This is a genomic window from Acidobacterium capsulatum ATCC 51196, assembly GCF_000022565.1.
In the GTDB taxonomy this organism is placed as follows: domain Bacteria; phylum Acidobacteriota; class Terriglobia; order Terriglobales; family Acidobacteriaceae; genus Acidobacterium; species Acidobacterium capsulatum.
On the sequence record NC_012483.1, the window covers coordinates 2,362,723 to 2,420,393 of the forward strand.

Sequence of the window (57,671 nt, forward strand, 5' to 3'; positions counted from 1 at the left end):
GAAGAGGGGTACAGGCAGCGCCTGTACCCCTCTTTCATGCTGCTATCGCTTCTTGCCCGGCTTCTTCCCCGCAAACTTCGCGGGACGCGCCGTAATCTGTTGCGCGCTCGCAGTCGGCTTTCGCTTCTTGCCCTTTTTATGCCCGCGCGGAGGCGGCTGCGCCACTCTCTTCGCAAAATCAGGCACGGCATCCGCGCTGAAGCGCTTCTTCTTGCGGCCAGACTTTTTCGGATTCGCCGTCCGCGCCGGCCGCTCCGCCTTTCGCTCTGAGGCTGCCGCCGCGTGCGTCTTTTTCGCGCCCGTCTTCGAGTGGCCGGCAGACTTTGACTTGCCAGCAGACTTGCCTCTCGGCTTCCGCGCCGCCGTCGCTTCCTCTTCGTCCAGCAAAATCGAGAACTGCAGCCGCTTCTCCATCGCGTCCACGCGGTCCAGCAGCACGCGCACACGCTGGCCTATGCGGAACGTCCGCCCGTGCCCATCGCCGATAATCTCGCGTGTGTTCTCGCGATAGCTGTAGCGGTCCCCGTCAAGCGCGCCCAGGCTCTGAATGGGCACCAGTCCCTCGATGAACAAATCCTCCAGCTCGACAAACAGTCCGTACTTCGTCGCGCTCAAAATCAGCCCGTCAAAGTCCTCGCCCACGCGGTCGCGCATGAACTTGATCTTCTTCCACTCCACCAGCTCGCGCTCGGCCTCGGCCGCTCGGCGCTCGGTGTCGCTGGTCTCCTGCGCAATCGCGGCCAGCTCCACTTCGTCAAAGGGTGCGGCCTCCTGTGCCTGCCCGGCATCTGAGGGTGCAACCTTATGCACGCGCGCATCACCCATCGCCACCACCCCATGCCCATCCACGCCGGCTTCCAGCAATGCCTTCGCGATGCGATGCACCATCAGGTCGGGATACCGCCGGATCGGCGAAGTAAAGTGCGTATACGCCGGAGCGGCCAGCGCAAAGTGGCCTTCGTTCTTCTCGCTGTAGCGCGCCTGCTTGAGTGAGCGCAGCATCAGGTACGCGACAATCCGCTCCTCCGGCTTGCCCGCCAGCTTCGCCGTCAGCTTCTGATACATCTGCGGAGTCACCGCAATGTCTTCCGCTACCTCATGCGCGCGCGTTTCGCGGCGTCCGCCCCGCCCGTCGCGCCGTTGGTCCCGCCGTTCGCCGCGCGTGTGAAAGCGCTTCACCGGCAGATTGCCGATGCCCAGCGAATAGCCAAACGACGCCGCAATCTCCTCAAACTCCACAACGCGGCGCGGCTCCGGCTTCTCGTGAATGCGATAAATCGCCGGCACGGCTAAATTCTCCAGCCATGAGGCCACGCACTCGTTGGCCGAGAGCATGAACTCCTCAATCAGCCGGTTCGCCCACAACCGTTCGGCGCGCGTCACCGCCTTCATTGCGCCAAACTCGTCAAACTCAATCACCGGCTCAGGCAAATCAAAGTCAATCGACCCGCGCCGTTCGCGCTTCGCATTCAATATCTGCGCCAGCCGGTACATCCGCTCAAACTCCGGCACCAGCGGCCGGAAGGCGTCTCGCGTCTCCGCATCGCCATCGAGAATCGCCTGCACCTGCGTATACGTCATCCGCTGCGCCGAGCGAATCACGCCCTCGGTCACCTCGTAGCCGGTCACCTGCCCATGGGCGTCCATCTGCATCAGGCAGCTCAGCACCAGCCGGTCTTCGCCAGGGCGCAGGCTGCAGATGTCCGTCGAAAGCTCCTGCGGCAGCATGGGAATGGCGCGATCCGGAAAATACACTGACGTGCCGCGCAGCCGCGCTTCCAGATCCAGCGCCGACTCCGGCGTCACATACTGCGCCACATCGGCAATGTGTACCTGCAGCTCCCAGGTGCCGTCGCCGTGCTCGCGCACCAGCACCGCATCGTCAAAGTCGCGCGCCGTCTCGCCGTCAATGGTCACAATCGGCAAATCACGAAAGTCGCGCCGCGCGGCCACCACTTCGCCGTCCAGATGCGCGACTTCGCGCGCCTCCGCCAGCACATTTTCAGGAAAGACATGCGGCAGATGATGCTTGCGAATCATCATCTCCACATCCACGCCAAAGGCGTCTTCCTCGCCCAGCACCTCAATCACGCGTCCGCGCGCGGGCCGCGTCGGCGTGGGCCATTCGGTGATCTCCACATCGACCACCAGACCCTCCAGATCGTCAAACTGCTGCCGTACTTCCTCGCCCAGCACGCGATGCGGCGACGCCACCACCGCCTCGGGCAACGGCTCGTCCAGGGGAATGATCACCGGCTGGGTCATCCGCTCATCGAACGGCACCACATAGTGCCCCGGATACTGGGGTCCGCGCTCACGGCCGCCACGCCGCCCGCCGCCCGCATTTCCCCCCACATTTCCGTAGTGAAACTTGCCCACCACGGTCGGATTCCGCCGCGTCAGCACACGCACAATCCGCCCCGCCATGCGGTCCTCGCCCGGCCGCTTCGGAAAGACCTCCACCAGCACCTGGTCGCCCTGCATGGCCGTGCCTATCTCATTGGGAGGAATAAAGATGTCCCCGGCCGCATCGCGCTGCGCGGGACGCACAAATCCGTATCCATCGCGGTGCAGGTCGAGCCGCCCGGCCACCAGGTTGTCGCGTGAATGCGCGGCCTGCGCCAGCGCCCAGTGCTCCTTGTCCACTTTCACCAGCCGCCCCGCGGCGGTCAGTCGGCTCAGGTGCTCCAGCAGCAGGCGCCGCTCACGGCCGCCGCCCAGGCCCAGAATACGCACCAGGTGCTTGTACCCGGCCCTCTGGCCGGGAGAACGTTCGATATGCCGCAGCAGTTCGCGATCTGTCATCTCTTCCTGATGGTAGCTCGGATGGTAGCTCAGATGATTCCGGCGCGAATTCCAGTCATCTTGCGCGCCCTTGCACCCCTCGGGTATGCATTAAGATGCAGACAATGACAGCACCCGATTTTGAGAGGCGCTGCATGCCTCCTTGGTTTCACGCTCCCGCAAGCATACATCGGTTATTGTTCCCGGCGTATGACACGAGCATTGCTTCATGAGGATAACGAAAGGATTATCGAAGATGTGGAAACCCAATCAACCCGGCAACTCCTCCCAGAACGCGGGCAATGAGCCGGTCCGCCCCTCGGCGCCGGCTACGCCCAGCTATGAGACCACGCGCGCCGTTCCCAGTGCGCCCCCGGCCCAGTCCGCCAGCAGCCCGGCCGATCAGGCCACGATCGGCAAGAGCCTGGTCATCAAGGGAGAAGTCACGGGTTCCGAATCCCTGTACATCGACGGCAAGGTGGAAGGCTCCATCAACCTGCCCGGCAACCGCGTCACCGTGGGCCGCAATGGCAACGTGGCCGCCAACATCGCCGCGCGCGAAATCGTCGTGCTCGGCAAGGTGCGCGGCAATATGACCGCCAGCGACCGTGTGGACATCCGCAGCGAAGGCTCCCTCACCGGCGACGTCTCCGCCCAGCGCATCTCCATTGAAGATGGCGCATTCTTCAAGGGCGGCATCGATATCCGCAAGCCCGGCAATGAGAAGGCCGAGGCCAAGCCGGCCGCGGCGCCTGCTCCGGCAGCCACCGCCAGCGTATAACCGCAGCATTCAGGAGCTTGCGAAAAAATCCGGACAACGGCCGGTACCTGAAGGGGACGGGCTTCAGCCCGTCCATCCGGCCGCTTTCCCCGCAAGGGCTTTAGCCCCTGAGGGAACGTCCCGCGGGAAACCTCTGATTTCCTGAACTTTTCCGAGCTTCCACTCTCCCACGAGAGGGCTTCGCGCCAGCGGAGCCCTCTCGCTTTGCAGCCATCCACATCACCTCTGCGACCTCTCGTTTCGATCCTCATCCAAATGAATATGACCGAACCCGCGCATCTTTTTTCGCCCTTGCCGCTCGCTGGCCTTACGCTGCCCAACCGCATCGCCGTTTCGCCCATGTGCGAGTATTCCAGCGAAGACGGATTCGCCAATGACTGGCACCTCGTCCACCTCGGCAGCCGTGCCGTGGGCGGTGCGGGACTCATCCTCACCGAGGCCACCGCCGTCACTCCCGAGGGCCGCATCTCGCCGGAAGATCTCGGCCTCTGGAAGGACGCGCATATCGCTCCGCTCGCCCGCATCGTGGACTTTCTGCATCAGCACGGCTCTTACGCGGGCATCCAGTTGGCGCACGCCGGGCGCAAAGCCAGCATGCGCGCCCCCGGCAAGCCCGACGGCATCGCCACGACAGAGGAAAACGGATGGCCCACAGAGGTCGTCGCCCCTTCAGCGCTCAAATTTGCTGACGATTATCCCCTGCCGCAGTCACTCGACAAGGCCGGAATCGTCCGCATCACCAACGCCTTTCGCGACGCCGCCCTGCGCGCGCTCAAGGCCGGCTTTGACATCGTGGAAATTCATGCCGCGCATGGTTACTTATTGCACGAGTTCCTTTCGCCACTCAGCAATCACCGCACCGACGAGTACGGCGGCAGCTTTGAAAATCGCGCGCGCCTGCTGCTTGAGATCACAGAAACCGTCCGCGCCGTCTGGCCCGCCCATCTGCCGCTCTTCGTGCGCATCTCCGCCACTGACTGGACGGAAGGCGGCTGGAACATCGACGAATCCGTGCAACTGGCGCGCCTGCTCAAAGAGCGCGGCGTCAACCTGCTCGATGTATCGAGCGGCGGCAACGTCGCCACAGCTAAAATTCCCGTCGGCCCCGGCTATCAGACCGCCTTTGCCGAGCGCATTCGCAAAGAGACCGGCCTCGCCACCGGAGCCGTCGGCATGATCACCGATCCCGCGCAGGCCGACCACATTCTGCGCACCGGACAGGCAGACATCGTGCTGCTGGCGCGCGAATTTCTCCGCGACCCTTACTGGCCGCTGCACGCCGCCGAGTCGCTGCACCAGACCGGCCACTGGCCGCCGCAGTACCTGCGCGCCGCCCCACGCGGATCGGTGGCACGCCAGCCCGTCGCAAAGAAAAAGTAACCGCGACAGGCACGCTGGCCTATACTGCGATTAAGCGCATCCGGGGTGCGAGCTGTGCTCAGTTCGCATCCCGCGCGATCATTCCATGGCAAAACAGGCGACCACGCGGACCATCTCCCCAGCCCCTCCGATTCCGGACAAGCTCTACTTCCGCATCGGCGAGGCCGCGCGGCTTTGCGGCGTGGAGGCCTACGTCCTCCGCTTCTGGGAGACTGAGTTCCCGCAGCTCAAGCCCAATAAAGGCGGCACCGGCCAGCGCCTCTACCGCCGCCGCGATGTCGAGCTCGCCTTGCGCATCAAGCAGTTGCTGCATCACGAGGGCTACACCATCGCCGGAGCGCGCCAGCACTTGGCGCAGGAAGCCAAAGAGGGTCGGCGAAAAACTCCGCAGCCCGTGCTCCCCATGGCCGCGCCCGCCGGCAAATCTGCCCCGCAGCAACCGGCCCAGATCAATCACAAGCTGCAGCAGTTGCGGCAGGAGCTCAAAGACCTGCTCGCCGTGCTGTCGGCCACGCCTCAGCCCGGCGCCGTCACGCCTGCCGTTGCCCCTCGCACGCCGTCGGGCTCACGTCGCGAGCGCAACGCGGGCCCCATGCTCTTTGAATAAATTCTGACTCGGCTTACAGCAGCGCGCCCGTGGAATGCGCGCGGGTTCCGGAGTTGTCCTTGGGATCGGCCTCAATCTTCCCGTAGGTCATGAAGCGCTCCAGCGCCTGCAGGGCGCAGCCTTGTCCGCAGAGGTGGTACATCTCAGGATTCTGGCTCTCGGCCGGATTCCACGGCATCAGTGTGAACCGCTGATTGGGCGCACCCTCTTCAAAACAGGGAACATCGCCCAGCAGCACCATCCACCACTGGTTGGAATCGCCTTTGCGATTGCCGCAGATATCGCAGGTAAACGAAACATCCCAGACCATGGGCTCTCCTCGGGTCTACCTTACCGCACTTGCCCGCACAACGCGGCAAATTGTTCGTTCAAATTCTGTCAGCACTGCTTGCGGTCGATTACTTTCAGGCTTCGCCCTCAATCAACACCTGCGGACCCATCCCGGTGTAACCCGGCATGATCTTGAGCCGCTTGAGCACCTTGCGCGCCAGCCCGGTGAGCGGAATGCTTCGCAGCTCGCGCGCGCTGATCCAGCGCGTGGAGCGGGCCGGCACTTGCAAGCGATCTCGCTGGTCGGGCAGCAGAGAGTAGATCGTGACGTAGTAGTTGGTGTTGGTGATCGAGTGCCGCACCGTCAGCAGAATTCCATCTTCGGCCAGCCCCGCCGGGTCCACCAGCGGCAGCTCCCACAGGCCTGGCATCTGCGACTCCTGCGCCCCGCGCTGCGCCAGCAGAATGGCCGTGCGCGGCCCCGGAGCCTGGCGAATCAGCGCATACGATACCTGCACGCTGCGCATCTTCTTCGCCGGACCCGTCTCATGCTCCCCCTGCGTGCGGCAATACGCGCGCACCGGGCACTCGGCGCACAACGGAGCACGCGGCAGGCACACCGTCGCCCCCAGCTCCATCATGGCCTGGTTGAAATCGCCGGGCTGCTCGGTATCCAGCAACTCCTGCGCGGCGGCCTTCAAATCGCTGAGCCCCGGCGCATCCGGATGCCCCTTCACCGCCGGCTCCCCGCGCAGCCGCAACAGCACGCGCTCCACGTTGCCATCGATCACCGGCACGGGCTCGTCAAAGCTGATGCTCGCCACTGCCGCCGAGGTGTAGTCACCTATGCCCGGCAATTTTCGCAACTGGGCCGCCGTCGCCGGCATCTTTCCACCATGCTCGGCCACCACAATATGGGCCGCGTGGTGCATCATGCGCGCGCGGCGGTAATAGCCCAGGCCGCTCCACAACGCCAGCACACTCTCTTCCGGCGCGCTGGCCAGCGCCTCAATTGTGGGAAACTGCCCCATGAAGCGCTGGTAGTACTCCATCACCGCGGCGACACGGGTCTGCTGCAGCATGATCTCCGAAACCCAGATAGCATAAGGGTCGCGGGTACGCCGCCAGGGCAGATCGCGAGCATTTTGCCGGTACCAGGCAGAGATATCTCTTTGAAAACTTGCAATTTCGCCAATCATCCGCGAGTAGGCTTACCCTGTAGAACAAAAATTTCTATGTAACTGTGAACTTATCGAATCATAACCTAACTTCTTTAAGACCGAGAGGCAGTTATCATTAAACCCCTATTATCTGCTCCTGAACTTATAACTTCCCTGCGAAAACTTCCCCGGGCCGAGCTGCACCTGCATCTGGAAGGTACCGTCACTCCCGAAACGCTCGTGGAGTTGAGCCGCCAGGCCGGCCGCCAGCCACTCACGTTAGACGCCGCGCGGGCGCTCTATCGCTACACCGACTTCACCGGCTTTTTGATGGCATTCAAAGCCATCTCCGAGCAGTTGCAGACCCCCGAGGACTATGAGCACATCACCTGGCGCATGCTTGAAGACCTCGCCCGTCAGGGCGTCGTGCATGCCGAGGTCTATGTCTCGGTCGGTGTCGTGTATTACTGGCGGCGCATCGAGTTTGAGCCTCTTTTCGAGGGTATGGAACGCGCCCGCATCCGTGCCGAACGCGAACTCGGCATCACGCTCTACTGGATCTTCGACGCCGTGCGCCACTTCGGCCCTGAAGAAGCTGCGCGCGTCTTTCGCAAGGCCGCCGAACTGCAGCCCGCGCATCCCTCCATCAGCGGCATCGGCATCGGCGGCGACGAACGCCGCACCGGCCCCGAGCCTTTTCGCGAGCTTTATGCCGAGGCCCGCGATGCAGGACTGCGCCTCACTGCGCACGCCGGCGAAACCACCGGCCCTGAAAGCATCTGGGGCGCGCTCAACATCGGCGCCGAACGCATCGGTCATGGCCTCTCGGCCATCGACGACCCGGAACTGATGGAAGTGCTCGCCACCCGCCAGGTTCCCGTCGAGATCTGCATCACCAGCAACGTGCGCACCGGCTGCTGCCCGCTGCTCCACGATCATCCCGTGCGCCGCTACTTTGACTCGGGCCTCATGATCACGCTCAACTCCGACGACCCCGCACTCTTCGGCAGCGATCTTGAAGGCGAATACCGCATCGCGCACGAGAACTTCGAGTTCACGCCCGAGCATCTGCGCGAGCTGGCATCGAACTCTATCGAAGCCAGCTTTCTGCCGCCCGAACGCAAACTCGAATGGCTCCAGCGCATCGAAGCATGGGAGCACATAACCAGTTAGAGTCTCGCTCCGCGCCGCCGATAGAGCACTGCAGACGGCGCAAACGCTGGGTTATCATGAAGGCAGATGGGGACCACCCCAGGGAAGCAGGTCACTGTGGCATTCACCGGGTCATCGAAGTCATGCTGTAACAAGGATTCCGCCCTCTTCCGCTACGTCGGCTGGACCTCGGTCGCCGTCGGCGTCGCCGCTCTGGGCGTCTACGTGGGCCGCGAGTTGCGTCTGCGCTATAAGTTCAACCGCCGCACGCCCTCTGACTTCTACGCCCACGCCGGCGATGAAATGCCCACCGAATACGGCATGGGCATTTAAGTCCGCCGCACGCAAACTTCTGCTGCAGGCAAAAAGGCTCCGGTCTCCCGGAGCCTTTTTCATTTTTGCGCCCACCAGGAATCGATGGGGTCCCTCCACGAAGGCGGCGTCATTCTGAAACCCGCCGTCGTTCCGGCTGAATGAGAGGGACCCGGCAGTACCTGACGACTCGGGACTGACAACTGAAAACTCCCGGGTCTGTCCGGACCCGGGAATCCCTGCTCTAATTCTCCGCCAGACCGCGCAGCACATACTGCAGAATGCCGCCGTGCTGGTAATACAAAATTTCCTGCGGAGTGTCGATGCGCACCTTGGCCTCAAACGTCTTCGTCTTGCCATCGGCGGCGGTGGCCTTCACAGTCACCGTGCGTCCGTTGGCAAACTTCGACTCCAGCCGGTCCACGAGACCCACAATGTCATAGGTCTCTTCGCCCGTCAGGCCAAGGCTTTCCACATTCTGGCCCGCTTCAAACTGCAGCGGCAAAATGCCCATGCCCACCAGGTTTGACCGGTGAATGCGCTCAAAGCTCTCCGCAATCACCACACGCACGCCCAGCAGGCGCGGTCCCTTCGCCGCCCAGTCGCGCGACGAGCCCGAGCCGTATTCCTTGCCAGCAAGAATCACCAGAGGCGTCTTGCGCTCGGCATACTTCACCGATGCGTCATAGATGCTCATCTGCTCGCCCTCGGGCAGCAGCCGCGTCACGCCGCCCTCGGTGCCCGGAGCCAGCTTGTTGCGCAGCCGCACATTCGCAAATGTGCCGCGCACCATCACCTCATGGTTGCCGCGCCGCGAGCCGTAGGAGTTGAAGTCCACCGGCTTCACGCCATGCTCCACCAGGTACTTGCCCGCGGGCGAATTGGCCTTGATGGAACCGGCTGGCGAAATATGATCCGTCGTCACGCTGTCGCCCAGCACCGCCAGCACACGCGCACCCGCAACGTCCTTCACGGCCTCCGGCGTGGCCTTCATGCCGTCAAAGTAAGGCGCCTTGCGAATGTAGGTCGAGTCCGGCTCCCACTGGTACACATCGCCGCCCGGGAAGTTGAGCTGCTGCCAGTTCTGGTCGCCATCGGCCACCGTCGCATACTCCTTGCGGAAGATGCCGGAGTCAATCGAGGCGGCAATGGCGTCGGCCACTTCCTTCTGCGTCGGCCAGATGTCCTTCAGATAGACCGGCTGGCCATCCTTGCCCTTGCCCACCGGCTCCGCGTCAAAGTTGTGATCAATACGGCCCGCCAGCGCATAGGCCACCACCAGCGGCGGCGACATCAGGTAGTTGGCGCGCACGTCAGAGTTGATGCGGCCCTCAAAGTTGCGATTGCCGCTCAGCACGGACACTGCAACCAGCCCATGATCCTCAATCGACTTCGAAACATCCGTCGGCAGGGGACCCGAGTTGCCGATGCACGTCGTGCAGCCGTAACCCACCACGTTGAAGCGCAGCTTGTTCAGATAAGGCAGCAGACCCGCCTTCTCGTAGTAGTCCGACACCACGCGCGAGCCCGGCGCCAGCGAAGTCTTCACCCACGGCGGCACGCTCAGTCCCTTTTCCACGGCCTTCTTCGCGAGCAGGCCGGCGGCCATCATCACTGAGGGGTTCGACGTGTTCGTGCAGCTCGTGATGGCTGCAATCACAATCGAGCCGTGGTCCAGATACTTCTCCACGTCCACGCCAAAGCGCTCCTTCACACTGGTGAAGGGCTTGTCGCTGTGCGCGGCCTCTGAGGCATCCTGATCGTGGCCGCCTTCGCCTTCCCAGCGCAGCACCTGGCGATTGCCGCTGCCATTCGCGGCCACCGGCCCGCGCAGCGCCGGCAGTTGCTCGGCAAAGCTCGGCCCCGCATTCTTCAGCAGCACGCGATCCTGCGGACGCTTCGGCCCCGCCACGCTCGGCTCCACCGTCGCCAGATCGAGCGAGATCGTCTGCGAATACTCCGCCTCCGGCGCATCGGCCGTGTGAAAGAGTCCCTGTTCCTTGTAGTACGCCTCCACCAGCGCAATCTGCTCATCGCTGCGGCCCGTCAGCCGCAGGTAGCGCAGCGTCTCCGCATCCACCGGGAAGATGCCGCACGTCGCGCCATACTCCGGAGCCATGTTGGCGATCGTCGCGCGATCGGCCAGCGCCAGCTCGCTCACGCCCGCGCCGTAGAACTCCACAAACTTGCCCACCACGCCGAGCTTGCGCAGCATCTCGGTCACCGTCAGCACCAGGTCGGTGGCCGTAGCGCCCTCGCGCAGCTTGCCCGTCAGCTTGAAGCCCACCACCTGCGGCACCAGCATCGAAACCGGCTGGCCCAGCATCGCTGCCTCGGCCTCAATGCCGCCCACGCCCCAGCCCAGCACGCCCAGGCCGTTAATCATCGTGGTGTGCGAGTCCGTGCCCACCAGCGTGTCAGGATACGCGCGCGCCGCCCCGCCATTCTCCGCCGTGAACACCACGCGGGCCAGATACTCCAGGTTCACCTGGTGGCAGATGCCCATGCCCGGAGGCACAGCCGAAAAATTATCGAACGCCGACTGCCCCCACTTCAAAAAGGCATAGCGCTCGCGGTTGCGCTGAAACTCCAGCAGCGAATTGATCGAGTACGAGTTGCTCGTGCCAAATTCATCCACCTGCACCGAGTGGTCAATCACCAGCTCGGCCGGCTGCAGCGGATTGATCTTGTGCGGATCGCCGCCCAGCACCTTCATCGCATCGCGCATCGCGGCCAGGTCCACAATCGCGGGCACGCCCGTGAAATCCTGCATCAGCACGCGGGCCGGCATGTAGGCAATCTCGCGCGAGGGCTCGGCCTTCGCGTCCCACTTGGCCAGAAACTCAATGTCCTCCGCCGTGACGCTCTTGCCGTCCTCATGGCGCAGCAGGTTCTCCAGCAGAATGCGCAGACTGAAGGGCAGCCGCGCCAGGTTGATCCCGCGCTGCTCCAGCGCCTTCAGGCGAAAGATTTCGTAAGACTTGTGAGCGGTTTTCAGCTCTGAGCGGCTGCCGAAGCTGTCCGCGTGATTCCCATTCTTGTTCCCAGGATTCGACATGGGGCATCCTTCCTTTTTTCGGTTGGGGGTACTGCGACTGTTCGAGTATCAAAAAATCCAGATCGGAAGAGAGCGAAAGCTACAGCTTCCGCCCACGGTCGTGACGGCCACGCCGGAAGCGCTTCAAACGGGGATGGGCGCAGAGGCTTTGCATCGATCTGCCAACATTCTAAAACGCCCGGCACATGCCTGCCATCACCGCCCGCGCCAACTTTCATTTCCATCTCTGGCACTTCGGCTCCTCCCACAGCGCCGCTCATAGTAAGCTGACCGCATTCATCCCCTGCGAGGACCCCTGCCATGTCGCCTTCCCAGACTGCTGTCGAGACTTCCACTTCCGCTTCTTTCATCGCTCAGGTCGATGCCCGCGTCGCCGCCCGGCACCTGCTTCAGCACCCCTTTTATCAGGCCTGGTCGCGTGGCGAACTCACCATGGACGCCCTCAAGGACTACGCCGCCCAGTACTACCAGCACGTCGCCGCCTTCCCCACTTATCTCTCGGCGGTGCATGCCCAGACCGAAGATCAGGCCGTCCGCCGTCACCTGCTCCTCAACCTGATGGATGAGGAAGCCGGCTCGCCCAACCATCCCGAGTTGTGGCTTGAGTTTGCCGAGAGCCTCGGCCTCGACGCCGCACAGGTGCGCCAGCAGCCCGCATGGCCCTCCACCCGCGCCCTCATCGACGGCTTCCGCAACTGCTGCTCCGCGCAGGGCACCGCCGCCGGAGTCGCCGCGCTCTACGCCTACGAGAGCCAGATTCCTGCCGTCTCTGAGAAGAAAATCGAAGGCCTGCGCGACTTCTACGGCTTTCACAACGAAGAAGGCTACCGCTACTTCACCGTGCACATCGAGGCCGACAAAGAGCACTCCGCCACCGAACGCGCGCTGCTCGCCGAGCTGGCTGAGCCTGCCAACGAGGCAGCCTGCCTGGGCGCGGTCGACACCGTGCTCGATGGACTCTACGGCCTGCTCACCGAGGTCTGCGACCGTCACGGCATCGCGCACGCCTGCTGACCCGGCCGCAACATCTTCCGCTTCCCCCAAAGGGACCGCCGCACGCGGTCCCTTTTCCGTGGATCACCAGCCACGCACCACTGAAAACTGAAGACTGACCACTGAGAACTGTGTTCCACAAAGTTGGCGTTCCCCGCCGGCTGCGATACGCTCACCAAAAGAACAGGCAAACGCCGAAGGAGTTCCAACCATGAAGGTTCTGGTCATTGGCGCGGGAGGCCGCGAGCACGCACTCTGCTGGGCACTGGCGCAGTCGCCGCGCGTCACCGAGGTGGTGTGCGCCCCCGGCAACGGAGGCATCGCGCAGGTGGCTCGCTGCGTTCCGGCCGATCAGCGTAATCTGGACGAGATGCTGCAGGTCGTCGCCACCGAAGGCCCCGGCCTGGTCGTCGTCGGCCCGGAGCTGCCGCTCTCGCTCGGCCTCGTCGATGAGCTGGAACGCCGCGGCATTCGCGCCTTTGGCCCCACCCAGGCCGCGGCCATGCTTGAGACCAGCAAGGGCTACGCCAAGCGCTTCATGCAGCGCCACCAGATTCCCACGGCGCATTTCGCCGTCTGCACCGCCGAGCAGCAGGCGCTCGACTCGCTCGACCTCTTTCACCTGCCCGTCGTCATCAAGGCCGATGGACTCGCCGCCGGCAAGGGCGTGCTCATCTGCGAATCCAAAGCCGAAGCCAAAGCCGCCATCACAGGACTCTTCAGCGGCAAGCTGCTCGGCACCGTCGAAACCAGCATCGTCGTCGAAGAATTTCTCACGGGCGAAGAAATCTCCTTCCTCGTGCTCTCTGACGGCAAGCACGCCAGCCCGCTCGTGCCCGCGCAGGACCACAAGCGCATCGGCGAGGGCGACACCGGCCTCAACACCGGCGGCATGGGCGTCTACTCCACTGACGAAATGATTGACGAGCAGATGCGCGAGTGGATCATGCACCGCATCGTGCAGCCAACGCTCGACGGCATGGCCGCCGAGGATGCGCCTTTCCGCGGCATGCTCTACTGCGGCCTCATGATGACCGCGCGCGGCCCCATGGTGCTCGAATACAACACCCGCTTCGGTGACCCCGAAACGCAGGCTATTCTGATGCGGCTCGACAGCGATCTGGCCGAAGCGCTCGAAGCCTGCGCCGAAGGCCGCCTCAGCGAAACCGAGCTGCGTTGGAAGCCCGGCGCATCCGCCTGCGTCGTCGCCTCCTCGGCCGGTTACCCGGGCAGCTACAAAACCGGCTTCCCCATCACCGGCCTCAAAGACGCTGCCGCCGTTCCGGGCGTTGAAATCTTCCACGCCGGCACTGCGCTCTCCAACGGCGAAATCGTCACCAGCGGCGGCCGTGTGCTCGGCGTCACCGCCATCGGCAGCGACCTCAGCGAAGCCCTGCGCCAGGCCTACGAGGCGCTCGACCGCATTCACTTCGAGGGCATGTACTTCCGCCGCGACATCGGCCACCGCGCCCTCAAGAAGAAGTCCTGACACACTCCCGCGAGGTCCCCATGCCCCACACTGCCGTTACGCTCGAAGATCTGCTCGCCGATTTTCACGAGACCGCCGCGCGCTGGAAAGCTTTCTTTGAGGCTCATCCGGCCGCGGCGAACGTGCCCACTGACATTGCCCGTTCCACCACGGTGGCCGAGCTGATCTGGCACATCTACGGCGTCGCTTACCGGCATAGCGAGCGGCTGCTCGGCCAGCCAGTCACCGATCTTGACGCCGCAAACCCCGCCAGGAATCTCGTCTCGGCATGGAAGCTCTACGAGGCCGCCTCTGAAAATCTCGCGCGCTTTCTCGCAGAAACCGATGATGCCGCACTGGATCGCGTCTTCAGCTTCTCTACCCGAACCGCGGGCGAGATCAGTGGCAGTTATCGCAAACTCTGCCTCCATGTCTTCGTGCACACCATCCGCCACTGGGCACAGATCGGACCGCTGGTGCGCCAGCATGGCTACCTGCCTGCATTCGGGCAGGACATCTTCTTCAGCCACTCCATTCGCTAGCCAATACTCTACCGGCGCGCTGTCGTATTCCGGGGCTCCATCGCCAGGTCTTCGTCGATGGGGTAGGTACGGACCGCCGCTCGGAACGGTACGGGCCGCAACTCTGAAGGGTACGGGCTTCAGCCCCTGAGGAAAATGCGCGCCAGCCTCTACGCCTTACCCGGCCGCTTCCCAGGCGCATCGCAACCCAGCGTCTTCCGCTCGGCGGCATCGGCCGCGCGGCTGGCCGTGGCATGCCCGGTTAGCCGCTTGCGCAGCGCATCCAGCGCCGCAAAATCATACCGGCGGCACTCCGTCATCTCCCACACGTTCCCACTGCTGCGATTCACCGCATAGCGGGCCAACGTCGTGTCCGGTCCTGGCGTGGTGCTCTCGCGCAGCACCAGAAAGCTCGCAAAGCCCTTCAGGTACGGCGCGCCCGCATCCATCGTGTCCACTTCGATGTGCTCATCGCTCACCGGAATCCCCTCATGCCACGCCACAGTCACCGCCAGTTCGCGCGCCTGAGCCTGCGTCAATGTGCGTGCATGCGCCACCGGAGTCAATCCCAGCCACGCCATGAGCGCAAACCACCCGAAGTACTGCTTCATCCCGTTTCACCCAATCGCGGCGCGGACAAAACCATCTCCTCTCCGCGCGCGGCAACTGTCATAATGATGCGGTGTCCGCTGTTCGCAAGCAAACCACGCCGCCCTCCACCGCGCTCCCTTACTTCCATGAGGAGGCGCTGCGTTTTCTGCGCGGCCTCAAGCGCAACAACCGCCGCGAGTGGTTTGAAGCGCGCCGCGCCATCTTTGAGCGCGAGCTCAAAGCCCCCATGCTCGCCCTCATCGAGTCTGTGACGCAGGGCATGATCGACTACGCGCCAGACCACATGCGCGAGGCCCGCCGCGTCATGCTGCGCTTCTATCGCGACACGCGCTTCTCTGCCGACAAATCGCCCTACAAGCAGCACATCGCCGCCTGGTGGGGCCGTGGCGGCATGCAGAAGACCTCAGGCGCCGGCTACTACCTGCACCTGAGCGGAACCGAACTCATCGTCGCCGCCGGAGTCTACATGCCGGGCAAGGATCAACTGCTCGCCATCCGCCGCTACCTGCTCGATCACTACGAAGAGTTCGGCACACTGCTCGAAGACCGTAAGATGCGCCGCAGCTTTGGCCTGCACGATCCCCTGGCGCTCACGCGCGCGCCCAAAGGCTTTCCCGTCGATCATCCCGCCGCCGAATGGATTCGCTGGCGGCAATGGGGTGTCACCACCGCGCTGCCCGCCGAGGCCGCGCTCACCAGCCAGTTGCCCCGCACTGTACAATCGCACTTCGCGCTGGCCGCGCCGCTGGTCGGCTTTCTCAACCGCGCCATTCTCTCCGCCGCGCCGCCCGGGGCGCGCGCGTCTTCCACAGCGCGGCCACCTCTGGCCCTTTACTGAGGCACTTTTCCCGGAATAGACTGGCCCTCATTCGCGCGAAAAGCGGGCAAAAATCCCGTTCCTCCACTGCCGCCGATGCTCGCAAAAAAGCCGAAAATCAGGCGTTTCATGGTGCAAAACCCCGAAAAACAGACAAAAACAGGAAAAAACCTGTGGAAACCGTGGTTTTGCCATTGACAACGCCTTCTGCAAGCCGCAAGGTAAACGGCGGAAGGTTCTTACAAGCCGCATAAACACTGGCTCTTGTGAGAACGGCACCAAAGGGGCGAGGCGCTCGAACGCACGCCGCCGAACAAGTCCAAAGGACGTCAGGAGGATTTTCCGTATGGCAACTACGATGACCAAGACCGCTCTGGTGCGGCACATGGCCGAGAAGCTCGAACTCACCAACAAGCAGGCTGCTGCCTTCCTGGATCTGCTCGCGGAAACCGCGATCAAGGAAACCAAGAAGAACGGCGTCTTCGTGATCCCCGGCCTCGGCCGTCTGGTCAAGGCGGAGCGCAAGGCCCGCATCGGCCGCAACCCGCAGACCGGCGAACAGATCAAGATCAAGGCCAAGACCGTCGTGAAGTTCCGCGTCGCCAAGTCCGCCAAGGACGTCATCGCGCCCACCAAGAAGTAACCTCTGCCTTCGGGCAAGCAAAAAGGGACCGGCACGCCGGTCCCTTTTGTCATTCCATCTGCCCGCGCTCTGCGCTACCGCTGGGGCTTCTGCATCTGCAGCATCTTTTCGCGTGCGGAAGCGGCTGATTGGCAAACCGAAACCTTCGGCTTCGCGTGCGCGCCTGTTTCCGGATAGCCCTGCGGATACTGGTACATCCTGAGCGTCAGGCAGGCATGCGATGACGCTTCCTGCTTCGCGAGCCCCTGCTCAATCTGCTGCTTCATCGACGGCAGCGCCCGAGTCAGCTCGGCCTTCTCCTTGGCGCTGAGCTGGCTCTGCGCGTCAATGCAGGCTTTCAGATGGCTTGGATCCTTGCATGTCACCGACGCGTGCTGCGCCGGTATTTGAAGAGTGAAAGAGTCTGCCGGCTCCGCCAGGCAGGGCAAAGCCATCAGGGTCAAAGCAACCGCGCTCGTGCATGCGGAGCGATACAGCGAAAAGCGCATACGCACCTCCATGTGTCTATCACGATGACTGCCCTCGCACCGCCTGTCAATCCACCCCGTCTCAGTACCAGAACCGCACCTTCGGCCAGATTTGCTGGAGTCCCCCGTGCAGCCCCTTGCAGATCAGCACGGGCCCGCGCTCATACGGCTCGACCCACGGGTTCTTATCCCGCGCATACACCCTGACCGAATCAAACTCCTTCGCATCCGTCGCATAGCTGTCGCCAAAAATAATCATCACCGCGCCCGTATGCCCGCGCGGCCCCCAGAAGAAATAGTTCTGGTGCCCGCTGATCGCCACCGGCACATCGGGCCGGTACACATTCACCGCGCTCGCATCGCCATAGTTCACCGTATAGATCGCAGCCTGCGCGCGCTCCTCCGGCGGCAGTGACCAGTAAGCATCGGCCAGCAGATTCGCCTTGTGCTTCCAATCCAGCATGTCGGCAAACATCTGCGGCAGCGCGGCTGTGGTTCCGTTCTCCATTTTGGGCGGCTTGATATGCAGCCGCGCCATGTAGGCCAGCTCCTGCGCCGGCGGCATCACCGGCCACATGACCGGCAGCACTACCGCCGTGCCCACCACATGCAGCGCCACATACGCCGGAACCGCTCCGCGCCGCAGCCACGCGCGATGCAGCCATCCATCCCACGCCGCCGCGCCCGCCGCAAAATAAAGCGGATAAATCGCCGCCAGATAATAATCCTTCGCGTGCAGCGCCATCATCAGCGGCAGGTACAGCACATACAGAATGCCCAGATACCGGTACGCCTTCGCCCTGCGGCCAAACAGCAGCCATCCGATGCCGGCCATCCATACCGGAGCCATCAGCACGCCCTGCACATAAATCTGCCTCCACACAAAATGTAACGGAGGCAGTTGCACATTCTTGCCATCTACCTGGTCGTTGTGCAGCAGGGTCAGCGTGGCCCAGTGATGATGCACCTCCCACAGCAGATTCGGCGCGGCAATCAGAACGATCAACGCAAATCCCACCGCAAACCACTTGCTCGCAAGCACCTTGCGCTGCGGACTCGCGATCAGCGCCAGCAGCAGGCACGCCAGAAAGAAAAACTCGTTCCACTTGTTCTCAAGCCCCAGCCCGGCCGTCACGCCCATCACGATCCACCAGCGCGCCACCAGCGGTCCGCTGCGAATGCCCTGCTCCGCCAGGCTCGTCAGCTCCACCATCGCGTAGACCACCAGCATCCAGCCAAAGGGCTCCAGCACGCTGGTTGAGATCGTGAAGTTGGCCAGCGACATCGGCGCAATAAAAATTCCGATCATCGCCAGCGCCTGCGCCCAGCGCGCGCCGCCCAGCCGCCACGCGAGCAGCCCGGTCATCATCACCTCAAGCCCGCCCGCGACTGACGTAAAAAGCCGCAGCAGCGCCAGCGAATGAACCCCAAACACCAGCTCCGTCATGCGCGTCAACAGCGGCACCATCGGTGGCTGATCCACATAGCCCCACGCCAGGTTGCGGCCGCACACAATGAAGTACAGCTCATCACGAAAAATGCCATACCCGGCATGCTGCATCAGCACATTGCCCAGCACCTGCACGGCAATCTTCAACAGGCCAAAGGCAAGCGCGAGATACAGCGCGGCGCGAAAGGAGTTCGACCCCGCTTGCGGGCGCTCCATCGTGAAAACATTCGTGGTTTCTGGCACGCGGCAGGCTCCTGCTTTCTGTCTCAGTGGTTCACTTCACCATACGCAGCGGCTTTCACGCCGGTTCCTCTCTTTGCACGCAGGCGAACAAACGACGAATTTCCGCGCTAGAATAACCCCATGCCTGCCCCGCCCATCGCCGCATCCCTCGCGTGGGCGCACCCCGTCGTCCAGGAGTGGTTCACCTCCCGCTTCGGCACGCCCACTGAGCCGCAGCAGCAGGGCTGGCCGCACATTCTCGCCGAAACGCCCACGCTCATCTCCGCGCCCACCGGCTCCGGCAAAACGCTCGCCGCATTCCTCATCTGCATCGACCGGCTGCTGCGCAAAGCCATCGAGGGCCGCCTCGGCTTCGGCACTGAAGTCGTCTATGTCTCGCCGCTCAAGGCGCTCTCCAACGACGTGCAGAAAAATCTCGAAGCCCCGCTGCACGAAATTCAGCAGCTCGCCCTGGCCCGCGGCTATCTCTGCCCGCCCATTCGCGCCGCCGTGCGCACCGGCGACACCTCTCCGGCCGAGCGCCGCGCCAGGCTCAAGCACCCGCCGCATATTCTCGTCACCACGCCCGAGTCGCTCTACATTCTGCTCACCTCTGAGAAGAGCCGCGAGCATCTGCGCCGCGTCCACACCGTCATCGTCGATGAAATCCACGCCATGGCCGACGACAAGCGCGGCGCACATCTCACGCTCACACTCGAACGCCTCGACGCGCTCGTCACGGCGGAGAACACGCTCACCCCTGCCGCCAGCCTGCTCACCCATCCCGCGCCTCTGCGCATCGGCCTCTCGGCCACGCAAAACCCCATTGAGCTGGTCGCCGAATTCCTCGGCGGCGCGCGTGGCAACGAGGTAAAAATCGTCCAGTGCGGCCAGCGCCGCGACCTTGACGTCGCCATCGAAGTGCCCACCGTCCCGCTCGGCGCCGTCGCCACCAACGCCCTCTGGGAGAGCGTCTACGACCGTATCGCCGAGCTGGTCCGCGAGCATCGCTCCACGCTGGTTTTTGTGAACACGCGCCGCATGGTCGAGCGCATCGCCTTTCAACTCGGTGAGCGTCTCGGCGCGGAAAACGTCGCCGCCCACCATGGCAGCCTCTCGCGCAAGCTGCGCCTCGAGGCGGAGCGCCGCCTCAAGGCCGGCGACATTCGCGTGCTCGTCGCCACGGCATCACTCGAGCTCGGCATCGACATCGGCGCGGTCGATCTCGTCTGTCAGATCAACTCCACGCGCGCCATCGCCGTCGCCATGCAGCGTGTCGGCCGCGCAGGTCACTGGCGCGGAGCCACCCCCAAAGGCCGCTTCTTCGTCACCACCCGCGACGATCTCGTCGAGTCCGCCGCGCTGCTGCGTGCCATGCGCTCCGGCGTGCTCGACCGTCTTGAAATTCCGCCGCGCCCCTTCGACGTGCTCATGCAGCAGATCGTCGCCGCCTGCGCCGCCGAGCCGTGGGACGAGCGCGCCCTCTACAACATCCTGCGCCGCGCCCATCCTTACCGCGATCTGCCCTGGCAGGAATTCGATCAGGCCCTCTGCCTGCTCACCGAGGGCATCGAGTCCAGCCGCGGCCGTTACGGAGCCTACCTGCTCCGCGACCGCATCCACAGCCGCGTGCAGGCCCGGCGCGGCGCGCGCATCACCGCCGTCACCAACGGCGGAACCATCCCCGACACCGCGCTCTTCCCCGTCATCGCGCAGCCTGAGGGCGTGCAGATCGCCACCCTCGACGAACACTTCGCCGTCGACTCATCGCCCGGCGATGTCATCCAGCTCGGCAACACCAGTTGGCGCATCCAGCGCGTCGAGTCCGCCGGCCGCGTGCTGGTCGAAGACGCCCAGGGCCAGCCGCCCACGCTGCCCTTCTGGACCGGCGAGGCCCCGCAGCGCACCGCCGAGCTGTCCGAATTCGTCTCCAGCCTGCGCACTGAAATCGACTGCCGCACGCGCGGCGCGCAGCCCGGCTATCTTTCGCTCGCCGTGCCCGAGATTGCCGAGGCCGCCGCATGGCTCCAGCAGGAGTGCTGCGTCTGCGAGAGCGGCGCAAAACAGTTACTGCAGTACATCATCGAGGGCCGCGCCGGTCTTGGCGCTGTGCCATCTGTAACCACCATTGTTGCAGAACGCTTTTTTGATGAGGGCGGCGGCATGCAGCTCATCCTGCATGCGCCCTTCGGTGGCCGCATCAACAAGGCGTGGGGCCTCGCACTGCGCAAGCGCTTCTGCCGCGGCTTCAACTTCGAGCTGCAGGCCGCCGCCACTGACAACGGCATCAACATCTCGCTCGCCGAGCAGCACAGCTTCCCCCTGAGCGACGTCTTCCAGTTCCTCACCACCCACACCGTGCGCGAACTGCTCGAACAGGCCTCGCTCGCTTCGCCCATCTTCAAAAACCGCTGGAAGTGGGCCGCCGGACGCAGTTTGCAACTGTTACGGTTTCAAAAAGGTAAAAAAGTCGCCCCTCAGGTGCAGCGCACGCGCGGCGAAGACCTCTTGGCCAGCGTCTTCCCTCAGGCCGCAGCCTGCTTTGAAAACATCGAGGGCGACATCCAGATTCCCGACCACCCTCTCGTCGCCGAGGTCATGAAAGACGTGCTGCGCGAGGCCATGGATCTCGAAGGGCTCACCGCCGTTCTCGAAGGCATTCACTCCGGACGCATCCAGTGCCTCGCCGTCGATACCACCACTCCCTCGGCCTTCGCACACGAGCTGCTCCACGCCAACCCCTACGCCTTTCTCGATGAAGCCGGCCTCGAAGAGCGCCGCGCTCGCGCCATCCAACTGCGCGGCGCGCCACCCGCCGGAGCAGGACGCATCTCGCCCGAGTCCATCGACGAAATTCGCGCCACACTCTGGCCCGACATTCGCGACGAGCATGAGCTGCATGACCTGCTCTGCTCTCTCGTCCTCGTTCCTGCCTCTCTGGCCCACGATGCCCGCACCGCGCACTGGGGCCTATGGTTCGCCCATCTCGAAAGCACGCACCGCGCTGTCATCGCAACTTGCAACTCACACAGTTACTTTTGCGCCGCCGAGCGCATCGCATGGCTCGAACGCCTCTGGCCGCAGGCCACCTTCACCCAATCGGTGCCCGCACTCCCTCACGCCGCGCCGCCTGAGCATCCCGAAGAAATCCTCCGCAAAGCCATCCAGGGCTGGATGCAGATTCTCGGCCCCGCCACCGCGCGCACCCTCGGCGAACGCCTCGGCATTGCCCCCCACGAAGTCTGGAAGCAGTTCCTCGTGCTCGAAACCACCGGCACCATGCTGCGCGGCGTCTTCGAGCAGCTAGCCCCTGAAGACGACCTCGACATCGAGTGGTGCGAGCGCCGCATCCTCCAGCGCATTCACAAGGCGACCATCGGCCGGCTGCGCAAGCAGGTTGAGCCCGTGCCCCCGGCGACGTATCTGCGCTTCCTGCTCGACTGGCAGCACATCGCGCCCCAGCGCCAGCTCACCGGCGAAGACGGCCTTCTCGAAGCCTTGCGCGGTCTGCAGGGCTACGAAGCGCCGGCCATCGAGTGGGAGCGCCACCTGCTGCCCCAGCGCGTCGCCAACTACGACCCGCGCTGGCTCGACGCCCTCTGCCTCACCGGCGTCGTCGGCTGGGGGCGCATCTCGCCGCACCCGGCCTTCCAATCCCCCGACAGTGGAGGCCCACGCCGCGTCGTCCCCACCAGCATGGCGCCCATCACCTTCTTCCTCCGCGAAGAGGCCCACTGGATGGACCGCTGCCTCGCCGCCCGTCAGATTCCCGAGGCGCACCTCGCCGCCTGTCTCAGCGAGCTCGCCAACCGTGTCCGCTCCTGCCTCGCCGAGCGCGGAGCCATGTTCTCCGCCGACCTCGCGCGCCTGCTCGCCGCGCCCCCCGGCGAAATCTCTCATGCCCTCTGGGAACTCGTCGCCGCGGGCCTCGTCACCGCCGATGGTTTCGACGCCCTCCGCCAGATCCTCCATCCCCATGCAAAGTCCAGCACCAAAGCCAGCCCCAGAACCGGCCTGCGTCGCAACGCCGCCGGTCGCTGGAGCCTCCTCGCCGGCGACTCCTCAGCCAGCGATGCCAGCTACCCCGCCCAGCGGCTCGATCAGCAGATCGAGTCCGCCTGCCTCATGCTCCTCGACCGCTACGGCATCGTCTTCCGCGACCTCGCCCTCGAGGAGACAACTCTGCCCCGCTGGCGCGATCTCCACGCCATGTTCCGCCGCCTTGAGGATCGCGGCCTCGTCCGCGGCGGACGCTTCGTCTCCGGCTTCACCGGCGAGCAGTTCGCCCTGCCGCAGGCCATGAAAGCCCTCCGCGCCTGCCGCCAGCGCCCGCTGGCCACGATGCCGCCGGTCACCGTCGCCGCCGCTGATCCTGTGAATCTCATCGGCACCGTCCTGCCCGGCGAGCGCACCGCCGCCATTCCCGGCCGTACCGTCACATTTCCGGCCGCCGCACTTTCACCAGACCCAACTCCGCCGGAATCCCCGCTTCCCGCATCCCTGCTGCCTCCTCCAGAATCGAAGCAGCAAGGAGGACTGCATGCCTGACCCGCCGGCCCAACCCGAGCCGCCCCCCGAGCGCCCCGTCGAGGGCCGCGATTACTACATGGATGGCCCCTGGCTGGTCTTCACCCGGGAGTATCACCTGCGCCGCGGCTACTGCTGCCAGTCCGGCTGCCGCCACTGTCCATGGGGATACCGCAAACCCTCGCCCGCCAGCGACATCCGGCACAATTCCGCTACCCCTCCCGTCCCGGATTCGTCCCGGTAGCCGCACCCTGGGTACCTCGCGGCATCCCCCGCTCTCACAAACCCGCCTGTTCGCCATGCATAAAAACCGCCTGGGAGTAAAATGAAAATGGCGCACCGTCGCTTCAAGAGGGGCCGGAGTTTTTCATTTTCACCACACGGCGCTGATGCATCTCCCCACTCTGTGACGTCTAATACGGTGAAGGCTAGGAATTCCCGAAGGTGGCTGATGGCCGCCCGAGGCGTCCCCATCCTTTTCCGGAGTGCGTAAGAAGAGAGGAACTACGTGAACTCAACCGTCAAAACCATTGTTTTCTGGGTCTTCATCCTGGCGTGCTGCATCCTGCTCTGGCAGGTCTTTCAACGCAGCAGCAACACAGGGAAAGAACAGGAGATCTCGTTCTCGCAGTTCCTGAACGATGCCCAGCAGGGGCAGATCCACGACGTCACCGTCGTGGGCGGCGAAGTCCACGGACATTTCCGCTCGGCAAACGCTGCCTTCCACGTCGAGGTGCCCACCAACTATCCGCAGCTTTACGACATCCTCAACAAGAACCACGTCGCCGTCACCGTCAAGGACAATTCCGGCAGCCCGTGGTGGTCGATTCTCATTCAGTTCTCACCCGTGCTGGTGCTCGTGGCGCTCTGGTTCTTCATGATCCGGCAGATGCAGAGCGGCGGCAACAAGGCGCTCTCCTTCGGCAAGAGCCGCGCGCGCCTGCTCTCCATGCAGCAGAAAAAAGTCACTTTCAAAGATGTGGCCGGCGTCGATGAGGCGAAGGAAGAGCTGAAGGAAATCATCGAATTCCTGCGCGAGGCGCAGAAGTTCCAGAAGCTCGGCGGTCGCATCCCCAAGGGTGTGCTGCTCGTCGGCCCTCCAGGCACCGGCAAGACGCTGCTCGCCCGCGCCGTGGCCGGCGAGGCCAACGTGCCTTTCTTCTCCATCTCCGGCTCTGATTTCGTCGAGATGTTTGTCGGTGTCGGCGCAAGCCGCGTCCGCGACCTCTTCGAGCAGGGCAAAAAGAACGCTCCCTGCATCATCTTCATTGATGAAATCGACGCTGTCGGCCGCCATCGCGGCGCCGGCCTCGGCGGCGGCCACGACGAGCGCGAGCAGACCCTCAACCAGTTGCTCGTCGAGATGGACGGCTTTGAGGCCAACGACGGAGTCATCCTCGTCGCCGCCACCAACCGCCCCGACGTGCTCGATCCGGCTCTGCTGCGCCCCGGCCGCTTTGACCGCCGCGTCGTCGTGGGCCGTCCTGATGTGCGCGGCCGCGAAGAAGTGCTTCGCGTGCACGCCAAGAAGGTGCCCCTTGCTGAGGATGTCGATCTCCGCGTTCTGGCTCGCGGCACACCGGGCTTCTCAGGCGCTGACCTCGCCAATATGGTGAACGAGGGCGCGCTCAGCGCCGCCCGCGCCAACCGCAAGGTTGTCACCATGCAGGACTTCGAATCCGCCAAGGACAAGGTCCTCATGGGTGCCGAGCGCAAGTCCATGCTGCTCACCGATGAAGAGAAGCGCGTCACGGCCTATCACGAGTCCGGGCACGCCATCGTCGCCGCCATGCGCAAGCATGCTGACCCGCTCCACAAGGTCACCATCATTCCGCGCGGCATGGCCCTCGGCGTCACCATGCAGTTGCCCGAGGAAGACAAGCACACCGTCACCAAGGACTATCTCGAAACGCAGCTCGCCATCCTCATGGGCGGCCGCATCGCCGAAGAGATCTTCCTGCACCAGATGACCACCGGCGCCGGCAACGACATCGAGCGCGCCACTGAAATGGCCCGCAAGATGGTCTGCGAATACGGCATGAGCCGCCTCGGCCCGCTCACCTACGGCAAAAAGGAAGAGCAGATCTTCCTCGGCCGTGAAATCGCACAGCACCGCGACTTCTCAGAGGAGACGGCCCGGCAGATCGACGCCGAAGTTCGCAGCCTGGTCGATGAGGCCTACCGCGCCTCCTACCAGTTGCTCAACGACAACCAGCCCATCATGCACAAAATGGCCGCCGCTCTGCTCGAGCGCGAAACCATCGATGCCAATGACATTCGCATGATCATCGAGGGCAAAGACCTGCCGCCGCTCAAGCCTTCCGGAGGCTCTGGCACCGCCACCACAGATGACGTGCAGCAGGTGCTCAAGCCCAGTTCAGACCGTGGCGCCGGCGGCCTGCCCGAGGGCAGCCCATCGCCCGCCTGATCTGGAAGCCAATCCGGCAATCAGTTCACCCTCAAGGGCAGCCTTCCGGCTGCCCTTTTTCTATTCAGAGAACCTTTCCGGTCGGAGGCCCGTATCAGGGCACGGCTTCAGCCGTGCCGCAAAGCAGCAGAGAAAATCCGGGCTTCAGCCCCTGCGCCCGTCCCCCCACGAACTCACCGCCTCCGGATGCGTCATTCTGAGCGAACCGGGGCCCCCGGCGGGCGCAGCACGCTGGGGTGGTGAAGCGAAGAATCCCGGCCATCTGTCGCACGCAGATGCCGCATCAGGTTTCTCCCACCATCCCCCCCTTACCAGAAGAGACGCAAACATCCTCCGCCCTGAAGGGTACGGGCTTCAGCCCGTACATCCCATACCCCCTCAGAAAGGGGCTTCAGCCCCCGAGGGAAAAGCAGCCTCCAAAGCCCCATTTCCCTTTCCGGCAACAATCCGGCCTTGGTGCTCCTCCCCCGATTGCACTAGATTGAAGGCAGAGCAGGGACGCGCCGCGTGAACAAATCCGAAGCCCAAAAAGAAGCACGCAAACAAGCCGCGCAGGATGCCGAACTCGAAGCCGCGCTCGGCTACACCTTTCAGGACAAAGGCCTGCTCGCGCGCGCCCTGACCCACAGCTCGCTCGCTTACGAGCAAACAGCCCAAACTGCAACGCCGGCTGCCGCCAGAGCCACCGGCAAATCCTCCGAGGCCCGCACCCGCCGCTCGCCCCTTGAAGACAACGAGCAGCTTGAATTCCTCGGCGACGCCGTACTGGGCCTCATCGTGGCCGAAGCCCTCTACCGCGCTCATCCCGAAATGTCCGAGGGCCAGCTCACCCGCCTGCGCTCGGCACTCGTCAGCCGCAAGCACATGGGCCAGGTCGCCCACCGCCTGCATCTGGGCACTTATCTGCGCATGGGCCGTGGCGAAGAGCGCAGCGGAGGCCGCAAAAAGCCCGCCCTGCTCGCCAACGCCGCCGAAGCGCTCATCGCCGCCGTCTATCTTGACGCCGCCGGCATCACTGGCCCCTGCGAAACCGCTCTGACCGCGGCCCGCGCCATCATCGAGCGCCACGTCATCGAGCCTTCGCTGCCCTCGCTGCTTCAGGAGGCCTCACGCGGCACCAGCATCGGCGACCACAAATCCGCGCTGCAGGAGTTTCTCCAGTCCGAGCACCGGGGCCAGCCCGAATACGTGGTCACCGGCCAGAGCGGCCCCGATCATCACAAGCGCTTCCTCGTCGAGGTTCGCCTGCCCGGCAAGGCCGGAGCCCCCGGCACAGCCCTCGCACGCGGCATCGGCGGCACCAAGAAGCACGCCGAGCAGGAAGCGGCACGCCGCGCGCTCCGCAAGCTCCAGGCCGCCCCGCGTCCCACACGTAAAGCAGAGAAAGCCCCCCGAGAGCCGCAGGAGCCTGCTTGACGCCTCCGCCTGCTGCTTCCCGGCCACAACCCGCCACGCCTCCCTTGCACTACGGGCCACTGCACGCCACCGCCTCCACGCTTCGCCTGCTGGTGGCCATTGTCTTCGTCTTTACCTTCCTCGTGCAGCCATTTCGCATCCCCTCCGCGTCCATGGAGCCAACGCTGCTCGTCGGCGACTTTCTCCTCGTCAACAAAGTGGTCTTTGCGCCGCCAACCCGCTGGGCCTCCGCGCTGCTGCCCTATCGCAATCCCCGCGACGGCGACATCATCGTCTTCCACTTTCCTGAGAATCCACCCGAGCACGTCATCAAGCGCATCCTCGGCCGCCCCGGCGACCGCATCCACCTGCGCAACGGCCGTGTCTACCGCAACGGCAAGCTCCTCGTGGAGCCTTACGCCCTCTACCTGCCCGCTTATCCCGACCGTTTCCGCGATGATTTCCCCGCCGTCGCCTACAACTATCCCGGCCCGGACTATCACGGCTGGCTCAGCATGCAGCAGGACGTCCGCCGCGGCAATCTCTACGTCCCGCCCGGCGACTACTTCGTCATGGGCGACGACCGCAATGACAGCCGCGACAGCCGCTACTGGGGCTTTGTTCCGCGCCGCAACATCGTCGGCCCGCCCGTCTTCATCTACTTCTCCCTGCGCGAGCCCTCCGGCGTCCCGGCTCCGGCGCTCCCCAGTGATAAACTCGGACAGAAAAGCGGTTTCTGGAGCCGTCTTTTCAATTTCGCACGCTGGGATCGCATCTTCCGCCCCGTCCACTGAAAGCCGTGCCGGCAAAAACGGAAGCTCTTCCGATCCTCCGCGACCTGAGGCTTATGGAACCGACTGTTGACCCGAAGGCGGCACAAAAGCCGCGCACCGAAGAGACGCCCCTCGAAGCCTTCTCCTCTATCTGCAGCGTGCTGGTCATCGGACTCTTTGTCCTCACCTTCATCTTCCAGAACTTCGTCATTCCCTCCGGCTCCATGGAGAAGACGCTGCTCATCGGCGACCACGTTCTCGTCGATCGCGTCACCCTCGCCCCGCCCACCCGCTGGGCCGAGTGGCTGCTGCCCTACGGCCATGTGAAGCACGGCGACATCATCGTCTTTTACAAGCCAGGCGAGCCAAATATGTTCCTCGTCAAGCGCGTCATCGGCATGCCCGGCGACCGCATCCACCTCGTCAACGGACAGGTCTATCGCAATGGCGTCGCGCTCCATGAGCCCTTCGCGCAAAAGCGCGCCCCGGGCGACTTCAACTCCTATCGCGATGATTTTCCCGCCGTCTCACCTCAGACAGACCCCGACGTCACCGCCGAGTGGGCCGTCTCGCTGCCCAACCATATTCAGAATGGCAATCTCGTCGTGCCCCCGGGCAAGTACTTTGCCATGGGCGACAATCGCCCCCTCAGCCTTGACAGCCGCTACTGGGGCTTTGTTCCGCGCCGCAACATCGTCGGCCGCCCGCTCTTCGTCTACTGGTCCTTCAAAATGCCTGCCGATCAGGAAGACAAGACCACCTTTGGCGACCACGTAGCCTACTTCTTCCACGAGACCCTGCACTTCTTCACGCAGACCCGCTGGAACCGCACCTTCCACATGGTGAACTAGCATGAACGGCACCACACCCCAGCGACAAAGCCCCGTCGCCGGGGACCCCGGCGCTCCGCAGCGCCCGCGCCGGCGCCGGCGCAAGCTGCGCATCGCGCTGGCCCTGCTGGTCCTCGTTCTGCTGGCCCTGCTCGTGCCGCCCTACATCGGCCTCAATCACTACCGGCGGCAGATGGTCGCCAGCGTCTCGGCCAGCCTGGGCCGCACCGTGCACATCCAGTCCATGCACCTGCGCCTGCTGCCCACGCCCGGCATCGTCATGGAAAACTTCGTCGTCGACGAAGATCCGGCCTTCGGCAACGAGCCCGCGCTCACCGCGCCCACCGTCGTTGCCACCCTGCGCGTCAGCTCCCTCTGGCGGCGGCACATTGAGGTCAGCAGCATCAGCATGGATACGCCCAGCGTCAACCTGGTGCGCAATCCCAATGGCAACTGGAGCTTCGGCTCCATCCTGCTCCAGGCCGCCCGCTCCACCAACGCGCCCACCACCCAACGCTACGCCGGCGGCGCGCCCCGCTTTCCTTACATTGAGATGAGCGGCGCGCGCATCAACTTCAAGCAGGGCCTCTACAAGCTGCCCTTTTCGCTCTTTGACGCTGACCTTGCCCTCTGGCAGCAGTCAGCCAACCGCTGGCGTCTGCGCATACACGCCCAGCCCGTACGCACCGATCTCGACCTAGATCTCGCCGACACCGGCACTCTGCGCATCGACGGCTGGCTCGGTCGCACCACCAATCTGCACTCCCTGCCCGTACACCTCGACGGCTCCTGGCAGGATGCCCAGCTCGGCCAGGCCACCCGCCTGCTCTTCGGTGCCGATGAAGGCTGGCGCGGCCAGCTTCACCTCAGCGGAAGCCTGCGCGGCACTCTGAGCGACTTGCAGGCCCGCTGGCAGATTCACCTCGACAACCCGCACCGCATCGAGTTCACGCCCGACTCCTCGCCCTCGCTCGACGCCAACTGCCAGGCCACCTATCACAGCCTGCGCCACTCCCTCGACGGCCTGCTCTGCCTGCTGCCCACCGCGCCCGGCCACCTGCTGCTCACCGGAGCCATTCCCGATCTGCTGCACCCCGGCCCGTCGCTGCAACTGGAGGTCAATCACCTGCCCGCCTCCTTCGTCGCGCAGCTCATCGGCATGGTCCGCCAGCGCGCCGGCTCCATCTCGGCCGGCGGTGTGCTCAACGGCGAATTCACCTACGGCCCGCAGCCCGCGAACTCTCTCACCGGCAACGGACAAGCCGGCACAGCCACGAAGCCGCATACCGCTCCCGCTCCCGCAGCCTCAACATCCAGTGCAGACAACCACTGGTCCGGCCAGGCCGAGGGCAGCAACCTCACCCTCCAGATCAACGGCATCGCGCAGCCCGTGGCCATCCCGCACCTGCTGCTCACGGCAGGCGACGCCTCCGCCGCGCCGCCCCAAAACCCGCACCGCCATCGCCGGAATCGCCGCCGCCGCGCCACCCATCCTGCCGCCCCCGGCTCTTCGGCCAATCTCTTTGCGCTGACGCTGGCGCCCGCGGCCATTCCCTTCGGCGGCGCAACCCCGCTCAACGTCTCCGGCCGCTTCGACGCCTCCGGCTTCCAGCTCAATGCCAATGGAGAAGCCAGCCTCTCAAATCTGGTCGCTCTGCATCGCCAGCTCGGCACTGTTCCTGACGCGCTCCACCGGATCGGCGTCACCGGCACCGCCGATCTCGATCTCGCCATCCAGGGCCCCTGGGTCGCGCCCATTCTCGACTCCGGCAATGGACAAGCCATCTCCACCACCGGCACGCTGTCCCTCTCCCATGCCGTCTTTCATCCCGGCTATCTCACCGAGGCCGCCAGCATCGCCAGCGCAGACGTCCACCTGAGTTCCGGCGAAATCACCTGGAGCAATGTCGCCTTCTCCCTCGGCGCGCTCACCGGCCATCTCTCCGCCGCCTATCCCGTTGAGTGTCCGGCGAGCACGCCCTGCCTCTCGCAGTTCACCCTCGAGCTGCCCAAAGCCGCCGTGCCCCAGTTGCTCGCCGCCTTCACTGGCGCGGACGCGCACGGCGTCCTCTGGGCTGACCTGCTCGCCCATCTCGATCAGGGCCATCGCAACTGGCCGCACGCCACCGGAGCCGTTCACATTGGCACCCTCACCGCCGGACCACTCACCCTGCACGACGCACTCGCAAATGTATCTGTAAAAGGTACAAATCTGCGCATCCTCTCCCTCGACGCCTCCGCGCTCGGCGGCGATCTGCACGCTCAGGGTTCCATTGACGCAAGCGGAGACGCCCCGGCATGGAAGCTCGCCCTCAACACCCGGAACATCTCCGTTCCACAGCTCGCCTCACTCTTCCATGAAAAGTGGGGCACCGGTCACGGCAACCTGCAGGCCAGCTTCACCGCCCAGGGATGGGACGCCTCCAGCCTCGCCAGCTCCGCCACCGGCCAGTTCGCCTGGACATGGAAGGATGGCGGCCTCAACACACCCGGCCCGCTCGGCAAATTCAGCCGCTGGAGCGTGCAAGGCACGCTCGCCAACAGCACGCTCACGCTCACCGCGGGCACGCTGCAAACCACCCCCGGCGCGACGCCGCTCCCCGTCACCGGCACCATCGACTTTGCGCGCAATCTTCACCTGACGCTCGGCAGCGCCACCACGCCGGCGTCGCAAACCGCCCCGGCAAAAATCGCTACAGAGCCATCCGCCTCGCCCGCCGCCGCGAAGACCGCCGGCCCCATCACCGTCACCGGAACTCTCGCCCACCCCAAAACGCCGCCAGTCTCGGCACCGGCAAAAAGCACAGCCGCTCACTGAAGCATTTTCACTGAAGGTGTATCGGAGAAAGACGGGCTCAACGTGGACGTTCGATCAAAGACCGGCCACTCCGGATCCATGCAAAACACTCCACAGTATCAGTGAAAATGCTTTAAAGCCCGCCCGCGCGTGTGCCCACCGCAGCAAGACTCTGAATGAAATCAATTGGTAATGAAATGAATTTGCTTGGAGCATCTTCGCGGTAGACTCACGCCTTTGTTACCCCAACCGAGCCTACTGACCGCCCTCACCTTTCTCATCCCGGCCAAACGAAGTGAGCGAAGGCACCTGCATTCCCTCGCCGCCAACAATCCGCCCCTACCCGCGATGCGTCATTCTGAGCGAACCGGGGTCCCCGGCGTGCGCAGCACGTTGGGGTGGTGAAGCGAAGAATCCCGGCGACGCCTGGGCCACCAAACGCCGCCCCAAGTTTCTCCCACCATGCCCACAAGCAACTTGTATCAGGGCACGGCTTTAGCCGTGCCGCTAACCCCCAATGAAACAAGGGCTTTAGCCCCTGCCATAGCCGGGTGCCCCAGCTCCGTCCTAACCTGGGACCCACAATCCCGCCTTTTGTCACCCCGGCCAAACGAAGTGAACCGGGTGAAAAGCCCAATCAATCGAACCCTCTGTATCAGGGCATGGCCTTAACCCCTGTTGAAGGGTACGGGCTTCAGCCCGTACATCCAACCCCCACTCAAGAGCTGGGCCTCAGCCCCCGAGCGAAACCGCCCCTACGGCTGCAGTGTCTTGATATGCAGACTCGCGCTCACCTCAGGCACGGTGCCGTCATTCACCTGCACAGACACAGGCTGCCCGGCAATCTCCACCCGCTCCGTCACCATCCCATGCGCGGGCACGCGCACCATCCGGGTCACCTTGGTCTTCGTCGAGATCAGCGTCATCGGAACCTCCACCGCCGCATACCCGTGGTTCGTCACATCAATGGCCACCAGCGTCAGCCCCAGATTCTCGGCGCTGGGATACACGTGCGTAATCTCCAGATCCGGCAATCCCGGATCCTCATATACCCAGTCCTTAAAGAACCAGCCCAGGTCCTTGCCGCTCGCCTGCTCCAGCAGCTTCTCAAAATAATCCGGCGTCGTATCCTTCGCCGCGTCATAGCTTGTGAGCGCCTTTGCGAGAGCCGCATCGCCCGCCAGAGACCGCAGCATCCAGAACACATACGCCGCCTTCGTGCGCACATGCACCGGATCAGAAGCCTCCATCAGCGGCTCACCCCCGCCTGCTCCCGGAGAAGCCGGCTCCGCGATCGCCAGCGCCCCGCGCGTGGCCTCCAGATGCTCCAGCGCCGCCTCGCGGCCCTTGGTCTGCTCAATCCACAGCGAAACCATGAAGCTGGCCACACCTTCCTCCAGCCATGGCCGCCGCGAGTGAAAATACGCGTGCGTCAGCGCATGCATCATCCCTAGGTCCAGCGCCTCCGGCTGCGCCGCCAGCAGCGGCGTCAGCAGCACGCCGCCCACCTCCGCCGGAGCATCATCCCCCTCCGGCAAATCCAGCACCGCCAGCGTCGTCCGCGCCTTCGGCCCCAGCCACTTCTCCAGCACCGGACTCACCTGCCCCGCCGCCGTCAAATACGCTTCGGCCTTCGCCGCATCCTCGGGACGCGCATACACCGCCACGGCACCCTTTTCGCTCACCGTGCGCTCTGCCACAAAGATCGACGGAGCCTCAAACCCCAGCCTCCTTGCCGGCACTGAAAACTCCAGCACACCCGGGAACGCCCCCTGTGGCGTCGAAACCGGCGGTCCCAGCTTCACCACCTGCCCGTCCACCATTGCCACATCCGGCGCATGGTTCGCATACTCCAGCGTCACCTGCATCGCCACCGTGGCGTCGCTCTCGCGCATCTTCTGCCGGCCGATCTCTTCAAAGAGCTGGTTGCCCTGCCCCAGCGGAGCGGGCACCGAGCTGACCGGATACCACACCACATTCCCGAAGCCGCGCAATCCCACAAAGCCTTCCGCAACTCGGTCCCAGTCGCTCGCCTCGGCAATCTGCTGCGGCGCGCCCAGTGCCTCCAGCCGCTTGCCCGTCTGCGTGATTTCCCCGCTATAGAGCACCGTCACCGGCATCGTCGCACCCGGAGCCAGCGGTTGCTTCAGCCGGATATCCGCCTCATTCAGCGCACCGGTATGATCGGCGCCACTCTGCACCGTGCGCACCTGATACGGCAGCGCCGCGCCCTCACTCTCAATACCTTCAAACTGCAGCGCAGACGAAATCTGCAACGCCATCTCATCGAGCGGCTGCGCCCCGGCATTCTTCACCGTCAGCCGCGCCTCCACGGCCAGCGAGTGCTCGCGAGGAACCAGATGCAGATTCAAGTCATAGGCAGTGATCGTCAGCGCCTGCCGTTCGGCATCGCTCGCCTCGGGCACCTGCGCGGTCCCGGCCTTCGCCACCGGCTGCCCCGCATTCTGCGCTGGCTTCTGCCCCTCACTCTGCGCCGAGCGCGAAAACAACACCTGCGACCCCGGCGCGGCCGGCAAGCTCTGCGCCCCGGCCGTAGCCGCGAGAAAAACTGCCAGCGCCGCCGTCACCATCGCTGGCCGGCCCGCGCAAAAAACGCACTTCATAAAGCTCCGAGACCCTTGACCTTCTTTTTCTTCACGCCGCCCGGCAACGGAGCCGTCTCCGGCTTGCCCACCCGCCGCTGCCGCGCCGCCTCATACAGCACCACCGCGCCCGCGGCCGAAACATTCAGCGAAGAAACACCGCCCGCCATCGGAATCCGCACCAGGTGATCGCACGTCTTCCGCACCAGGTCGTGCAGTCCCTCGCCTTCGCGGCCCAGCACCACCACGCTCGGCGTTGTCCAGTCATAGGCGTCATAGCTCATCGTGCCGCGCTCATCGAGCCCCACGCACCAGATGTTCTGTTCCTTGAGCTGCTCCAGCGCACGCACCAGGTTCACCACCCGCGCAATGCGAATATGCTCCGCCGCTCCCGCCGAGGTCTTCACCGCCACCGCGCTCAACGGAGCCGACCTTCGCTCCGGCAGCAGCACGCCATCCACGCCCGCTCCATCGGCCGAGCGCAGCAGCGCGCCCAGATTCTGCGGGTCCTCCACCCCATCCAACGCCAGCAGCAGGTGCGGATGCCCATCGGCAGGCGCGGCCATCAGGTCTTCAATGGTCAAAAAGCTGCGCTCGCGCACCACCGCCACCACGCCCTGGTGCGCGTGCGTCTTGGCCATGCGGGTCAGTTGTTCGCGATTCTCAAAGCGCAGCCGCACGCCTTCCGAGCGGCACAGGTCCACAATGCGCTGCAGCTTCTGCGCCGCGCCATGATCCTGCCGCTCGCGGCTCACGCACACATGATCAAACTTGCGGCTGCCGGCGCGCAGCGCTTCTTCCACGGGATGCAGCCCGTATAAAACGTCCACGCCTCCAGTCTACCTTTCCGCCCGCCCCAACGACCTCACACCTTGTCATCCGGCCGAACGAAGTGAACCGGATGCCCCACATCTCCGCCCCGAACCCCGCCTACACCCTCGACGCGTCATTCTGAGCGCAGCGAAGAATCCCGGCGATTTCTCGGATCCAAACACCGCCCGAAGTTTCTCCCACCATCCCACGCCGGGTGCCCCACATCTCAAAGAGATGTGGGTGAAAAGCTCAATCAATCGAAGCCCCCCGTATCAGGGCATGGCCGGGTGCACCCACATCTCAAAGAGATGTGGGTGAAAAGCTCAATCAATCGAAGCCCCCTGTATCAGGGCATGGCCAGGTGCCCCACATCTCAAAGAGATGTGGGTGAAAAGCCAATCAATCGAAGCCCCCCTGTATCAGGGCATGGCCGGGTGCCCCACATCTCAAAGAGATGTGGGTGAAAAGCCAATCAATCGAAGCCCCCCTGTATCAGGGCATGACTTCAGCCCCTGAGGCCCCCCAAAAAACGCTGGTGCCCCATTCCAGCCCGCCGTTGGCGGGAGTGGGTCTACCCCCTGCCGTCAGCCCTCAAGATTTCCCCACCCCCTAAAAAACAAAACGGGCAGGCGCACCGCGCGCCCACCCGCCCTATCGAGCCGCGTCCCTAAAACCGGAACGACATCTCGCCAATCGCCGTTGTCGGAGCGCCCACCTGCAGCGTGTTGTCATTCAACGAGAGCGGATCGCTGTAAATAAACCCGTTCGTCCCGATCGTCGAGTAGTACTGCGCATTCGTCAGGTTGTCCACGTTGAACTGAATCTTCAGCCCATCCACCTCGCCCAGCAGCGCGCGGTGATAGCCCAGGCCCGCGTTGGCCAAAAAGCGTCCCGCCACATGGCCGTCGTTGCTGTAGGTGAAGTAGCGCTCTGACATGTAGTCCGAGCTCAGATTCGCAAAGAAGTGCCGCTGCTTCCACGAGAGCTCTGACTTCCACAGCCCCTCCGGAGCATCCACCGCCACCTTGCCCTTCGTGTACATCTCCGCCTGCCCGGCCGGAAAGATGTTGTTGTCATACACTGACCGGCTCCACGTCGCACCGTTATACAGCGAGAAGCCGTGGCCCAGTTGCACCGTCGCCGCCGCGTCCACGCCGTTGGTCGTCACTCCGCCCACGTTCGACAGGATCGACGCAAAGCCCTGAATGCCCACACCCTGCGCAATCGCCAGCAGCCGGTCATTGAAGTTCACGTGGAAGTAGCTCACCTCGATCGACGTGCGCTTCGTGTTACGGCGGTAGCCCACCTCTTCGCTCCACGCCGTCTCCGGCTTCAGCGTCTTCTTCAACTGGTCAAAACCCGCCTGCGTGGTGCCCCACGGCGTGTTGCCATACCCGTAGCCGCCCGGCTGGTAGGCGCGCACGTTGTACGAGCCGTCTGCAAACAGCTCATCGTGCTTGTCCGCCTTCCAGTCCACGCCGACCTGCGGCAGAAACGGCTTGCCCGACTCCAGGCTGCCCTGCGCATACTGTCCCGGCTTGTACGAAGCATTCGACAGCACCTCGGGCGACAGCTTGCCATCCGTATTCGTCTCCTCCGTCTTGAAGCCAGCCGCCAGCGTCAGGGCCGGCGTCACGTGATACTCATCCTGCAGATAGAACTCGTACACCGTCGTCGGAAAGGAGTAAGCCCACTGCGTCGCAAAAGGATTCTTCGGGAAGTGATACAGCGAGTGCATCGGGCTGGCTACGGACGTCGCATAAAAGCGCCGCGCCAGGTCCCACGTCTCGCCCTCAAACCACACACCGCCCTTCACCCGGTTGCGCGTGCCGTCATATTCCAGCGACGTCAAAAAGCCGCCGCGGGTGATGCCATACTCTGAGGTGCGCAGCGAAATCGGCGACCCATCCGGCGAAGGCGTGTACGGCGTAAACCACAAGCCCCGCCCATCATCGCGATGCCCATAGCCCGTCACCCGCCACAGCAGCTTCGGCGTCACCGCCACCTTCAACGCGGAGTAGCCCAGAAAGTCCCGCCGCAATCCCGACCCCGCATAATAGGCCGCATCGCAGGGGTCCTGGTTCGCCGCCAGCGTATTCACCGGCGACGGATAGCTCCCCTGCCCATCGCACGCATACGCGGCCTGAATCGCCTCCTGCCAGTTCCCGTAGTTGTCCCAGTGGTAGCCGAGCTTCTGCTCCCAGATCTTGTTCAGATCCTGGTAGTCCACCTCGTGCCGGTTTGAGTAGTCCGCGTAGGTCGTCCACACGGCCTTTCCGCCGAAATACTTCACCACCTTCGCGTTGAACTGCGCATACCACTGCCCGATCTGCCCATGGCCCTTCCACTTGTTCGAGCCCTGGTAAACGCCCGCAAGATAAAACTTCACGTCGTGCGGCAGCAGTCCGCTCTCAAATCGTCCATACGTGCGCACTGCATCAAAGCTGCCAAACGACTGGTCCAGCGTGAACGAGCGCTTGTCCGCCGGGTCCAGCGAATAAAACTCCAGCCCGCCGCCCAGGTTGCTCGTCGAGGCCATCGCCACGCTGCCCGTTCCCTGCGAAAGCTCAATCCGCCCCACGTCTTCATCAATCACCGCGCGGCTGATGTGCAACCCATTCCAGTTGCCGTAGGACATATCTCCCAGCGGCACCCCGTCCAGCGTGAACCCGAGCTGGTTCTGGTTAAATCCGCGAATCGAGATGCGCGTCGCCCACTCATAGGCTCCGTAAGGGTCCGAGGTCGTGAAGTCCACGCTCGGCAACTGCGCCACCACCTTGATCGGGCTCGTGCCCGGAGCCGCCTGCAGCATCGACGTGCGGTTCACCGTCTGCACCACGCGCGTTTCGCCCGTCGCCGTCACCGTGACGGTCTGCGTTACCTTGCCCACAGACGGAGCCGCTGCGGTCGTCGCGCCCCCGGCTGGGGTCGTGCTCTGCTGGGCATGCGCCCCCGGCACGGCCAGCGCCGAGAAAAGCGCCATGAAAATGAGAGATTGTTTCCTGCGAATCATCCGGTTCTGCCTCCAAAAAAATCGCAATCGTCGTTCCAGATCCATCAGCCCTCCGCACAGGATTCAGGGTCGCTGCCAGCAGAGGTGGCAAACCCGAAAGCCCGTGGGAGAGCGGAATTTTTTGATCCTACGAAGGAAGTTTGAAGAGACGATGATCGCAGTATGAGCGCCGCTTGAATTTTCGTAACTCCTCTTGAATTTTCGTAACTTATTGATCAACGTGGTGTTTTTCTTGCCACCACCCCGATTCAGCGCGAAGATTGAGGTGTCCCGTTCTCTGCCGGACAGCAGTTCTCTTTACCCGGGACGAAGGAGCCATCCGGTGAAACTTCCAAGCGCGCTCAAAAATTTCGCCTCGCCCGGCGTCTTTGCTCCCGCCGCCTGCGTCTCAGACATTGAGATGAGCTCCGCCGCCATCCAACTCGCAGCCGAGGCCCAGCGTGAAAACTCCGCCGTGGCCGAGGGGCTCAAGCGCCACGACCCTGAGCTGCTCGACACGCTCATCCTGCGCTACCAGCACCGCCTGCTGCGTTACCTGCTCTACCTCACCAGCAACCGCGAGCAGGCCGAAGACCTCTTTCAAGAGACCTGGATGCGCGTGCTCCTGCGCGGCGATCAGTTCAACGGCAACGCGCGCTTTGACACCTGGCTCTTCACCATCGCGCGCAATCTTGTCATCGACATGCGCCGCAAGCGCTCCATGCTGAGCCTCGAAGAGCTCTGCGAAGCCAGCGGCGATGACCGCCCCATGGAAATTCCCGGCAACGGCCGCTCTCCCTTCGATCACCTTGAGCAACTGGAAAAGGGCCAGCTCCTCACCGAGGTGCTGCTCACCCTCGACCCGCTCCATCGCGAGGTCATCCTGCTCCGCTTTCAGGAAGACCTCTCGCTCGAAGAAATCGCGCAGATCACCCGCGCCCCGCTCTCGACCGTCAAATCGCGCCTCTATCGCGGACTCACCGCCCTCAAGCCGCGCCTCAGCGCGCGCACCCAGCAGCCCGCGCCTGTCACGGCGCCGCCTATCCATAGCCCGCGGGGTGCCGCCCGATGAGCCACCTCAACGCCAACACCTCTCCGCGCCATCCCGAGGCCCCCGAAGACCTCGTCAACGCGCTCCATGATCTGCACTCCGCACGCACCGCCGAGCTGGTCCAGCGCACCCGCCGCAATGTCATGGAAACCGCCCACCGCATGCAGTCCGCGCGCTCTGAAGGCCGCCGCCGCATGGGGTTCGTGCTGCTCATCTTCGGCCTTTTTGTTCTGCTGCTCACGCCCGCGCTCTGGGCCTTCTGTGAAGAGATCTTCGGGGCAAACTCCGTCAGCGACGCTACCTCGCTCGCCGTCGTCGCATTTCTCATGCTCTTCAGTACCGTGCTCGCCTTCGCCCTGGGCCAGTCGCGGGAAAGGCAAAGCAGCCGGCGCGGCTACTTCTGATTTTTTGCGCTGGTCCGGATGACCCATCTTCCGGCATGCTGTTACACACACGCTCATGAAAGCAGAAACGCGCATCACCGAAGAATTGCGGCTCATCCCCCGCTGGTCCCTCCTCGGCGGACTCGTCGCCTTCGCGCTCGTCCAGTACTACTTCTGGGTCTTTTTGCCTTCGGTGCGCACGCGCCCGCCTGAGCTGCCCACTGCGCTGCGCTTCTATCTCATCCTCTCCTGGGGTGCGCTCGCCGCCCTCTACGTGCTCATGATCGGCTACATCAGCAATGACGCTCCCCGCCGCGGCATGGACACACGCGTCTGGATGATCTGCGTCATCATGCCCGGCGGCATTGGAGCCGTCCTCTACTTCCTTCTCCGCCAGCCCATCCTCTCCCACTGCCCCTCCTGCGGCGCCAGCATTGAGGATCACTTCCACTTCTGCCCCCACTGCTCCTGGCAGGTCGCCGCCTCCTGCGGACGCTGCTACACCAGCACCCGCGTCACCGACCTCTACTGCAGCCGCTGCGGACACGATCTCGCCAGCGACCACCCGCCCGCCCGCCTGCACGCCTTCAGCCGCGAATGAGGAGTACCGCATCCCCAGGAAGCGGACAAGCCTGACAACAAACCCGCGGTTTTGAAGGGGCAGAACCTCAATCGTGCCACCCCACTGCTTTGCTGCTCGCTGGAGCAGACTTGTATCAGGGCACGACTTCAGTCGTGCCACTCAGGCGCTCTATAGTACGGGCTTCAGCCCCTGCATCCCCGCAAAACCGTATCCGCCCCCAACGCGTCATCCTGAACCACCCATCCCCCTTGTGTCATCCAGAGCGAAGTATCGCAGGCACGCAGTCGAAGGATCTGCGTGCCCGCCGGCCCCCGCAATAATGAAGCGGACAAGCCTGACAACAAACCCGCGGCTTTGAAGGGTACGGGCTTCAGCCCGTACATAAACCAGCCCGAAAATCCCTGCGGCTTGAGCCGCTGAGGGACATTCCCGGCACCCTTCCAGCGTCTTCTCAATACCACGATTCCCCTCCCCCGCCGTATACTCTTTTGTATCGATATGAGCATCACCGCCGTCATCGTCGACGATGAGCAGTTGGCGCGCGAAGAGCTGCAATATCTGCTCGAAGGCGCGGGAGACATCGACATTCTCGCCCAGGGCACCAACGGCATTGAGGCCGTCGATCTCATCCACGGCCATCACCCCGATCTCGTCTTCCTCGACGTCCAGATGCCCGGCCTCGATGGCTTCGCCGTGCTCAAGAAGCTCCTCGACTCCGGCTCCGGCCAGCCCCTGCCGCAGATCATCTTCGCCACGGCCTTTGACCAGTACGCCGTGCGCGCCTTTGACGTCAACGCCATCGATTACCTGCTCAAGCCCTTTGACCGCGACCGCGTGCTGCAGGCCGTCGAACGCGCCCGCAAGCGCCTCGAAGAAAACGCTCCCAACGGCGAGCGCCCTTCCGGCTCGCAAGCCACTCCCGGCACTGATCCGCGTCTCGACACTCTCCTGCGCCTCATCGAACAAGGCCCCGCCGGCCGCCAGCCGCGCGGCAAAATTGTCATCCAGGCGCAGAATCGCCTCTTGCTCGTCGACCAGAGCGATCTCTGCTTCGCCTCCATTGACGAGGGCACCATTACCGTTGCCACCGCAGCCTTTGAGGGCCAGTCCCGCTGCCGCACGCTTGAGGAACTCCTCGAGCAGCTTGACCCCAACCTCTTCTGGCGCGCTCATCGCTCCTACGTCGTCAACATCAACCACATCAAAGAGGTCGTCCCCTGGTTCAAGAGCAGCTACCAGCTCCGCATGGGCGACCGCAAACACACTGAGATTCCCGTCAGCCGCGCGCAAACGCGCCGCCTCCGCGAGCTCTTCAATCTTTGATCCGCCGCCTGCCTTCCCTCCAGATGAAGTCTGCGTCATCTCACAAAACTTCTTCTGAAAACTTGGGTCTTATCAACTTGGGCTTGCCCCGCCCATCGAAACTTTCCCGGCGGGCCACCCATCTAAATCAGTGGAGGGAAAAGCGTATGAGGCTCTCGCGGATCGCTTTCGTTCTGTCTCTGGCGGCCCTGCTCACGCCCGCCGTTTTCGCCCAGGCACGGGCCGTCCCCGGCACCGTCAACTACGTCGAAGGCACGGCATCCATCAACGGGCGCGCCATTCACCCCCACGCCATCGGCTCTGAGGCCGTGCGTGAGGGGCAGTTTCTTTCCACCGATCAGAAAAGCCGTGCGGAAATGCTGCTCACCCCCGGCACCTTCCTGCGCCTCGGCCACGGCAGCTCCCTGCAGATGATCTCCCCCGACCTCACCCGTACCCAGGTGCGCCTCACCGAGGGCAAGGCGATGATCGAAGTCCTGCAGCTCTTCAAAGAGAACATGCTGCTCGTCACCGAGGACGGCGTCACCACCCGCATCGTCAAACCCGGCCTCTATGAATTCGACGCCCACGCCGGCATTGTCCGCACCTTTGATGGCCGCGCCCTCGCCTTCGTGCGCCCCAATGACCCGCACCATCCGGTCGTCGTCCGCACCTCGCATGAATTCCTGATTCCCCCGCAGGCCGCCAGCGGCTCCGTTCCTCCCTCGGTCAAGCTCAAGGCGCAGCACTTTGACCGCAAGCAGGAAGAAACAACCGACGCGCTCTATGGCTGGAGCAGCCTCCGCGCGCGCTACCTCGCCCAGGCCAATATCTCGCTCGCCTACCAGTACGCCGGTTACGGCGGCTTCAACCCCGGCTGGTACTGGAACCCCTATCTCTGGGGCTACACCTGGATGCCCGGCGGCGGCATGTTCTGGGATCCCTTCGGCTGGGGCTTCTACTCGCCCTGGTGGGTCTATGGCGGCTATCCCATCTACGGTGGCGGATACTACGGCGGAGGCTACTACGGGCGCGGCGGCTACATTCCGCCTTACAACAATGCCCACGGCAACTTCGGCCCCGGCCATAACTTCACCGGCGGACCCCGTCCGGCCTTCGGCACCGGCCGCAGCGGCGGACCCATGCCCGCCTTCAACGGCGGCGGCTTCCACGCCGGCGCGGTAGGCGGAGGCGGTTTCCACGGCGGAGCAATCGGAGGCGGAGGCTTCCACGCCGGTGGCGGCGGCATTCACCACTAATCCCGGGCACGAATCTCTAGCCCGGCTCCCAAACCCTGACCCCAAGCCGGCTCCCAAGTTCTGATCTCTGACTTGGCTCTCTCACTCTCGAGGCGGATCGCACCCGATCCGCCTCTTCGCATTTCCAGGAAGCCACCGCCCCCCTGCCATCCCGGCCAAACGAAGTGAAGAGGCCCCTGCAACTCCTCCGCACTGAAGGGTACGGGCTTCAGCCCGTACATCTACAGCCTAAGCAAACGGGGCTTTAGCCCCCGAGGGACAAGCCATTACCCCGCTTGGCCGCTGACATCTCCCCTGGCAACTTCTGCACTCCTGCCATCCCGACCGAACGAAGTGAGTGGAGGGACCTGCATTCCCATCCCGAACTCCGCCCACACCCACGATGCGTCATTCTGAGGCCAACGGCCGAAGAATCCCGGCGAAACTTCGGCCGCCAAACGCCGCCCCAAGTTTCTCCCACCATCCCAGCCGCCCTTCTCCGCGCCGTCGCGGCACCGCGATCCCACCGAACAAAGTCGGCAGGCCCCTGCAACTCCTCCGCACTGAAGGGTACGGGCTTCAGCCCGTACATCTACAGCCTAAGCAAACGGGGCTTTAGCCCCCGAGGGACAAGCCATCCCCCCAGGCCACCCACATTCCCCACCCAGCCCCCGACAACTGACAACTGACAACTGACAACTGGGGACTGACGACCCAAAAACTCCCACAGCCCCACCCGGTACCATAAAGCTATGTTCGGCAAGCTTTACGCCAATTGGATGTACCGCTGGGAAACCGCCCTCACCACCCGCGATGAGAACCGCGTCGTGCGCCCCCTTGAATGGGGCTTTGACTGGCTCGCCGACTTCCTCGAAACCGCCGGAATCGCCCCCCAGGCTGCCGCCGCCACCGGCAACCCCGCCGCCGAAGAAGCCGCCATGCTCGCCCTCAACGAAGCCGTCCTGCGCATGCCGTCCTTCTTCGACTACACCCCGCCCGCGGACTACCGCCTCGAGTCCCGCCACCCCGAGCTCTTCCCCACCAACGTCCGCCCGGAGACCCTCGCAAAAGACGCCGAGCTCAAGCAGCAGGCCCGCGACGGACAGCTCCCCACGGCCGAATTCCTGCGCTTCACCTCGCCCGTCCGCACGCCCTACCCTGAAAACGATCTCGTCAACGCGCGCTGGTTTCCCGCGCCGCCCGAGCGCCAGGCCGGCAAGCCCAGACAGGCCATCATCGTCATGCCCCAGTGGAACGCCGACGCCTTCAGCCACAACGCGCTCTGCACGCTCTTCAACCGCTTCGGCATCTCGGCGCTGCGCCTCAGCAAGCCCTTCCATGACATTCGCCGCCCCGCCGAGCTGGAGCGCTCCGACTACGCCGTCAGCGCCAACATCGGCCGCACCCTCGCCGCCTGCCGTCAGGCCGTGGTGGACATCCGCTGCTGCCTCGATTGGCTTCAGGCCCAGGGCTACGAGCAGTTCGGCATCCTCGGCACCAGCCTCGGCTCCTGCTACGCCTTCATCGCCTCGGCTTTCGATCCGCGCCTGCAGGTCAACGCCTTCAACCACGCCTCCATGAGCTTTGGCGATGTTGTCTGGACCGGCCAGAGCACGCGCCACATCCGCGCCGGCCTCGAAGACGCCGGCCTTACGCAAGCCCGCCTCGATGCCGTCTGGCGCGCCATCAGCCCCGTCTCCTACATGCAGCGCTTCGCCCGCCACCCCAAAAAGGTGCTGGTCGTCCACGCCACCTACGACCTCACCTTCCTCCGCCAGTACTCGCAGGAGGTGCTGCATAATTTCGCCGCCTACGGCATCGATTTCGTCTCGAAGGTCCTGCCCTGCGGCCACTACACCACCGGCGAGCCGCCCTACAACTACCTCGACGGATGGTATCTCGGCTCCTTCGTCTACTCGGCCTTCAAATCACTGGCCGAAAACCCGCTCCCCATCGCCAGCCCCAGCCAGCCGGAAGCGGCCCTGGAACCCGAAGCCACCGCCCAATAAACCCGTTCCCCACCGAGGCGTCATTCTGAGGCCAAAGGCCGAACCGGGCCCCCCGGGAACAGGTCTTCGTGCCCGAGGTGGCGAGCGGAGGGACCGCATTCCCTCGCCGCCAATGACCCGCCCCCACCCGCGATGCGTCATTCTGAGCGCAGCGAAGAATCCCGGCGATGCTTCGACCGCCAAAGGCCGCCCGAGGCTTCTCCCACCATCCCAGCGGCTCTTCTCCGCACTCTCAGCGTCCTGCGCGATAGCTCCCTGGGCTGATCCACTTCTGCAGCTTACTGTGGGCCACTTAGAAGCGCCGCGCGTCTGCAAGCAATCAAGATAGGCGGCATGATATTCAACTTATAATGGGCGTGCTATACCCTACCATCATGCTCACCTGCTCTCAGGACTCCCCCTCTTCCCTTCTTTCCTTTTTCAAAGCCAGATCCGCCCCCTCCCGGTTGCTCCTCGTGGCCCTCTGCTCCCTCGGCCTCGTCCTCGCCGGATGCAGCGGTGGCTCCTCCTCCTCAGGCTCCTCATCTACCTCAGGCACAGCTCCTGGAGGCGGATCGGGCTCCGGAGGCGGCTCCAACAACACCCCCACTCCCGGCGCCGCTAACTCCGTCCAACTCGGCACAGCCACCGTGTTCGACGGCCCAAATCCCGAACCTGCCCAGATCGCCGCCGATGCTTCCGGCGATGACACCCTCGCATGGACTGATCCCTCCGGCCAGGTTTACGTCAGCCGCCTCGCCGCTGGTTCCACCTCCTGGACCACCCCCGTCGCGCTCATCCCCGCCACCTCCACCCTTAAGGCACACGGCGGCATCACCTTCGCGGCCAGCGACGCATCTGGAAATACCACCGTCCTCTTCCAGGCCAGCGACGCCAGCTTTCAGTCCTACCTCGTCGCCAGCACGCTTCTGGCAGGCTCTTCGAAGTGGTCCCAGCCCGCCACGCTCAGCATTCCCGACGCCTCCGGCAGCGCGGCCACGCTCATGTCCAATGGAGACATAGCCGCCGCCTATGGCGGCTCTCTCACTGACTCCGTTCAGGTCGCCACCTTCGCGCCTCAAACGCAGTCCTGGGGCGCTCCAGTCACTGCCGCCCAGTCGCCCACGCTCCTGGGCAACTTCACCATCACCTCCACGCCGCAAAACGCCCTCACCGTCCTCTGGACGGCGAATATCGTCCCCAACAATGACCCCAGCCAGCAGAGCGCCTCCGGCGTCTACGCCGCCACGGCCTCTGGCAGCGCCGGGCCCTTCAGCACACCGGTGGAAATTGACGTCCAGCCCGGAGGAACCGCACCCGGCATAGTCACCTCGCTTCCCGACGCCGTCACCGACACTTCCGGCAACACCACCGCCATCTGGACGGCCAGCCCCCAGGCCGGCGGTGCCACCGATCTCTACGCCAGCCGCCTCGCCGCTGGCTCCTCCACCTGGTCCAAACCTGTTCAGCTAGACACTTCCAGCTCAAACAATCCTTACGTCGGTTTCCCCACTCCCCTGGTCGTTGACGCTCAGGGCAATGTCACCGTCGCCTGGATCGCAGGCATCAACTCGCCTCGAACCGTCCAGGCCGTCCGCTACGATGCCTCCACCAGCCAGTGGAGCACGCCCAGCCTCGTCCAGACCCTGCCCTCCGGCACCGTCGCCGGAATCCCGGCCCTGGCCATCGGCCCCACGCAGGGCGAGGTCTCCGTCTTCTGGAATCAGCCCCCGAGCGCTTCCAGCTCCGGCTCCAACGGCGACATCTACCAGAGCATCTGGTCTTCCGGTTCCGGATCGTGGGGCAATCCCATCCAGGCGGATCTGCCCCTGCCAACCGCCGGAGCATCCGCCGCAACCTTCCCCGTGGCCGCCGTCAATGGTTCCTCCTCCATGGCAGTAGCCTGGGGAGATCCCGTCACCGGAAGCAATAGCAGCTACACCCTCTACGCCAACGTTCTGCAATAGCGCCACCAGCGCAAACCGGAACCCGATCCGGGTGTCTCAGCCAACCATGGCAGGCACCCGGACCTTCCCGCTCCGGACCTCCCGCACGCCTTCCCGAAGTCCCGTTCGCAAGACCCATCGCCCGGCCACAGAAATTCAACCTCCCGTCGCCACCTTCGACTCCGGCGCCTCTTCCCGCGCCTTGCGCGCCCGCTCGTTCTGCTTCCGCACCTGATTCCCCGTCCAGAAAAGTACCGCCGTCCCGGCAAAACAAATCAGCGCCGGCCAATGCGGAATCCCATGCCGCATCAGATCCACACACCCCAGCATCGTTGTGACCAGCCCCACCAGAAACCACGTCTGCGCCTTCAACGGTTTTCCCATGATGAGATAAGAAGCCCAAACCGCCCCGCCGGGTGGCCGCCGGAAATTCACCCCATTTTCGCTATTCTGGAATCAGAGGAATTCACCCAAAAGCGAGGCCCTGCCCCGCTACCGGACAACTAAACAGTTTGAAATCAATAATATGGAGAAGGCTGCGCTTCGCTCAAATAAAATGTGAATCCAGAATCACATTTACAATAATGCGCATTTCACCCATAACATCAATCACGCCAGCGACTTACGCCAATGCCGGCCCGCACATCCGCAAGCCTCTAAAAAAATATGTGCAAATGTGATTTCACATTCACATTCCTTTTGTATCCTGCGCAAGCATCTGAAAAAAATACACTTACCTCCAGCGCACGCAGCGATCACCGCGCAAATTCTGCGAAAAATGTGATTTCATATTCACATTTTCCGCGCTCGCAAGATAATCGCCTTATTTTTCAATTGTTTAGCTTGAAAAATAGCCTGAAAACCGCACGCAACCGCCCAGAATGTGATTTCGCATTCACATTCCGCCGCGCGCTACCGGATCAGCTTCAGCGCCGCCCGGAAGAGCAGGTCGAAATCCTCGCCGGCCGCCGCATCCTTCTCGACCGCCGTCTCGATGGCCTTGAGCGCCGCCGGCCGCTGGTAGCCCAGGTTCAACAGTGCCGAGAGCACATCCTCGGCCGCCGGGCCAGCCGCTACCGGACCCGCCGCTGGCGCGGCCGCGATCAGGTCATCCAGCTTGTCCTTCAGTTCCACCACCAGCCGCTCGGCCAGTTTCTTGCCCACGCCCGGAATCCGCGTCAGGCTCGCATGGTCCTGCGCGCGCAGCGCCGCCACCGTCCGCTCCGGACTCAGCCCGCTCAGCATCTTGATGGCCAGCTTCGGCCCCACGCCTGACACCGTGATCAGCCGCTCAAAGAGCCGCTTCTCCTCCCGGTCCAGAAAGCCGAAGAGCGCAATCGCATCCTCGCTCACCTGCGTGTGAATATGCAGCCGCACCTCGGCGCCCTCGGCCGGCAGCGCCGTGAACGTGGGCACGCTGATGGCCACGTCGTAGCCCACCCCGGCGCACTCCACAATGGCCTGCCCCGGCTGCTTGCTCAGCAGCGTGCCCCTCAGATGCGCAATCATCTCAGCTCCGCCGCCGGTAGCGAATCTCGAACTCGTATCCGCTGTTCGGCGGAAACAGCGCCGCCACATGCCGCAGACGCTCCGCCAGCGCCGGGGCCGTCAGCAGCGGATACTCCCGCTCCCGCAGGTCCACGTAATCGAAGTCCACCGTCAGCGAGAGCATATAGATCGCCAGCGTATCGGCAAAGGTCGCGGCAAAGTAGGCGTTCTTGGCCTGCTCGTCCTCCTGGCCCTTATGTTGAGGATCAAAGGCCCGGCGGCGGCTCTCCCAGGCGTCATGGCTCGTTTCGCCGCGCACCCCGGCCCGCGCCTGAGACGTCACCATCTCGTGAAAGCTCTCCGGCACGCCGACAGTCTCCACAAAGTGGTGGCCCGCGTTGATGAAGAACTCAAAGGCCAGCGCGAAGCGGTCATGCATCAGCCGCGTGGAGATGAAGGTGTACTCCGAAGATCCAAACGGCACGTTGCGGTGGCAAATGGCGCGATCGCCCAGTTCTACGGTGTAGTCGGGCGCAATCGAAACCTGCTCGTCTTCGTGAATGGTGAGCGGAACAAAATAGTAAGCGCGGCGGCTCAGCGCCGCGGCCACGCTCGCGGGCACGGCCTGCACCGTGCGCTCCAGATCGCTTTCAGCCAGGTGGGTCGCGCCAAAGCTCGCGTAACAGATGCCGTTCGGTGCCTGCACCACCTGTGCCTGCTGGGCAACCTGCGATGCAGTAAGAAGCGCCGGAGAAGAGGCCGGCGCGGCGGAAGCAGTCTCTACCATAAACCTGTATTCTAGCCGAGGTGAGCCGCTGCTTACGGGCTTTTCCCCGTCAAAGGCAGCCGAACGCCGGCTCAGATCCAAGGCAGGTCACGATGGCGCTTGTCACAATCTCCCTCGACCAGTTGGTGGAGGGCCACGCCCCCACCCCGGAACAGGCTCGCGACTGGTGCGCGCAACTGGAAAGCGGCGACATTCTCTACTTTCCCCAGACGCCCATCGCGCTCTCCCCCGACGACATCGCCTTTCTGCGCGGCCAGCAGCAGACCGACAGCTCGCTGCACAAAAACATCGCCTACAAGCCCAGCCTCGACAAGCTGAGCGGCTTTGACGCCAAAACCGCCAACGCCGAGGCCGTCGCCCGCCTGCAGTCCGTCATGCGCGGCTACTCGCAATCCGTGGTGCGCTTCCTCACCGGATTCCTCTCCCCCTACGCCGCCCAATGGAAGCTCGATTACGCCAGTTTCCGCCCCCAGGAGGAGCAGAACCGCGACCTGCCGCTGCGCCGCCGCAATGACCGCCTGCACACCGATGCCTTCCCCACGCGGCCCACGCACGGCGCGCGCATCCTGCGCTTCTTCAACAACATTCACCCGGATCGCACCCGCGACTGGGTCGTCGGCGACCCCTTTGCCCAGACTGTGCGCCAGTTTGCCCCGGCGCAGATCGCACCCCGGCCCGGCACGCTGGTCTCACGCTCCGGCAAGGCCCTCGGCCGCGCCCTGGGATTAAGCAAAGCCCTGCCCGGCCTCAAGCGCACCCCCTATGACGACTTCATGATGCGCTTCCACAATTTCCTCAAGGAAAACGAGACCTACCAGCAGCAAACCGCCCGCTATCCGTGGCAGTTCCCGGCCGGCTCCAGTTGGATGGTCTACACCGACACGGTTCCCCACGCCGTGCTCGCCGGCCAATACGCCCTCGAGCAAACCTTCCTCGTGCAGCCTGAAGCGCTCGTCCGGCCAGAAGTCTCACCCCTGCGCGTTCTCGAAGACATCGCCGGCGCCCGGCTGGTGTGAGCGCAAATCAAGCCTTTCTTAAATTATTCGTAATAGAGATACTTTCTCCATTTAAGGTCCGAGTGGCCGATCATGCGCATGATGTGGCGGCTCGTGTGCAACGAGAAGGGCCGCGGCTCGCGCAGCAGCTTCATCTCCGTCTGCTCGTGCAGCAACTGGTTGCCCTTGCGCCGGTTGCAGGCGTGGCAGCAGGCGACCAGATTCTCCCACGTGGAGAGCCCTCCGCGCGAGCGTGGAAGCACGTGATCGAGCGTCAACTCGCCCGCCGGCAGCACCACGCCGCAGTACTGGCATGTGTTGCGGTCGCGCAGCAGAATGTTCTTGCGCGAGAGCGCCCGCGTCTGGTGCGGAATGCGCCGGTACTCCAGCAGCCGGATCACCGATGGCAGCGGCATATGCGCGCGCGCAGCGTGCAGAATGGCTCCCTGTTCTTCCTCAGTGCGGGCGACGCCCTTGAGCACCAGCACAAGAGCGCGGCGCGCGCCGCAAATGTTGATGGGCTCGTAGGACGCATTGAGCACGAGCACCGGAGTCTGCATCGATTGCCGCGAGGCCGGAGTGCGGGGTTCCGCGTCTGCCATGGCATGGCATTTGGCCAGGGATTTCTGCTTGCGTGCGTGAATCATAGCTCTCCCGAGTGACATCCTTTCCCTCAATTCAGGGTCTGTTCGCCCACCTCCGCGTCGCTGGTTCCCCAGAACGCGACATCCTCGTGCATCGGCCGCTCCTGCTCCGATGCCTGCTCCGCAGTGACAGCAAACTCGTCTTCGGGGGCGCCAGACCCTGCTGGCCGCAGCAGCGCATCAAAGCGCTGCGCACGCGCGACAGTGGCCACGCGCACACTGGCGGCTCCGGCCCGCCGCAGCGCCAGGCTGCAGGCGTGGGCGGTCGCTCCCGTGGTGTAAATGTCGTCGATCAGCAGCACGTCGCGGCCTTTGACGGCAGCCTGCGCCCGGCCCTCAGGCACAAAAAAAGCGCCACGCACATTGACGCGACGCTGATTCGGGCTGAGGCCCGCCTGGCTTTCCGTAGCCCTGCGGCGCTCGAGCCCCCCCGCACTCAAGCGAAGGCTCATTTGCGGGCGTAGGTGGCGCAGAGCGCCCACGATGCCCTGAGCCAGCAGCTCAGCCTGGTTGAAGCCGCGCTCGTGCCTGCGCCTGCGATGCAGCGGCACGGGCACCACCAGCAGCGCGGCAGGCAGATCGTGCATCGCGACAATATGCTGTGCGGCTAAGGTCGCCAGACGAGGGGCGATCGGCTCCATGCGATCGTACTTGAGCAGATGCAGCAGCTCTCGCAACCCGCCTTCATACACGCCATGCGCCACGGCCTGGACAAACGGCGGCGCGGCCTCGGCGCAGGCCGGGCAATGCGGTTCTGAATTTTCAGCAGAGAAATGGTGCGGAAGAAGTTCGCCGCAGAGGTGGCAGAGAATGCCCGCTTGCGCGGGCAGATGATTCCAGCAGGAAGAGCAGACCGGAACGCGCGTCATCTCCTGAAGCGGCTCGCCGCAAAGGCGGCAGGGAGATGGCAGAAGAACAGTAGAAAGGTTGGAAACCGTGTCGTGAGCGGTACTTCGAAGCACGCGAACCACCGCGCGCCAGGCCGACATCTCGGATGGCGGAACTTCATGCGGCAGCAGATGCGTCTGACTGCTGAAGGCTCACCCCTCACGGTAAGCCGGACTGAGAGCGCCCGGCTCCCTCTTGGCCACGAGTATACGGAGATTGCACCGGCAGCGCAACGTCGAGCCACCGGGGACTCAGAGAAGTCAGCCGGATCGGCGCGTGTCCTCAGGCCTGGCAACCAGGCTCTCCAGCAGTCGCGTCCCTGCAAAACCCTGCTGCGCGATGCCGTCGCACAACGGCTTCCACTGGCAACCTTCACAGGCGCGACGCACACGGCCGGACGCAAACGCGGCGCGCAACCCTGCCAGGCGTTCCGCACTGAGAACGATCTGCAGTCCCGGCACAACCTGCAGCCCGAGCAAGCTGGAGACGTCCTCTGAGGCAAGCCGGTCGCGCTCCCGCACGCTGGCACCCGTGCAGTGGCCGTCAGGGCCGCAAACCAGCGGCGCGCAGATGTCGTCATGCCCTGAAGTGATCTCGACTGTTTGCCGTCCGTCAGCGATGCGCCGCGCCAGGGCGTCAAAATTCGCCACAAACGGCGCACTGTATCCATTGCCCGCGTAGGTGAGCATGCAGAGAAGATGGTGGGGGCGCAGGCGAATCATAAACAAACCCGCACTGAATCTATCGCCCCGCGCAGGAGAACGCAATTTTCGATCACTGCGAGGCGGAATTGCATCGCCGGAATCGCAGCGGAGTGTTCCCCGGACAGTCTGACCGAGTTACTGCGCCACGAAGTCTGTCAGCAGAAGCAATACTGCCACCACGTCAAGAAAACCCCAGACCAAGGCAACAGCCTGTAAGACTTTCCCGCTGACAATGAAACTTTTACGCAGTGTTTCTTCGCGCGGCGCCTGAGGATTCAGCTTCAGGGACCACTCGCGGCTCTGCTGGATGGCCATGCTGCCCATCTCATAGACGCCCCACAACACGAGGATACTCAGCAAATAGAACAAGATACGCATTTCTCTTTCCTTTCTTGCGGCGCCTGTTTAGCGCTGTCTCTTTGGTGTTCTCACTGATCTATGTAGCAATCAGCGTGCCAAGTCATGTATTGGGTTAGCATTCTGCGCTTGAAGGGCCTCTGTTTTCAAGCGGGAACTACTGTTTTTGCCTATGGACGGACTGATAAACTCCCCCTTTCCAGCGAATTCACAAAACCCGTCAGGGAGGCAGTACCTTTGAGCACGACGTTTCGACCTTATGTAAGCGCAGAAGAAAACCGGAAAGAGCTGACATTCCGCGCCATTCTGCTGGGCTGCTTTTTTGGCCTGGTCTTTGGCGCGGTCACTGTCTACGTGGGGCTCGAGGCAGGGCTGACGGTAGCGGCGTCGATTCCGATTGCGGTGCTGTCGATCAGCGTGCTGCGCGCGCTGGGCCGCGCGTCGATTCTGGAAAACAACATCGTGCAGACCACCGGCAATGCCGGCCAGTCGATTGCCTCGGGCGTGATCTTCACGCTGCCCGCGCTGATTTTTCTGGGCTTCAACCTGGAGTATTCGCGCATCTTCATTCTCGCGCTGCTGGGCGGCTGGCTGGGCGTCTTCTTCATGATTCCGCTGCGGCGGCAACTCATTGTGGAGGAGCATGGCAACCTCACGTATCCCGAAGGCACGGCCTGCGCGGACGTGCTGCTGGCAGGCGAGCATGGCGGATCCTTTGCGAGCCGCGTTTTTCTGGCGCTCGGGCTGGGCGGCGTCTACACGCTCTTTCAGAATGCAAACCTGCTGGGCGCATGGCCTGACACGCCGGATTACCAACCCGATTTTGGTCCGCAGCATGTGTTGAAGGGCGCGGCGATTCGCGCCGATTGCACGCCGGAGTATCTGGGCGTGGGCTACATCATCGGGCCGCGCGTGGCGGGCACCATTTTTGCCGGCGGCGTCTTCTCATGGCTCGTGCTGATGCCGGCCATCTACTTCTTTGGCTCGCACTTTCCAGGTGCGCTCTATCCGGCGACGAAGCCGGTCTCGCAGATGTCGCCGGGCGATCTGTGGGCAGCCTACATTCGCCCCATGGGCGCGGGCGCGGTGGCCGCGGCTGGCCTGATCACGCTCATCAAGACAATTCCGACCATTGTGAGCGCGCTGCGCTCGGGCATTGCCGATCTGCGCAAGTCCGCGAATTCGACCGCAGCCCGCTCGGCGCGCACGGACCGCGACTTCCCGATGAGCACGGTGCTGATCGGCAGCGTGGCCGTGATCCTGATGATGTTTTTCTTCCTCACCTTCAAGCCGATTCCGGGCGCGCAGACAAGCTGGATAGCCAATCTCGCGGCCTCGGTGCTGATCGTGATCTTCGGATTTCTATTTGTAACCGTGTCATCGCGCATTGTGGGTTTGATCGGCAGCTCGGCCAATCCCGTAAGCGGCATGACGATCGCCACGCTGATGGCGACCTCGGCCATCTTTCTGGTGCAGGGCTGGACGGCCCCGGCCTTTGGCGCACTGGCCATCACCATCGGCGGCGTGGTCTGCATTGCCTCGGCCAATGCCGGCGATACTTCGCAGGACTTGAAGACGGGCTTCCTGGTGGGCTCCACGCCCTGGAAGCAGCAACTCGCATTGATGATTGGCGTCTGCGTTTCCACCGTTGCGATTGGCGCGACGCTCAATGCGATGAATCGCGGGCTGGAACAATTTGTACCCATGTCGCGCACGTGGAACATCAGCGCGCCGCATCAGGGCGTGCAGGTGCAGGGCCATCTAGACCGCTCAGAGATTGCCGTGACCGAGCCGGGCAACAAGACGCAGATGATGCCCGGGCATCCTTTCATTGTGCTGAATGCGCTCGGCTCGCATGAGCTGGCCGACGGCAAATATCTGTATGATCCGGCGACCGGCAAGATTCAGGTGCAGTGGATTCAGGGCATCGGCAGCGCGCGTGCCGCGGCACCGCAGGCACGTCTGATGGCGACGGTCATCAATGGCATTCTGACACAGCAATTGCCATGGGGCCTGGTATTGCTGGGCGTCTTTCTGGTCATCGCTGTGGAGCTGCTGGGCATTCGCTCGCTCTCATTCGCCGTGGGCGCTTACCTCTCGATTGCGACAACCCTCGCAATTTTTGTGGGCGGCGTGGTGCGCTGGATGGTGGATCGCGCGGCGGCGAAATCGGGCGAGGACACCGAGAGCGAAATCAGCCCGGGCTCGCTCTATGCCAGCGGCCTGATTGCGGCCGGCGGCATCATGGGCCTGATGGGTGTAGCGCTCAAGCTCTACGAGAGCGTGGTGCACAAAGAAAACATCATCACCCTGCCGCACACCTTTCTCTACAACGACTGGGTGTCGGTCGGCATGTTTGCGCTTCTGGCCTTTTCGCTTTACTACTTCGCGCGCAAGCCTTTGAAGAAGACCGCGAGCCAGGACTGATATGTGCCGGGCGGCGGCCGGCTGTTAGCGAGCCGCCGCCGGCTGCATCACCTGCGCGGAGAAACGCTCCATCTCCTGCAACTGCGGGCTCGATTGCAACAGCACGATCTCAACGCCTACGCTGGCAAACTCTTCGAGGCGCGCGCTCACCTGTTCAGGCGTGCCGACCAGGCCGCTGCGCAAACCCCGGTTTGAGACCGAATAATCTTCAAGAGAAATTTTCTGCTCGAGTTTTGAGCCGGTGATCCACTGCTGGTAGTTGGCGTAACCGCGCGCGGACTGCTTCACGTCAGTGATGCGCGCAATCTCGCGCTGGGCCTCGGCCTCGCTGTCGCGCACGATGGCGTATCCAGCCACGCCGAAGGTCATGGGCGGCAGGCCGAAGGATTCGCGGCGTGCGCGCATGTCGGCAATCTTTTTGCCGACGGTTGCAGGATCATCCCCATGCATGAGGTAGGCATCACACTTCTGCGCGATTAGATTCTTCGCCGTCTCTGACTCGCCGCCCGCATAAAGCGTGGGGCGTGGCTGCGAGAGCGGCTTGGGCGAGAGCGTGTTGTCTTTGACGCTGTAGTACTTGCCCTCAAAGGAGAAGCCCTGCTGCGACCAGCAGCCGTTCAGTACATCCAGCCACTCTGAGGTGCGCGCGTAGCGGTCATCGTGCTGATCAAAGTGAAGGCCATACTTGGTGGCCTCATCCGCCCACCAGCTCGAGACCACATTGAGCGTCAGGCGGCCGCCGGAGATGCGGTCAATGTTTGCGGCCTGCTTGGCCAGCAATGCCGGGTTGTGAAAGGTAGGCCGCACGGCAACCATCAGCTCCAGCTTGCGTGTGACGGCAGCGAGCGCGGCCGCAGTGGACCAGGCATCGAGCGAGGGAGCCTCGATGCCCTTGATGTCATTGAGATTCAATTCGGCGATGAGCGTGAGGTCATAGCCGAGATCTTCGGCGCGCTGGGCCAGGTGCTTCACGTAGTCCCAGGTGGGCTCCATCTGCTCGTCTTCGACGTTGCGGAGCCATCCTCCAAATACCGGCAGCCAGAAGCCGTAGCGCATCGTTGTTTCTCCTGTCATCGTGGGCTCTTGCCAAATGGGGTGCGTGCGATGCTATACCAACGCTGCGTGCGGTTCGCGCGCATTTTGTGTGGCTGCCTCTGCCTCAAGCCAGTCGACGAGTTTGACAAAGGGATCGAAGCCGATCACACGCGGGCCGTCGGCCACAAAGTTTGAGAGCGCATTCACGTCGTAGTAGAGGCGCTGCCCGTCGCGATCATCGGTGATGTATTCGATGCCGCCCAGTTCGATGCCGGCGTGCGCCATGATGCGCTCCACATCGGCGACAACTTGGGGCGGCGGCGTGTAGCCCTCGACGCTGATGCCTGTCTTCGGCGCATCGAGTGCGCAGGCGGCACGGTTGAGCTCAATGCCGGTGGGCGTGCGGCAGATGTCCGCCGGGCACAGATCAAAGGTTTCGCCGGTGATATGTACCTTGATCGCGTACAAATATTTGCCATTCAGCACTTCCACACGCACAATATGCGCGTCGCGGGCGGGTATGAACTCCTGCACCAGCGCCGTGGAATCGAGCCCGAAGGCCAGCTCGCCCGCTTCGGATGCGGCTTGCAGATGCTCTGGCGTGTCAAAGCGCTTGACGCCCGCGCCGCTGCCGCCGATATTCGGCTTCACGACGACCGGCCAGCGCAGCCCCTCTGTGGCCGGTACGGCCTGCGCCGCGCGATGAATGACGCGCGCCCTGGGATAGGGCAGATCAAGGCTGTCGAGCAGCGAGAGCTGCGCAGCCTTCGAAAGCTCATTACGAAATGCCTTCAGCCCATTGATGACCCGCACGCCGCGCGCCTGCAGATGCTCCAGATAGCCCTGTGTGTAAAAAATGCAATCGCCATGATTACGATTCCAGGCCGAGGGGCTCATGCGGTTGACCACCAGCGAGTAGCGCTCCTCGGGATGATCCTCAATCGACCAGGAGTGATCGGGAGCATGGAGCTTGACGTAGGGGGTTCCGCGACGGTCCAGTTCGGCAAAGAGCGGTTTGAACCAGTTGGGCTGCTCGTAATAGATGGCAATCGGCCGGGACATAGATGGCAAATCCTTCCTTGGGCTTCAAATGCATCATAAAGCGCGCACGGCACGGCATTGATAGCCGTGCCGTGCGCGCATACAGTACTGATTTCACCGGAGGAACTCTGACGCGAGTTTTTCAATCGCGGCAAAATCTTTTCCGGAGACTACGCGGCCGTCTCTTCGCCCTTCACGGTCACCTTGACGTGCGCTGTGACTTCGCGATGCAGCTTGACCGGAATGAGGAACTCGCCGGTCTGCTTGAGGGGCTCCTCAAGCTGCACCTTGCGGCGGTCGATGTGGAATCCCTGCTGCTCGAGCTGCTGCGCGATGTCAGACGAGGTGACCGAACCGAAGAGGTGGTCGTGATCGCCAACCTTGCGCTCAAACACCAGCGCCACGGCATCGAGCTGAGCCACAAGCTGCTCGGCCTCTGCCTTTTCCTTGGCGGAGCGGCGGACGGCCGAAGCCTTCATCTGCTCAATCACGGCCTTGTTGGCAGCCGTCGCCTCCATGGCGAGCTTTTTGGGCAGCAGGTAGTTGCGGCCGTAGCCGTCGGCGACCTTGACGATGTCGCCACGGTGGCCGAGGGTTTCAATATCTTCTTTCAGAATGACTTCCATGTGAGAACTCTCTCCTTGGAGCGCACAGACCTCGCGGCACACGGCCGCGCCGGCTGGTGGCGCACCCGCTGATCTTTTAGTAGCGCGCCGCGAAGGGCAGCAGAGCGATGTTGCGAGCCTGCTTGATGGCACGGGTCAGGCGGCGCTGGTGCGTCGTGCAGACGCCGGTCAGGCGGCGGGGCACAATCTTGCCGCGCTCGGCCACAAACTGCTGCAGCAGACGAACGTCACGATAAGGAATCGCGTCGATCTTCTCGGTGCAGAACTTGCAGACCTTCTTGCGGCGGAAAAACTTGCGGCCACCCGAACCGCCACGCGGGCCGGAGGGACGGG

General features: G+C 63.7%; 47 protein-coding genes (1 of these 47 running past the window's edge). 26 read left to right on the forward strand and 21 right to left on the reverse strand.

Going from position 1 to position 57,671, the window contains the following annotated elements:
- Positions 1-42: 42 nt before the first annotated feature.
- A complete protein-coding gene (locus ACP_RS09620; protein WP_015897119.1) occupies positions 43-2,805 on the reverse strand; it encodes an RNB domain-containing ribonuclease in 2,763 nt (920 codons plus the stop codon).
- 235 nt (positions 2,806-3,040) lie between these two features.
- On the opposite strand from ACP_RS09620, the gene ACP_RS09625 reads away from it, so the two are divergent.
- The 3 genes from ACP_RS09625 (at position 3,041) to ACP_RS09635 (ending at position 5,552) form a co-directional block, all read left to right on the forward strand.
- Positions 3,041-3,565 carry a bactofilin family protein gene (locus ACP_RS09625; RefSeq protein ID WP_015897120.1) on the forward strand — a complete coding sequence of 175 codons (525 nt, stop codon included), beginning with the start codon at positions 3,041-3,043 and terminating at the stop codon, positions 3,563-3,565.
- A 261-nt stretch (positions 3,566-3,826) separates the two neighbouring features.
- Positions 3,827-4,945: an NADH:flavin oxidoreductase/NADH oxidase gene (locus ACP_RS09630; protein ID WP_015897121.1), complete on the forward strand. Its 1,119-nt coding sequence runs from the start codon at positions 3,827-3,829 to the stop codon at positions 4,943-4,945.
- 85 nt (positions 4,946-5,030) lie between these two features.
- Positions 5,031-5,552: a MerR family transcriptional regulator gene (locus tag ACP_RS09635; RefSeq protein WP_015897122.1), complete on the forward strand. Its 522-nt coding sequence runs from the start codon at positions 5,031-5,033 to the stop codon at positions 5,550-5,552.
- A 13-nt stretch (positions 5,553-5,565) separates the two neighbouring features.
- On the opposite strand, the gene ACP_RS09640 is transcribed toward ACP_RS09635, so the two are convergent.
- Both ACP_RS09640 and ACP_RS09645 read right to left on the reverse strand, forming a co-directional pair.
- Complete coding sequence (locus tag ACP_RS09640) at positions 5,566-5,862, reverse strand: hypothetical protein (RefSeq protein WP_041839464.1); 297 nt, start codon at positions 5,860-5,862, stop codon at positions 5,566-5,568.
- 94 nt (positions 5,863-5,956) lie between these two features.
- A complete protein-coding gene (locus ACP_RS09645; protein WP_238525522.1) occupies positions 5,957-6,904 on the reverse strand; it encodes an A/G-specific adenine glycosylase in 948 nt (315 codons plus the stop codon).
- A 210-nt stretch (positions 6,905-7,114) separates the two neighbouring features.
- Between ACP_RS09645 and add the strand changes: the two genes are divergently transcribed.
- Complete coding sequence (gene add, locus ACP_RS09650; RefSeq protein ID WP_041839465.1) at positions 7,115-8,155, forward strand: adenosine deaminase; 1,041 nt, start codon at positions 7,115-7,117, stop codon at positions 8,153-8,155.
- Positions 8,156-8,251: 96 nt separating this feature from the next.
- Complete coding sequence (locus ACP_RS09655) at positions 8,252-8,467, forward strand: hypothetical protein (RefSeq protein ID WP_169305961.1); 216 nt, start codon at positions 8,252-8,254, stop codon at positions 8,465-8,467.
- A 223-nt stretch (positions 8,468-8,690) separates the two neighbouring features.
- Here ACP_RS09655 and acnA read toward each other — a convergent pair whose 3' ends face one another.
- Positions 8,691-11,504 (reverse strand): aconitate hydratase AcnA, encoded by a 2,814-nt coding sequence (gene acnA, locus ACP_RS09660; RefSeq protein ID WP_015897127.1) that lies wholly within the window; start codon positions 11,502-11,504, stop codon positions 8,691-8,693.
- A 300-nt stretch (positions 11,505-11,804) separates the two neighbouring features.
- On the opposite strand from acnA, the gene ACP_RS09665 reads away from it, so the two are divergent.
- The 3 genes from ACP_RS09665 to ACP_RS09675 all read left to right on the forward strand — a co-directional run bounded on the left by ACP_RS09665 (position 11,805) and on the right by ACP_RS09675 (position 14,507).
- Positions 11,805-12,518, forward strand: a complete 714-nt coding sequence (locus tag ACP_RS09665; RefSeq protein ID WP_015897128.1) for a CADD family putative folate metabolism protein — start codon at positions 11,805-11,807, stop codon at positions 12,516-12,518.
- 190 nt (positions 12,519-12,708) lie between these two features.
- Entirely contained in the window at positions 12,709-13,986 is a 1,278-nt protein-coding gene (gene purD / locus ACP_RS09670; RefSeq protein ID WP_015897129.1) for a phosphoribosylamine--glycine ligase, read from the forward strand.
- 20 nt (positions 13,987-14,006) lie between these two features.
- Positions 14,007-14,507, forward strand: a complete 501-nt coding sequence (locus ACP_RS09675; RefSeq protein WP_015897130.1) for a DinB family protein — start codon at positions 14,007-14,009, stop codon at positions 14,505-14,507.
- Between the two features lie 149 nt (positions 14,508-14,656).
- On the opposite strand, the gene ACP_RS09680 is transcribed toward ACP_RS09675, so the two are convergent.
- Complete coding sequence (locus tag ACP_RS09680) at positions 14,657-15,097, reverse strand: effector immunity protein Tgi2PP (RefSeq protein WP_015897131.1); 441 nt, start codon at positions 15,095-15,097, stop codon at positions 14,657-14,659.
- Positions 15,098-15,168: 71 nt separating this feature from the next.
- On the opposite strand from ACP_RS09680, the gene ACP_RS09685 reads away from it, so the two are divergent.
- Both ACP_RS09685 and ACP_RS09690 read left to right on the forward strand, forming a co-directional pair.
- Entirely contained in the window at positions 15,169-15,936 is a 768-nt protein-coding gene (locus ACP_RS09685) for a DUF2461 domain-containing protein (protein ID WP_015897132.1), read from the forward strand.
- A 325-nt stretch (positions 15,937-16,261) separates the two neighbouring features.
- Positions 16,262-16,558, forward strand: a complete 297-nt coding sequence (locus ACP_RS09690; protein ID WP_015897134.1) for an HU family DNA-binding protein — start codon at positions 16,262-16,264, stop codon at positions 16,556-16,558.
- A gap of 74 nt (positions 16,559-16,632) precedes the next feature.
- On the opposite strand, the gene ACP_RS09695 is transcribed toward ACP_RS09690, so the two are convergent.
- The gene (locus ACP_RS09695) at positions 16,633-17,046 is read right to left on the reverse strand and encodes a hypothetical protein (protein ID WP_015897136.1); all 414 of its coding nucleotides are present in this window, start codon (positions 17,044-17,046) and stop codon (positions 16,633-16,635) included.
- A 61-nt stretch (positions 17,047-17,107) separates the two neighbouring features.
- Complete coding sequence (locus ACP_RS09700; RefSeq protein ID WP_148215112.1) at positions 17,108-18,718, reverse strand: ArnT family glycosyltransferase; 1,611 nt, start codon at positions 18,716-18,718, stop codon at positions 17,108-17,110.
- Between the two features lie 120 nt (positions 18,719-18,838).
- Here ACP_RS09700 and ACP_RS09705 point away from each other — a divergent pair, with 120 nt between their 5' ends.
- The 7 genes from ACP_RS09705 (at position 18,839) to ACP_RS09735 (ending at position 31,468) form a co-directional block, all read left to right on the forward strand.
- Positions 18,839-23,245, forward strand: a complete 4,407-nt coding sequence (locus tag ACP_RS09705) for a DEAD/DEAH box helicase (RefSeq protein WP_015897139.1) — start codon at positions 18,839-18,841, stop codon at positions 23,243-23,245.
- Positions 23,238-23,468, forward strand: coding sequence for a C1orf53 family protein (locus tag ACP_RS17745; RefSeq protein WP_083770570.1), 231 nt, complete (start codon positions 23,238-23,240; stop codon positions 23,466-23,468). The genes ACP_RS09705 and ACP_RS17745 overlap by 8 nt, the downstream gene beginning before the upstream one ends.
- 264 nt (positions 23,469-23,732) lie before the next feature.
- Complete coding sequence (gene ftsH / locus ACP_RS09715) at positions 23,733-25,652, forward strand: ATP-dependent zinc metalloprotease FtsH (RefSeq protein ID WP_015897140.1); 1,920 nt, start codon at positions 23,733-23,735, stop codon at positions 25,650-25,652.
- Positions 25,653-26,159: 507 nt separating this feature from the next.
- The gene (gene rnc / locus ACP_RS09720; RefSeq protein ID WP_015897141.1) at positions 26,160-27,068 is read left to right on the forward strand and encodes a ribonuclease III; all 909 of its coding nucleotides are present in this window, start codon (positions 26,160-26,162) and stop codon (positions 27,066-27,068) included.
- A complete protein-coding gene (gene lepB, locus ACP_RS09725) occupies positions 27,065-27,841 on the forward strand; it encodes a signal peptidase I (RefSeq protein WP_015897142.1) in 777 nt (258 codons plus the stop codon). The genes rnc and lepB (ACP_RS09725) overlap by 4 nt, the downstream gene beginning before the upstream one ends.
- A gap of 53 nt (positions 27,842-27,894) precedes the next feature.
- Entirely contained in the window at positions 27,895-28,671 is a 777-nt protein-coding gene (gene lepB, locus ACP_RS09730; protein ID WP_015897143.1) for a signal peptidase I, read from the forward strand.
- Between the two features lies 1 nt (position 28,672).
- A complete protein-coding gene (locus tag ACP_RS09735; RefSeq protein ID WP_015897144.1) occupies positions 28,673-31,468 on the forward strand; it encodes an AsmA family protein in 2,796 nt (931 codons plus the stop codon).
- A 734-nt stretch (positions 31,469-32,202) separates the two neighbouring features.
- Here the strand turns inward: ACP_RS09735 and ACP_RS09740 are convergent.
- From ACP_RS09740 to ACP_RS09750, 3 genes are all read right to left on the reverse strand, one after another.
- Complete coding sequence (locus tag ACP_RS09740; RefSeq protein ID WP_148215113.1) at positions 32,203-34,071, reverse strand: M1 aminopeptidase family protein; 1,869 nt, start codon at positions 34,069-34,071, stop codon at positions 32,203-32,205.
- Entirely contained in the window at positions 34,068-34,880 is an 813-nt protein-coding gene (gene rlmB, locus ACP_RS09745; RefSeq protein WP_015897146.1) for a 23S rRNA (guanosine(2251)-2'-O)-methyltransferase RlmB, read from the reverse strand. Before rlmB ends, ACP_RS09740 begins: the two co-directional genes overlap by 4 nt.
- Positions 34,881-35,530: 650 nt before the next feature.
- Complete coding sequence (locus ACP_RS09750) at positions 35,531-37,846, reverse strand: TonB-dependent receptor (RefSeq protein WP_238525523.1); 2,316 nt, start codon at positions 37,844-37,846, stop codon at positions 35,531-35,533.
- A 352-nt stretch (positions 37,847-38,198) separates the two neighbouring features.
- Here ACP_RS09750 and ACP_RS09755 point away from each other — a divergent pair, with 352 nt between their 5' ends.
- The 7 genes from ACP_RS09755 (at position 38,199) to ACP_RS09790 (ending at position 46,367) form a co-directional block, all read left to right on the forward strand.
- Positions 38,199-38,927, forward strand: coding sequence for an RNA polymerase sigma factor (locus ACP_RS09755; protein ID WP_015897148.1), 729 nt, complete (start codon positions 38,199-38,201; stop codon positions 38,925-38,927).
- On the forward strand, positions 38,924-39,310 hold the full coding sequence (locus ACP_RS09760; protein ID WP_015897149.1) for a DUF2304 family protein: 387 nt from the start codon (positions 38,924-38,926) through the stop codon (positions 39,308-39,310). The genes ACP_RS09755 and ACP_RS09760 overlap by 4 nt, the downstream gene beginning before the upstream one ends.
- A gap of 55 nt (positions 39,311-39,365) precedes the next feature.
- A complete protein-coding gene (locus tag ACP_RS09765; RefSeq protein WP_041839467.1) occupies positions 39,366-39,890 on the forward strand; it encodes a zinc ribbon domain-containing protein in 525 nt (174 codons plus the stop codon).
- A 480-nt stretch (positions 39,891-40,370) separates the two neighbouring features.
- A complete protein-coding gene (locus tag ACP_RS09770; RefSeq protein WP_015897151.1) occupies positions 40,371-41,195 on the forward strand; it encodes a LytR/AlgR family response regulator transcription factor in 825 nt (274 codons plus the stop codon).
- Between the two features lie 146 nt (positions 41,196-41,341).
- Positions 41,342-42,433, forward strand: coding sequence for a FecR domain-containing protein (locus tag ACP_RS18105; protein ID WP_041839468.1), 1,092 nt, complete (start codon positions 41,342-41,344; stop codon positions 42,431-42,433).
- Between the two features lie 731 nt (positions 42,434-43,164).
- Positions 43,165-44,421 (forward strand): alpha/beta hydrolase family protein, encoded by a 1,257-nt coding sequence (locus ACP_RS09785; protein ID WP_015897153.1) that lies wholly within the window; start codon positions 43,165-43,167, stop codon positions 44,419-44,421.
- Positions 44,422-44,876: 455 nt separating this feature from the next.
- Entirely contained in the window at positions 44,877-46,367 is a 1,491-nt protein-coding gene (locus ACP_RS09790) for a hypothetical protein (RefSeq protein ID WP_148215115.1), read from the forward strand.
- 135 nt (positions 46,368-46,502) lie between these two features.
- Here ACP_RS09790 and ACP_RS09795 read toward each other — a convergent pair whose 3' ends face one another.
- The 3 genes from ACP_RS09795 to ACP_RS09805 form a co-directional block, all read right to left on the reverse strand.
- The gene (locus ACP_RS09795) at positions 46,503-46,718 is read right to left on the reverse strand and encodes a hypothetical protein (protein WP_041839471.1); all 216 of its coding nucleotides are present in this window, start codon (positions 46,716-46,718) and stop codon (positions 46,503-46,505) included.
- A gap of 540 nt (positions 46,719-47,258) precedes the next feature.
- Positions 47,259-47,855 (reverse strand): Holliday junction branch migration protein RuvA, encoded by a 597-nt coding sequence (gene ruvA, locus ACP_RS09800; protein WP_015897156.1) that lies wholly within the window; start codon positions 47,853-47,855, stop codon positions 47,259-47,261.
- A 1-nt stretch (position 47,856) separates the two neighbouring features.
- The gene (locus ACP_RS09805) at positions 47,857-48,621 is read right to left on the reverse strand and encodes a hypothetical protein (protein ID WP_052294777.1); all 765 of its coding nucleotides are present in this window, start codon (positions 48,619-48,621) and stop codon (positions 47,857-47,859) included.
- A gap of 92 nt (positions 48,622-48,713) precedes the next feature.
- Here ACP_RS09805 and ACP_RS09810 point away from each other — a divergent pair, with 92 nt between their 5' ends.
- Complete coding sequence (locus ACP_RS09810) at positions 48,714-49,637, forward strand: Kdo hydroxylase family protein (protein WP_015897158.1); 924 nt, start codon at positions 48,714-48,716, stop codon at positions 49,635-49,637.
- A 23-nt stretch (positions 49,638-49,660) separates the two neighbouring features.
- Here ACP_RS09810 and ACP_RS09815 read toward each other — a convergent pair whose 3' ends face one another.
- The 4 genes from ACP_RS09815 to ACP_RS09830 all read right to left on the reverse strand — a co-directional run bounded on the left by ACP_RS09815 (position 49,661) and on the right by ACP_RS09830 (position 52,221).
- On the reverse strand, positions 49,661-50,263 hold the full coding sequence (locus tag ACP_RS09815; RefSeq protein WP_238525524.1) for an HNH endonuclease: 603 nt from the start codon (positions 50,261-50,263) through the stop codon (positions 49,661-49,663).
- Between the two features lie 26 nt (positions 50,264-50,289).
- Positions 50,290-51,129: a phosphoribosyltransferase family protein gene (locus ACP_RS09820; RefSeq protein WP_052294778.1), complete on the reverse strand. Its 840-nt coding sequence runs from the start codon at positions 51,127-51,129 to the stop codon at positions 50,290-50,292.
- Between the two features lie 279 nt (positions 51,130-51,408).
- A complete protein-coding gene (locus tag ACP_RS09825; RefSeq protein ID WP_015897161.1) occupies positions 51,409-51,870 on the reverse strand; it encodes a DUF1284 domain-containing protein in 462 nt (153 codons plus the stop codon).
- Between the two features lie 117 nt (positions 51,871-51,987).
- Positions 51,988-52,221 (reverse strand): hypothetical protein, encoded by a 234-nt coding sequence (locus ACP_RS09830; RefSeq protein ID WP_169305962.1) that lies wholly within the window; start codon positions 52,219-52,221, stop codon positions 51,988-51,990.
- Positions 52,222-52,446: 225 nt separating this feature from the next.
- On the opposite strand from ACP_RS09830, the gene ACP_RS09835 reads away from it, so the two are divergent.
- Complete coding sequence (locus ACP_RS09835) at positions 52,447-54,636, forward strand: OPT family oligopeptide transporter (protein ID WP_015897163.1); 2,190 nt, start codon at positions 52,447-52,449, stop codon at positions 54,634-54,636.
- Positions 54,637-54,660: 24 nt separating this feature from the next.
- Here the strand turns inward: ACP_RS09835 and ACP_RS09840 are convergent, their stop codons facing one another.
- The 4 genes from ACP_RS09840 to rpsR all read right to left on the reverse strand — a co-directional run.
- The gene (locus ACP_RS09840; protein WP_015897164.1) at positions 54,661-55,692 is read right to left on the reverse strand and encodes an LLM class flavin-dependent oxidoreductase; all 1,032 of its coding nucleotides are present in this window, start codon (positions 55,690-55,692) and stop codon (positions 54,661-54,663) included.
- A gap of 51 nt (positions 55,693-55,743) precedes the next feature.
- Complete coding sequence (locus ACP_RS09845; RefSeq protein WP_052294779.1) at positions 55,744-56,733, reverse strand: ATP-grasp domain-containing protein; 990 nt, start codon at positions 56,731-56,733, stop codon at positions 55,744-55,746.
- A 149-nt stretch (positions 56,734-56,882) separates the two neighbouring features.
- Entirely contained in the window at positions 56,883-57,338 is a 456-nt protein-coding gene (gene rplI / locus ACP_RS09850) for a 50S ribosomal protein L9 (RefSeq protein WP_015897166.1), read from the reverse strand.
- Positions 57,339-57,414: 76 nt separating this feature from the next.
- Positions 57,415-57,671, reverse strand: partial view of a 30S ribosomal protein S18 gene (gene rpsR / locus ACP_RS09855; RefSeq protein WP_015897167.1) — the 3' portion only. The gene runs 61 nt beyond the window's last position; 257 of the gene's 318 nt are visible here — the last part of the coding sequence; its start codon lies off the right edge, out of view — the gene reads right to left on this strand; it ends in the stop codon at positions 57,415-57,417.

Bases quoted from the DNA above. Each gene is read 5' to 3' on its own strand.
- ruvA (WP_015897156.1), bottom strand. From the start codon at position 47,855: ATGATTGCGCATCTGAGGGGCACGCTGCTGAGCAAGCAGCCGGGGCAG.
- acnA (WP_015897127.1), bottom strand. From the start codon at position 11,504: ATGTCGAATCCTGGGAACAAGAATGGGAATCACGCGGACAGCTTCGGC.
- ACP_RS09630 (WP_015897121.1), top strand. From the start codon at position 3,827: ATGACCGAACCCGCGCATCTTTTTTCGCCCTTGCCGCTCGCTGGCCTT.
- ACP_RS09785 (WP_015897153.1), top strand. From the start codon at position 43,165: ATGTTCGGCAAGCTTTACGCCAATTGGATGTACCGCTGGGAAACCGCC.
- ACP_RS09675 (WP_015897130.1), top strand. From the start codon at position 14,007: ATGCCCCACACTGCCGTTACGCTCGAAGATCTGCTCGCCGATTTTCAC.
- ACP_RS09810 (WP_015897158.1), top strand. From the start codon at position 48,714: ATGGCGCTTGTCACAATCTCCCTCGACCAGTTGGTGGAGGGCCACGCC.
- ACP_RS09635 (WP_015897122.1), top strand. From the start codon at position 5,031: ATGGCAAAACAGGCGACCACGCGGACCATCTCCCCAGCCCCTCCGATT.
- ACP_RS09705 (WP_015897139.1), top strand. From the start codon at position 18,839: ATGCCTGCCCCGCCCATCGCCGCATCCCTCGCGTGGGCGCACCCCGTC.
- ACP_RS09665 (WP_015897128.1), top strand. From the start codon at position 11,805: ATGTCGCCTTCCCAGACTGCTGTCGAGACTTCCACTTCCGCTTCTTTC.
- ACP_RS09760 (WP_015897149.1), top strand. From the start codon at position 38,924: ATGAGCCACCTCAACGCCAACACCTCTCCGCGCCATCCCGAGGCCCCC.
- ACP_RS09820 (WP_052294778.1), bottom strand. From the start codon at position 51,129: ATGACGCGCGTTCCGGTCTGCTCTTCCTGCTGGAATCATCTGCCCGCG.
- ACP_RS09840 (WP_015897164.1), bottom strand. From the start codon at position 55,692: ATGCGCTACGGCTTCTGGCTGCCGGTATTTGGAGGATGGCTCCGCAAC.
- ACP_RS09620 (WP_015897119.1), bottom strand. From the start codon at position 2,805: ATGACAGATCGCGAACTGCTGCGGCATATCGAACGTTCTCCCGGCCAG.
- ACP_RS09740 (WP_148215113.1), bottom strand. From the start codon at position 34,071: ATGAAGTGCGTTTTTTGCGCGGGCCGGCCAGCGATGGTGACGGCGGCG.
- ACP_RS09680 (WP_015897131.1), bottom strand. From the start codon at position 15,097: ATGAAGCAGTACTTCGGGTGGTTTGCGCTCATGGCGTGGCTGGGATTG.
- ACP_RS17745 (WP_083770570.1), top strand. From the start codon at position 23,238: ATGCCTGACCCGCCGGCCCAACCCGAGCCGCCCCCCGAGCGCCCCGTC.
- ACP_RS09690 (WP_015897134.1), top strand. From the start codon at position 16,262: ATGGCAACTACGATGACCAAGACCGCTCTGGTGCGGCACATGGCCGAG.
- ACP_RS09845 (WP_052294779.1), bottom strand. From the start codon at position 56,733: ATGTCCCGGCCGATTGCCATCTATTACGAGCAGCCCAACTGGTTCAAA.
- ACP_RS09640 (WP_041839464.1), bottom strand. From the start codon at position 5,862: ATGGTCTGGGATGTTTCGTTTACCTGCGATATCTGCGGCAATCGCAAA.
- rplI (WP_015897166.1), bottom strand. From the start codon at position 57,338: ATGGAAGTCATTCTGAAAGAAGATATTGAAACCCTCGGCCACCGTGGC.
- ACP_RS09735 (WP_015897144.1), top strand. From the start codon at position 28,673: ATGAACGGCACCACACCCCAGCGACAAAGCCCCGTCGCCGGGGACCCC.
- ACP_RS09695 (WP_015897136.1), bottom strand. From the start codon at position 17,046: ATGCGCTTTTCGCTGTATCGCTCCGCATGCACGAGCGCGGTTGCTTTG.
- ACP_RS09825 (WP_015897161.1), bottom strand. From the start codon at position 51,870: ATGATTCGCCTGCGCCCCCACCATCTTCTCTGCATGCTCACCTACGCG.
- ACP_RS09805 (WP_052294777.1), bottom strand. From the start codon at position 48,621: ATGGTAGAGACTGCTTCCGCCGCGCCGGCCTCTTCTCCGGCGCTTCTT.
- ACP_RS09765 (WP_041839467.1), top strand. From the start codon at position 39,366: ATGAAAGCAGAAACGCGCATCACCGAAGAATTGCGGCTCATCCCCCGC.
- ACP_RS09815 (WP_238525524.1), bottom strand. From the start codon at position 50,263: ATGATTCACGCACGCAAGCAGAAATCCCTGGCCAAATGCCATGCCATG.
- ACP_RS09625 (WP_015897120.1), top strand. From the start codon at position 3,041: ATGTGGAAACCCAATCAACCCGGCAACTCCTCCCAGAACGCGGGCAAT.
- ACP_RS18105 (WP_041839468.1), top strand. From the start codon at position 41,342: ATGAGGCTCTCGCGGATCGCTTTCGTTCTGTCTCTGGCGGCCCTGCTC.
- lepB (WP_015897143.1), top strand. From the start codon at position 27,895: ATGGAACCGACTGTTGACCCGAAGGCGGCACAAAAGCCGCGCACCGAA.
- ACP_RS09750 (WP_238525523.1), bottom strand. From the start codon at position 37,846: ATGGCGCTTTTCTCGGCGCTGGCCGTGCCGGGGGCGCATGCCCAGCAG.
- ACP_RS09645 (WP_238525522.1), bottom strand. From the start codon at position 6,904: ATGCTGCAGCAGACCCGTGTCGCCGCGGTGATGGAGTACTACCAGCGC.
- ACP_RS09770 (WP_015897151.1), top strand. From the start codon at position 40,371: ATGAGCATCACCGCCGTCATCGTCGACGATGAGCAGTTGGCGCGCGAA.
- purD (WP_015897129.1), top strand. From the start codon at position 12,709: ATGAAGGTTCTGGTCATTGGCGCGGGAGGCCGCGAGCACGCACTCTGC.